Origin of the sequence: Iodobacter sp. BJB302 (genome assembly GCF_002735645.1) — a bacterium.
GTDB lineage: Bacteria > Pseudomonadota > Gammaproteobacteria > Burkholderiales > Chitinibacteraceae > Iodobacter.
In genome coordinates this window covers 1-47,643 of record NZ_PDZG01000038.1, presented here as the reverse complement: position 1 = coordinate 47,643, position 47,643 = coordinate 1, and the positions used below count along the sequence as shown (strand labels likewise).

General features: G+C 46.8%; 38 protein-coding genes. 18 read left to right on the top strand and 20 right to left on the bottom strand.

The window, feature by feature from the left end; genetic code table 11:
* The first annotated feature begins 111 nt into the window (after positions 1–111).
* From CSQ88_RS13295 to CSQ88_RS13285, 3 genes are all read left to right on the top strand, one after another.
* Complete coding sequence (locus CSQ88_RS13295; protein ID WP_143449479.1) at positions 112–1,143, top strand: hypothetical protein; 1,032 nt, start codon at positions 112–114, stop codon at positions 1,141–1,143.
* The gene (locus tag CSQ88_RS13290; protein WP_099398580.1) at positions 1,140–1,403 is read left to right on the top strand and encodes a PAAR domain-containing protein; all 264 of its coding nucleotides are present in this window, start codon (positions 1,140–1,142) and stop codon (positions 1,401–1,403) included. The genes CSQ88_RS13295 and CSQ88_RS13290 overlap by 4 nt, the downstream gene beginning before the upstream one ends.
* A gap of 257 nt (positions 1,404–1,660) precedes the next feature.
* Positions 1,661–2,092: an OmpA family protein gene (locus tag CSQ88_RS13285; protein ID WP_099398579.1), complete on the top strand. Its 432-nt coding sequence runs from the start codon at positions 1,661–1,663 to the stop codon at positions 2,090–2,092.
* Between the two features lie 200 nt (positions 2,093–2,292).
* Here CSQ88_RS13285 and tssA read toward each other — a convergent pair whose 3' ends face one another.
* Positions 2,293–3,387 (bottom strand): type VI secretion system protein TssA, encoded by a 1,095-nt coding sequence (gene tssA / locus CSQ88_RS13280; RefSeq protein WP_099398578.1) that lies wholly within the window; start codon positions 3,385–3,387, stop codon positions 2,293–2,295.
* A gap of 225 nt (positions 3,388–3,612) precedes the next feature.
* Between tssA and tssF the strand changes: the two genes are divergently transcribed.
* The 3 genes from tssF to CSQ88_RS13265 are packed head-to-tail and all read left to right on the top strand — an operon-like array spanning position 3,613 to position 6,806.
* The gene (gene tssF / locus CSQ88_RS13275) at positions 3,613–5,466 is read left to right on the top strand and encodes a type VI secretion system baseplate subunit TssF (RefSeq protein ID WP_099398577.1); all 1,854 of its coding nucleotides are present in this window, start codon (positions 3,613–3,615) and stop codon (positions 5,464–5,466) included.
* A 36-nt stretch (positions 5,467–5,502) separates the two neighbouring features.
* Positions 5,503–6,516, top strand: a complete 1,014-nt coding sequence (tssG, locus tag CSQ88_RS13270) for a type VI secretion system baseplate subunit TssG (RefSeq protein WP_099398576.1) — start codon at positions 5,503–5,505, stop codon at positions 6,514–6,516.
* A gap of 50 nt (positions 6,517–6,566) precedes the next feature.
* Entirely contained in the window at positions 6,567–6,806 is a 240-nt protein-coding gene (locus CSQ88_RS13265) for a DUF2789 domain-containing protein (protein ID WP_099398575.1), read from the top strand.
* A gap of 170 nt (positions 6,807–6,976) precedes the next feature.
* On the opposite strand, the gene CSQ88_RS13260 is transcribed toward CSQ88_RS13265, so the two are convergent.
* The 4 genes from CSQ88_RS13260 to CSQ88_RS13245 all read right to left on the bottom strand — a co-directional run bounded on the left by CSQ88_RS13260 (position 6,977) and on the right by CSQ88_RS13245 (position 13,532).
* Positions 6,977–7,372, bottom strand: coding sequence for a hypothetical protein (locus CSQ88_RS13260; protein ID WP_099398574.1), 396 nt, complete (start codon positions 7,370–7,372; stop codon positions 6,977–6,979).
* Positions 7,373–7,628: 256 nt separating this feature from the next.
* On the bottom strand, positions 7,629–8,624 hold the full coding sequence (gene astE, locus CSQ88_RS13255; RefSeq protein WP_099398573.1) for a succinylglutamate desuccinylase: 996 nt from the start codon (positions 8,622–8,624) through the stop codon (positions 7,629–7,631).
* A gap of 377 nt (positions 8,625–9,001) precedes the next feature.
* Positions 9,002–11,947 carry an FAD-binding and (Fe-S)-binding domain-containing protein gene (locus CSQ88_RS13250; RefSeq protein WP_099398572.1) on the bottom strand — a complete coding sequence of 982 codons (2,946 nt, stop codon included), beginning with the start codon at positions 11,945–11,947 and terminating at the stop codon, positions 9,002–9,004.
* Between the two features lie 553 nt (positions 11,948–12,500).
* Positions 12,501–13,532: a DUF1338 domain-containing protein gene (locus CSQ88_RS13245; protein ID WP_099398571.1), complete on the bottom strand. Its 1,032-nt coding sequence runs from the start codon at positions 13,530–13,532 to the stop codon at positions 12,501–12,503.
* A 297-nt stretch (positions 13,533–13,829) separates the two neighbouring features.
* On the opposite strand from CSQ88_RS13245, the gene gcvA reads away from it, so the two are divergent.
* Positions 13,830–14,720, top strand: coding sequence for a transcriptional regulator GcvA (gcvA, locus tag CSQ88_RS13240; RefSeq protein ID WP_099398570.1), 891 nt, complete (start codon positions 13,830–13,832; stop codon positions 14,718–14,720).
* 494 nt (positions 14,721–15,214) lie between these two features.
* Here the strand turns inward: gcvA and CSQ88_RS13235 are convergent, their stop codons facing one another.
* The 5 genes from CSQ88_RS13235 to CSQ88_RS13215 form a co-directional block, all read right to left on the bottom strand.
* Positions 15,215–16,099, bottom strand: coding sequence for a hypothetical protein (locus CSQ88_RS13235; RefSeq protein WP_099398569.1), 885 nt, complete (start codon positions 16,097–16,099; stop codon positions 15,215–15,217).
* A gap of 134 nt (positions 16,100–16,233) precedes the next feature.
* Positions 16,234–17,040: a hypothetical protein gene (locus CSQ88_RS13230; protein WP_099398568.1), complete on the bottom strand. Its 807-nt coding sequence runs from the start codon at positions 17,038–17,040 to the stop codon at positions 16,234–16,236.
* A 351-nt stretch (positions 17,041–17,391) separates the two neighbouring features.
* A complete protein-coding gene (locus tag CSQ88_RS13225) occupies positions 17,392–19,344 on the bottom strand; it encodes an EAL domain-containing protein (RefSeq protein WP_099398567.1) in 1,953 nt (650 codons plus the stop codon).
* A 74-nt stretch (positions 19,345–19,418) separates the two neighbouring features.
* Positions 19,419–20,906, bottom strand: coding sequence for an O-antigen ligase (locus CSQ88_RS13220; RefSeq protein ID WP_099398566.1), 1,488 nt, complete (start codon positions 20,904–20,906; stop codon positions 19,419–19,421).
* A gap of 165 nt (positions 20,907–21,071) precedes the next feature.
* A complete protein-coding gene (locus CSQ88_RS13215; RefSeq protein ID WP_099398565.1) occupies positions 21,072–21,611 on the bottom strand; it encodes a hypothetical protein in 540 nt (179 codons plus the stop codon).
* 405 nt (positions 21,612–22,016) lie between these two features.
* On the opposite strand from CSQ88_RS13215, the gene CSQ88_RS13210 reads away from it, so the two are divergent.
* The 10 genes from CSQ88_RS13210 (at position 22,017) to CSQ88_RS13165 (ending at position 33,960) form a co-directional block, all read left to right on the top strand.
* Complete coding sequence (locus tag CSQ88_RS13210) at positions 22,017–23,372, top strand: undecaprenyl-phosphate glucose phosphotransferase (protein ID WP_099398564.1); 1,356 nt, start codon at positions 22,017–22,019, stop codon at positions 23,370–23,372.
* 72 nt (positions 23,373–23,444) lie between these two features.
* Positions 23,445–24,248, top strand: a complete 804-nt coding sequence (locus tag CSQ88_RS13205) for a WecB/TagA/CpsF family glycosyltransferase (protein ID WP_099398563.1) — start codon at positions 23,445–23,447, stop codon at positions 24,246–24,248.
* On the top strand, positions 24,248–25,306 hold the full coding sequence (locus CSQ88_RS13200) for a glycosyltransferase (RefSeq protein WP_099398562.1): 1,059 nt from the start codon (positions 24,248–24,250) through the stop codon (positions 25,304–25,306). Before CSQ88_RS13205 ends, CSQ88_RS13200 begins: the two co-directional genes overlap by 1 nt.
* Entirely contained in the window at positions 25,303–26,232 is a 930-nt protein-coding gene (locus tag CSQ88_RS13195; protein WP_099398561.1) for an acyltransferase family protein, read from the top strand. The genes CSQ88_RS13200 and CSQ88_RS13195 overlap by 4 nt, the downstream gene beginning before the upstream one ends.
* Positions 26,233–26,241: 9 nt before the next feature.
* Positions 26,242–27,345 carry a glycosyltransferase family 1 protein gene (locus CSQ88_RS13190; RefSeq protein WP_099398560.1) on the top strand — a complete coding sequence of 368 codons (1,104 nt, stop codon included), beginning with the start codon at positions 26,242–26,244 and terminating at the stop codon, positions 27,343–27,345.
* Positions 27,346–27,368: 23 nt separating this feature from the next.
* Positions 27,369–28,583, top strand: coding sequence for a glycosyltransferase family 4 protein (locus CSQ88_RS13185; RefSeq protein WP_099398559.1), 1,215 nt, complete (start codon positions 27,369–27,371; stop codon positions 28,581–28,583).
* A gap of 67 nt (positions 28,584–28,650) precedes the next feature.
* Complete coding sequence (locus tag CSQ88_RS13180; RefSeq protein ID WP_099398558.1) at positions 28,651–29,727, top strand: acyltransferase; 1,077 nt, start codon at positions 28,651–28,653, stop codon at positions 29,725–29,727.
* 138 nt (positions 29,728–29,865) lie between these two features.
* Complete coding sequence (locus CSQ88_RS13175) at positions 29,866–31,284, top strand: polysaccharide biosynthesis C-terminal domain-containing protein (RefSeq protein WP_099398557.1); 1,419 nt, start codon at positions 29,866–29,868, stop codon at positions 31,282–31,284.
* Between the two features lie 2 nt (positions 31,285–31,286).
* A complete protein-coding gene (locus CSQ88_RS13170) occupies positions 31,287–32,591 on the top strand; it encodes a VpsF family polysaccharide biosynthesis protein (protein ID WP_099398556.1) in 1,305 nt (434 codons plus the stop codon).
* 379 nt (positions 32,592–32,970) lie between these two features.
* Complete coding sequence (locus tag CSQ88_RS13165) at positions 32,971–33,960, top strand: acyltransferase family protein (RefSeq protein WP_099398555.1); 990 nt, start codon at positions 32,971–32,973, stop codon at positions 33,958–33,960.
* Positions 33,961–34,000: 40 nt separating this feature from the next.
* On the opposite strand, the gene CSQ88_RS13160 is transcribed toward CSQ88_RS13165, so the two are convergent.
* The 6 genes from CSQ88_RS13160 to CSQ88_RS13135 form a co-directional block, all read right to left on the bottom strand.
* On the bottom strand, positions 34,001–34,708 hold the full coding sequence (locus CSQ88_RS13160) for a transglutaminase-like cysteine peptidase (protein WP_218963085.1): 708 nt from the start codon (positions 34,706–34,708) through the stop codon (positions 34,001–34,003).
* The gene (locus tag CSQ88_RS13155) at positions 34,701–35,336 is read right to left on the bottom strand and encodes a hypothetical protein (protein WP_099398554.1); all 636 of its coding nucleotides are present in this window, start codon (positions 35,334–35,336) and stop codon (positions 34,701–34,703) included. The genes CSQ88_RS13160 and CSQ88_RS13155 overlap by 8 nt, the downstream gene beginning before the upstream one ends.
* Positions 35,333–36,055 carry a tyrosine-protein phosphatase gene (locus CSQ88_RS13150; RefSeq protein WP_099398553.1) on the bottom strand — a complete coding sequence of 241 codons (723 nt, stop codon included), beginning with the start codon at positions 36,053–36,055 and terminating at the stop codon, positions 35,333–35,335. The genes CSQ88_RS13155 and CSQ88_RS13150 overlap by 4 nt, the downstream gene beginning before the upstream one ends.
* Positions 36,056–36,326: 271 nt before the next feature.
* Positions 36,327–38,498, bottom strand: a complete 2,172-nt coding sequence (locus tag CSQ88_RS13145) for a polysaccharide biosynthesis tyrosine autokinase (RefSeq protein WP_099398552.1) — start codon at positions 38,496–38,498, stop codon at positions 36,327–36,329.
* Positions 38,499–38,548: 50 nt separating this feature from the next.
* Complete coding sequence (locus CSQ88_RS13140) at positions 38,549–39,208, bottom strand: polysaccharide biosynthesis/export family protein (protein WP_099398551.1); 660 nt, start codon at positions 39,206–39,208, stop codon at positions 38,549–38,551.
* Positions 39,209–39,245: 37 nt separating this feature from the next.
* On the bottom strand, positions 39,246–40,535 hold the full coding sequence (locus CSQ88_RS13135) for an outer membrane beta-barrel protein (protein ID WP_099398550.1): 1,290 nt from the start codon (positions 40,533–40,535) through the stop codon (positions 39,246–39,248).
* A 626-nt stretch (positions 40,536–41,161) separates the two neighbouring features.
* On the opposite strand from CSQ88_RS13135, the gene CSQ88_RS13130 reads away from it, so the two are divergent.
* The gene (locus CSQ88_RS13130) at positions 41,162–41,821 is read left to right on the top strand and encodes a PEP-CTERM sorting domain-containing protein (RefSeq protein ID WP_218963084.1); all 660 of its coding nucleotides are present in this window, start codon (positions 41,162–41,164) and stop codon (positions 41,819–41,821) included.
* Positions 41,822–41,925: 104 nt separating this feature from the next.
* Here the strand turns inward: CSQ88_RS13130 and astD are convergent, their stop codons facing one another.
* The 4 genes from astD to CSQ88_RS13110 all read right to left on the bottom strand — a co-directional run bounded on the left by astD (position 41,926) and on the right by CSQ88_RS13110 (position 47,337).
* Positions 41,926–43,389 carry a succinylglutamate-semialdehyde dehydrogenase gene (gene astD / locus CSQ88_RS13125; RefSeq protein WP_099398549.1) on the bottom strand — a complete coding sequence of 488 codons (1,464 nt, stop codon included), beginning with the start codon at positions 43,387–43,389 and terminating at the stop codon, positions 41,926–41,928.
* Between the two features lie 409 nt (positions 43,390–43,798).
* Positions 43,799–44,830 (bottom strand): arginine N-succinyltransferase, encoded by a 1,032-nt coding sequence (gene astA / locus CSQ88_RS13120; protein ID WP_099398548.1) that lies wholly within the window; start codon positions 44,828–44,830, stop codon positions 43,799–43,801.
* Positions 44,827–45,852 carry an arginine N-succinyltransferase gene (locus tag CSQ88_RS13115; protein ID WP_099398547.1) on the bottom strand — a complete coding sequence of 342 codons (1,026 nt, stop codon included), beginning with the start codon at positions 45,850–45,852 and terminating at the stop codon, positions 44,827–44,829. The genes astA and CSQ88_RS13115 overlap by 4 nt, the downstream gene beginning before the upstream one ends.
* 264 nt (positions 45,853–46,116) lie before the next feature.
* On the bottom strand, positions 46,117–47,337 hold the full coding sequence (locus tag CSQ88_RS13110) for an aspartate aminotransferase family protein (RefSeq protein WP_099398546.1): 1,221 nt from the start codon (positions 47,335–47,337) through the stop codon (positions 46,117–46,119).
* Positions 47,338–47,643 lie beyond the last annotated feature (306 nt).

The window sequence follows — 47,643 nt, the reverse complement described above, 5'->3', positions numbered from 1 at the left end:
TCGGAACTGGAGCTGGCAAGATGAAGTGCAATTGAACCCCGACCGGGCTATTGAGCCTAAAACAAGCGAGGAATTACAGGTCGCTTAAATCGTAAAAACATCTCAACTATCTTGACAATTACCGTTCAGCAGACTTTGCAGCAGCTTTTAAGCGATGTTTACACTACCGCGCCAGGGGCCGCCTGGTTGCCGCATTATTTTGAAGCCAACCCGCAGCTGGAAGGGCGTGAGCAGCTGGAAATGCTGAAGCAGGCCCAGCTGCAAGCGATTGCTAATCAGGATTTCGAAGAAAACTCACCCAGCCCTGAGCCGCGTTTCTTTCCTGGCTCCGGCGCATTAATGAGCCGCGTTCAGCAGCTGTTTCAGCAAGACCCCGGCCTGCCTGGCATGGTGGTTTATGCCGCTGATGCACCGCTTTTAACGCGAGGTATTCCGGAAGACGAGTGGGATGAGCCAGGTGCCGATCAGGAAGAAGCGAATCAATGGCTGGGAAAACCAGGTTATGCCGCCGTTGCCATGATCTTTTTGCGGGAAAACCTGCCGGTGCCAGAGCCGGTCAGCACGCAGGAAGTCAGCCAGGATGCTTACACGCCTTACTGGGAAAAGCAGCAGCATTATGGCGACGAGCGCTGGGGACGCGTGCCCTTGCAATGGCAGGATACGCTGGCGCAATTACCCGTACTGGCCGAGCTGCGCCTTGGCGAGCAAGCCACCATTGTGCATAAGCAGCTGCTGCCTATGACAAGGCAAATCCATACCCTGTTTGATAATGCGCTGGTGAATGCGGGCCTGCGGGATTATCCCTTCAGCAGTGATGATAAAGACGAGGCTAAAGATCAGGCAGAAAGCATTGCCTGGCTGGTTCACAATAGTGGCGATGTAGATGTGGGCGGCACGCGCCTCGCCGCAGTTTCATCCGCTCTGCAGCAATATGCCGTGCCATTAAACCCGATCGATGACGCCAGTAATTGCGTGCGCGAATGGGGCGATGTGGGCTCGGCAAGGTCTGTTTTGCAAGTGGCCGTGGCCGTAGTGCACAGCGCCCGTTTAGCTGCACCAGCCGTGTTAACAGAATTTGATCGCCAGGGTGATACCGAGCATTTCAGCGTGGCCCTGATCAGGCCGCAGGAGCAGTCTGCATGAAAAAAGTCATTCGCATTGGCGACCCGACCAGCCATGGTGGCGTGGTCATCAGCGGCGCATCTAAAACCGTTTTATTTGGAAAAGTAGTGGCATTGCTGGGTGATAAAGTAAGCTGCCCCGTGCCTGGCCACGGTATTTGCCCCATTGTTGAAGGCGATCCAAGCTGGCTGATCGATGGAAAACCCGTGGCGCTGGAAGGCCATAAAACATCTTGTGGCTCAGCGCTGATTTCTACGATGCCAGAGATGGGTAAGGGTTAGTACCTTAAACATGACATTTGGGAAAATATTTTAATAAAATTGCACCTTAATTAATAAAAACGGACAAAAAATGTGGTCAAATTGTCCGCTGCAGATCGTTTTAAATTTCCATTGCTTGCCCTGAAAGTCAGGCTCAAACATGCTTGTGTCTGGCTTTGGGGCCTGCTGTTTTAAAATATTACCCATTTGCTTTATCTGCGATGAGTTTAAACTGACCGCTTAATTCAGCAGATTGCTTGTAAATAAAGGATTTAATCATGAAGAAATCAGAAATTGTTTTAGCCTGCTCGGCGGTGTTTTTTGCCGGGATACTGACAGGGTGTACAGATCTTCCGACGCAGCCAGCTACTACAGCATCCGCTACATCATGGTTAAAAGCACCAGAAGCCCCTGTGGTGGCGCTGGGTAAGCCATATATGCTTAAATTTGAAAAAATGTCTGCCAAGCTTACACCGCAGCAAGAAGAAATCTTAACTGCGCTGGCTCCTCAGCTTAAAGATGCTAAAACGATTATTTTGCGTGGCTATTGCAGTAAAAGAGATATTGGCAATGCCAAAGATTCTGCATTGGCCCGCGCTATCAATGTAGAAAAATTCCTAGTGACCCAGGGCATTGTGGATCAGAAAATGAGCCTGCGTTATAACACCGACGATGCAGAACACGCAGTTGAGCTGGAAATCGGTGGTTAATCTTTTTGCGGTAAGCGAAAGCCATGATCTATCAGGCTAAGCGCTTTTGTTTTTGCAGTAAGGGCGAAACCCGCGGGCAATGCTGAAAAAATACGCGGTTTTCGCCAGCCATCAGCCGGTACAAAGTTTGCTAGCATGCAGCCGCCTTATGCCAATCGCTTGATTTAATGCACATAAGGCGGCTGTCTCTTCCCTGGCGCTTAGTCGTTGCGCTTAATATCCAGCAGCTCGTTAAGCTGGCCCAGCGTTGCATCATCTTTAATCACTGATCCCAACCATTCTTCCAGGCTCATTTCTGCCCACTTGGCTGCGCGCTCGGCCAAGAGGGCTACGGGGCTGTGCGGCTCGTGCTGGCGGAAGTAGCGGGCCACTTCAACCAGTTGGCGCACGGCATCTGCGCGGCTTTGCAGCGGGCCCTGGCGGGTTGGAGCGGGGTTGTGGCTGATGGCTTGTGGGGCATGGTTGCTTGGCTGGCTTTCGTGGCTGATCACAGGTGCAGGCTCATGGTGTGCGGGTGCAGTAGATGGCTCGCCCCATTGCAGACGCAGGCGGTTAACAACTTCAAGGCAGGCATTGAGCGCATTGCGTAATTCGGCAAAATTAGGCGCAGCAAAGCCAAAGCGTTCGTCGATGCGTTTATCCAGTGCGTGATAAGCCTGCTGGGTGTGTTCAAGCTGGGTATGCAGCTGTTTAAACCAGCTGGCACCACTGGCGTTGGCACTTTTATCAAAGGTTTCACCAGCGAGCTTGCCTTCGGCCAGTGCGGCTTCTTTGGCCTGGCTGTCTTTCAGGCCCATGTTTTCTACTTCACGCGATTCCTGCCACTGCTGCCAGTTATAGCCGCCGTGAATCGGATCAGTCAGCGGCACTTCGCGCAGCGCCATGCCCATCTGATTATTAAACCACTCCAGCTTGCCTACCCGTTCGTCTAAATCATTGGGATCGTATTCCGGATAAGCGGTTTCCCAGTAATGATCCAGCAGGCCGTCCAGCACTTGCAAGGCCAGATGGGCACCGGCAAAACCACGGGTTTTAACCAGTGCTTCGCCATACCATGCTGCCAGTTGAAAATCTTTGCTTTGCTGGCTGAGTGCCTGTTTGCAAAGTTGAATCACTTTGCTCCAGTCGGCGGTTTTTAATTGCTGGCCCCAATCGCCCTGAGAGAGGCTGGGGTCATCCGCGCGGCGGGCTTCGCGGATTTGATCAAAGAGAGCGGAATAGCCCAAATCCTCACCAGCGGGCTGATCTGCAGAGATGGGGGCCAGCAAAGTGGCCAGTTTATCTTGGGTTGTCATGGCGTTTCCAGAGCTTTTAAAAGAATGTCAGGTCTGTCAATATGGTGTTTTAATTACAACAGCTTGTCATTACACCTGGGGTTAAATTTATCAATAGGGTAACAATTCCTTTCATTATTACTCAGTATTGCCTGATAATGTCAGCTTAATACGGGCCGATGGTATATTTAATATTGACGCGGAATCTGCTCGTTATATTTATTCACTCCCGAAAGACAGTGCCTCATGCTTGATTCATTATTGCCGTATTACGAACGTGAGCTGAGTTTATTACGCGAATTGTCGGGCGAGTTTGCCCGCCGTTACCCTAAAATTGCCGGCCGGCTGCAATTAGAAGGGGATCAGTGTGAAGATCCGCATACCGAGCGTCTGATTGAATCATTCGCCTTTCTTGCCTCACGCATTCATAAAAAGCTGGACGACGAATACCCAGAAATTGCCTCCAGCTTTTTAGATGTGCTCTATCCGCACTATCTGCGGCCGATTCCATCGTCCAGCATTGTGCAGTTTGAGTGTGATCCCCTGCGGCCGGAAATCGCCAAACGCTATGTGATTGAGCGCGGCCAGCCTGTGCATGCGCCAGCCATTCAGGGCGTAACGTGTAAATTCAGAACCTGCTATCCGGTAGATCTTTATCCCTTGTCTTTATCAGATGCCAAGCTGGAGTTATGCAGCAGCTCGCCTAATTTGCGCCGTATCGCGCCAGATGCAGCTGCGGTGTTAACACTGGAATTCAATACTCACGGCAATTTGCCTGTCAGCAGTATTAATTTGCAGTCGCTCAGATTATTTCTGGATGGCGAGCCTGCGCTGATGCATCTGGTGTACGAGCTGCTGCTGTCAGGCACAACCCGTTTGCGCGTGGGCGATGGCAGCGATGATCCGGCCCGTACCCGCTTTTTGCCTGCTGCTGCAATTGCACCGGTAGGCTTTGGCCGTGATGAAGGCGTGCTGGAATACGACGAGCGCTCCTTTCTGGGCTATCGTTTACTGACCGAATATTTCAGCTGCCCGGATAAATTTTTATTTGTGGATATTCAGCAGCTGAGCGATGTGGCGCAAACCATTTCGGGCAGCAAGCTGGTGATTCAGTGCATGATTCAGCGCTGGCCCGATACCGAGCGCCATGCACGCCTCTTGCATCATTTGCAGGCTTCTCATTTCAAACTGGGCTGCACGCCGATTGTGAATCTCTTTGTGCAGGCGGGTGAGCCCATTCGTGTGACCCACCAGAAAGCCAGCTATCCCGTTGTGCCCGATGCACGCAAGCAGCATGCTTTTGAAGTGATGCAGCTGCGGCGCGTGGTGCGGGTAGAAAAAACCGGCAGCCAAGAAAGCAGCGAAGAAGTTCTGCCGTTTTATGCGATCCGGCACGGGGTGAGTAAAGAAGGCCCCAAATTTTACTGGCACGTCAGCCGTGAGGCTTCGCCCCGCCAGGACGATAAAGGCACAGATTTAGAGCTGCATCTGGTTGATCTGGATTTTAACGCCGTCAGGCCAGGGGCCGAGGTTTTAAGCCTGGAATTACTCTGCAGTAATCGTGATCTGCCCGAGCTGATTCCTTTTGGCGGCAGCCAGTCTGGCCAGCATATTGATTTCAGCCTGCCGGGGCATTCGGTGGTGAAGCGGGTGAAGCTGCTGCGTAAACCAAGTAACAGCTTACGCCCGCCGCAAAAACGCGGGCTGCAGTGGCGTCTGGTTTCGCATCTGTCGCTTAATTATTTGTCTTTGATTGAATCGGGCCGCTCTGCCTTGCAGGAAATGCTGGTGTTGTATAACCAGACCGATTCACCAGTGAATACCCGGCAGATTCAGGGGATCAGCGCCATCACCAGTGCACCGGCCGTCACACGGGTTATGGGCCGGGATTTTGCGGGCTTTGTACGCGGTACCGAAATCACCCTGACGCTGGATGAAGAATATTACGTGGGCGGCAGTATTTATCTGTTTGCCAGTGTGCTGGAGCGCTTTTTTGCACTGTATTGCTCGCCAAACAGCTTTACCCGCCTGCGGGTAAAAACCAAGCACGAAGAGCTGGCTGCATGGCCTGCACGAGCAGGTGAGGCTTTGGTTATTTAATGACTCATCTTTGCGTATCAAAAGGGAGAGCGCTGCATGGCCAGCTCTAAACACCCTCGTCATCTGGATCAGGAGCTTCTGGCTAATCCAACGGGCTTTGGCTTTTTTCAGGCGGTGCGGCTTTTGGGTTTATCCGCCAGAAAGCGGGGCGACCGGCGCGGGCCATTGCCTTCGGGCCTGCGTTTTCGCACCCTGGCTAATTTGTCTTTCCCTGCCAGCGAAATGACCCGCTATACCGCCGTGCAAACCGAAGACGGCGAGCTGAACGAGCTGGAAGTCGCATTTATGGGCCTCACCGGCCCCAGCGGCGTTTTGCCCACCAGCTATACCGAGCTGCTGATCGAGCGTCGCCAGCAGTATCGCGATCCAACCCTGCATGCCTTTCTGGATATTTTCAGCCACCGCTCTATTGCTCTGTTTTACGGCGCATGGAAAAAATATCGCTTCTGGCTGCAAGCTGAAAGCGGCGAGCAGGACGGCTTTAGCCGTAATCTGCTGGATTTGGGCGGCATGGGCTTAAGCGCATTGCGGGCGCAAATGGGGCAGGGCGCGCTGCATGATGAAAACCTGTTTATTTATTATGCGGGGCTGTTAAGCCAGAAACCGATGTCCAGCCAGGCGTTGGTTACACTGATCGAAGGTTTTTTTGGCTTCAGGGCCGAGCTGGTGCAGTTTGCCGGCCAGTGGATGAATCTACCCGAAGCAGAGCAAAGCCAGCTGGGCGGCGCATCCTGCGAGCTGGGCGTTTCTGCCTTTGCCGGGGACAGAATCTGGGACAGGCAAACTAAGCTTAATTTGCGCCTTGGGCCACTGCGCTGGGCTCAGTTTTCTGCCCTGCAACCCAATGCCGATGCGGCGCATTCGCTCAGAGAGCTGCTTAAATTTGCACTGGGCCACAGCCTTGCCTGCGATGTCACTTTAATCCTGGATCAGCGCGATGTTCCGGTGGCACAGCTGGCCGCAGAGCCTGTGGTGCAATTAGGCGGCAGCTGCTGGCTGGGCGCTCAGGACCATCACCCAAGCGATATGATGTTTTGCCTTCTGGAATAGCAAGTTGCTGCTAAGCTACAAGTTATCAATCGGCTCATAAGAAGGCTGCCATGGAAAAATTTCCTCATCATCTTAATGCGCTTTTTGCCCAGCTGGGTCTGGCATCCGGCGATGACGATATCGCGGCCTTTATTATGAAACACGCCCCTCTGCCTTCGCATTTCTCCCTGCTGGAAGCGCCTTTCTGGACAGAAAATCAGGTCGCATTTTTACGTGAAGAGCTGGAAGAAGACGCTGATTGGGCAGAAGTAATCGATCAGCTTGATGTGGCGCTGCGTGCAATGCCTTAGCCGCAATGAAACACGCTGTGAACATATTCTAAAACAGCGCCAAATCTGCAAACACAGAGCACACAGTGTTAAATAGCAGAACACTGAAAGAACCAAGCGATGCTGCTGAGGGCGGAGTTAAAGTTTTTTCAGTGCGCTGTGTGCAGAACTTTTGAGTCACCCCGCCCGCTTTAATCATCCCATCCCGCGTAGGTGGGCAGCGTTTGCCAGCATTGCAACTGCCGCGCTTCAACTTGCAATGTCGTCTGATTGAGCAGCCAGCTGGCCAGGCCGCCGCGCATATAGGCCAGCTCATCGCCACACATTCCCACCAAATCCCGCGCCAGCGCTGCGGCGGCAAGGTAGATTTCACCTTCGATAATTGGCGCAGTGGCAAGATAGTATTGCTCTTCAATCAGCGCCAGCCAGTAAGCACGCTCTTCCTCCGCCAGCACCGCCACCGTACCACGCGGCTTAGCCGCCAGCTCAGTCGCTACCAAATGGCCGACGGCCTGAAACCACTGCCAGTTTTCAATCGTATGCGTATCAACGCCATAGCTGGGGATGTCGGTATTGATGGGAAACACAGGGCTAACCTTTATTTAATACAGGGGGAGATTGTAAGTGAAAACGCTAAATTTAAACCCATTTCTTAAAACACGGAGGACAGAGAGAGCTCCCTGTTTTACGGAGAAAAGCCAATTTATTGTCATATTAAGCATTGGGGGATTTCGTCATTCCCGGGTGTTTTTATCGGGGATCATGTGGCGCTGCCGGATCCCCGATTGAAGCGCCCGGGGATGACGATCTAAACCGTGTTTTAAGACTTGGGTTTTTCAGGTATCAAAAATCCTTGACTTCCACCACCATCAATCCAGCCCGCACGCCGGGTTTTACTTTGGGGTTGGGGAAGACGACTCGCTCTTCAGGGTGGCTTACTTTGTATTCGTAGCCATTGTCAGATGCAATCAGCGTGCCTTGGGGATAGCCGGTGAAATTGGCGACATCGTCCGGCAGATGCAGCTTAAATGCTTCGCTGTGTTTCTCCAGCTGGCCGACCACTTTAAACACTTGATAGGGCCGGGCGGGCCAGTTGGGCTCGGTGGCGGAGACCATGCTTTGCATCAGTGCATTAATGCCTGCAAATTCTTCGAGTTGGTTTTTGCCGAAAGGCTGCACTTTGCCCAGCTCCAGCGTTACCGATTGCGCGCCGTGGTGCTGGCTGGAGTGGTAAGCAAACGTGCCTGCCGGGGCATGGTTAATCAGCAGCGCACCTAAATCACAGCACTCAAGGCATTTAAGCAAATGCGTGTCGTAAGGCCGGGTCTGGTAAGGCAGCAGGCCAAAGCGGGTAAAGCTGGAAGGGCGGATGGCGGTGTGCAGATCAAGGTGATAGCGCGTGCCACTGCCTCCCGCAAAAAACTGCGCCATCGCCGCTTCAATTTGTGCGGCGCGTTGTGCATCACGGCTTTCCGGCAGGCGGGTATGGCGGTGATCAAATAAGCGGTTGAGATCATCATCCAAATAACGATCACTACCCCGCATTGCCGCGACATTGCCCAGCAAAACCAAAAGTCGCACGCCCAAAGCCAACTGCCCGCTTGCCAAGTCTTTAACCAAGGTATTAAGCAGCTCAATCGGCGCAGTCTCATTGCCATGTATTCCTGCCGACAAAACTAAGCTCTGATCACTGCCATGATGCGGCACAAACTCCAGCAAACCCTCGCCCAGATAATGCCAATGCACCCCACTGGCCAGCGTGCCTTTGACGATATCAATGGGATGATCTTGTAAGGTAAAACTTAGGAAATCAGCAAGAACAGGATGAGTGTGTGGCATGGCGGGGTCCTAGTAGGCAGGATGAGCAAACCCAAATCTTAAAACACGGAGGACACAGAGAACACTGAGTTACACGGAGAAAAGCAAAACATGAGTATTCATAAGAACAAACCACCCTACATTGCTGATTAGATCGTTAACCCGAGTGTTTTAATCGGGGATCCAGCTGTGCAATTGGCTTTCCTGCAAAAGCAAAAAACTAATTTTTTATAGGGTGTGCAAGTCGTTTTTCTTGCGCACTGTTTTCTGCGCTCCGACTGCGTCGTTGTACACCCTAGGAAATACTGCTCAATTCTAAATAGAGTAATAGCGTTGGCTAGGGTTTTCTCCGTGATCCTTCGTGTTCTCCTTCCCTCCGTGTTTTAAGATTTGGGTTTTTAAAAGCAAGCTAGTAAAGCCTGCACCGGATGGCGGAGGCTGGTTTTGTCTATGAGTTTAACCTGACAGCGGCAGGAGTAGCCGGTGGCCAGCAGGTTTGTCTCTTGCTCCGCCACAATTTTAGCCCAGCTTTGCGCGTAGATTTGCTTTGATTGTTCTCTGTGATCCGCCTCGTGGCCAAACGTGCCAGCCATGCCGCAACAGCCTGCGGGCTGAGTACTGAGCGTCACGCCCAGCGCAGCAAATACCTTATCCCAATCGCTGAATGCGCTGGCCACATTGGTTTTTTCGCTGCAATGCGGGATCAGCGTAAAGGAGGCGGTTTTCAGCTTCAGAGCAGGGGGTTTTTTGGCAAATTGCCCGGCCAGCCATTCTTGCAGCAGCGCTACTTTAGGTGGATTTGCCAATGTTTTGGCGTATTCGCTGCGGTAAGTCAGCGTCATCGAAGGATCGATTCCCACCAATGGCACGCCGTTTTGGGCGAGTTTTTGCAGCATGGCGCTGTTATCTGTGGCCGTACGCTTAAAGCGATCTAAAAATCCGTGCACATGCAGTGGCTTGCCATTGGGTTTAAACGGGGCGAGCTGCGGGGTGAAGCCGAGTTTTTTAAGCAGATCGAATACATCCAGCACCAGTTGGGTCTCAAAATAGCTGGTGAAGGCATCCTGCACGATGATTACAGAGTTAGCCTGATATTGCCCGTCAGCCATGGCAAAGCCACGTTGCAACAGGGTGGTTTGCAGATTAACGCCGGTAAGCAGCGGGCTTTCGATCAGATTAAGCCGCTGCATGATATTGCGGGCCAGCGGGGTGCTGATCGCGGCGTTGTAGAGCCTTGGGGCTCTGGCCATCATGGGCAGCGCAGCTTCCATGCTGGCAACTAAGTAATCTTTGGCGGGGCGCAGATAGCGGCCGTAGTAGAGCGACATAAATTTAGAGCGCAAATCAGGAATATCCACCTTCACAGGGCATTGCCCCGCGCAAGATTTACACGCCAGGCAGCCGTTCATGGCTTCCATGACTTCCTCTGAAAAGTCGCCTTGCTTGTTCAGGCTATTGATTGCGCGGAGTAACAGATTGGCGGGTTTTGTGGCTGTTGGATCAACCCCCTGCGCCGCCAATTGGCGCAGCCATTCGCGCATTAAAGAGGCGCGGCCTTTGGGGGAGTGGCGGCGCTCTCTGGTGGCTTTCCACGACGGGCACATCGCATCGTCAGTGTCGAAGTTATAGCACGCGCCGTTGCCATTGCAATGCAGCGCGCCATCGTAATCTTTGCGGACATGAATCGGGATTTGCCGGTCATAAACGCCACGGGTGGGCGATTCATCAATCCTGATTAAATCATCCGGGCTGGCGATTTTGCCGGGGTTGAGCTGATTATGCGGGTCAAACACCTGCTTGATCTGCTGCAAGCAGGGGTAGAGCTTGCCAAAAAAAGCTGGCGCATACTCGCTGCGCAGCCCCTTGCCGTGCTCGCCCCAGAGTACGCCGTGATATTTTTGCGTGAGTGCCGCCACGCCATCGCTGATCTCGCGCAGCATGGCCAGCGCGTTGGGTTCTTTCATATCCATTGCGGGCCGCACATGCAAAACCCCCGCATCCACATGGCCAAACATGCCGTAAAACAAGCCGTGCTGATCGAGCAGCGCCCTGAATTCATGAATATAATCGGCCAGATTTTCCGGCGGCACGGCGGTGTCTTCTACAAAGGGAATCGGTTTGGCATTTCCAGCTCGGTTTGCTAACAGGCCGACCGATTTTTTACGCATTCCCCAGATGCGTTTTACTGCCGCATCGCCGCGTGCCACGGTAAAACCAAGTCTCGCTTCGCCTTGCAGGCCTTGCTCAATATGGGCGATTTGCGCGGCGAGATCGTCTTCCGTATTACTCAAAACTTCCAGTAAATTAATCCCCAGTGTGGGCGTGGAGTCTTCTGGGAAAAACTCACGGATGCCGTGCCAGATTAAATCGCCTTTGGCGAGCTGCAAAATGGTGGAATCGACGGTTTCAATCGATGCCGCGCCCAGCGCCATTAAATGCGGTGCATCGCGCAATGCCGCATCAAAGCTGGCGTAGCGGATATTGATCAGCGCGCTGTATTTGGGCAGTGGCAGCACATTCAGCTTGGCTTCAACAATCAGCCCCAGCGTGCCTTCCGAACCGCATAAAATCGCATTCAGATCAAACTGGCCGGCATCGTTGTAAATATGCGCCAGATCGTAGCCGGTCAGGCAGCGGTTTAGCTTAGGAAAGGTAGCCGTAATTTGCTGGCTGTGATCTTTATGAATTTGGGCGATCAGGCCGTGAACATGGCCAATCAGATTGCCCTGCTCACACACTTGCTCTAGTGCATCGCTGCTTAAAGGCTGCGAATGCCAAAGCGTGCCATCCAGTAAGACGGTATCCAGCTCCAGCACATGATCACGCGTTTTGCCGTAAAGGCAGGAGCCCTGGCCGCTGGCATCGGTATTAATCATCCCGCCTATGGTGGCGCGATTGGATGTGGATAATTCGGGCGCAAAAAACAGCCCGTGTTTGGCCAGCTCTTTGTTGAGCTGATCTTTCACCATACCCGTTTGCACTCTGGCCCAGCGCTGCTCTGCATTGATCTCCAGAATGGCATTCATATTTTTGGAGAGATCGACAACTAAGCCATCTCCCAAAGACTGCCCGTTCGTCCCCGTGCCCCCGCCGCGCGGGTAAAGCTTAATACTGTGAAAGCGCGGCTCACTCGCCAGCTTCACTACGCGGATCACGTCATCGCTGTGCTTTGGGAACACCGCCGCCTGCGGCAAAAGCTGATAAATCGAATTATCCGTCGCTAAAACGGTGCGATCAGCTAGGCTGCTGCTGATCTCCCCCGCAAAACCACGCAAGCGCAGCTCGCTAATAAAATCGAGGTAGAGGGACTGTGGTGCTGGTGTTTTAGAGAGGCGAGGGATCATAGATCTAGGCTGGTGGATGAAGGTAGGGCGGGTGCAAGCCGCCAGTTATGGCCGTGTAATGTTAAAAACGGTGGGTGGCACCAAATGTGCGTTTAAAATTCAAAAAGATCATTTTAGTGCCTTCGGCACGTTGATTTAGGAGCGGTAGCCACCGCGGGGCCTTCGTTTCTTGAACGGCCAAGAAACGAAGCCAAGCCACAAACTCAAAGCACGAAGGCCCCTGCGCTGCGGACAGTCGGCGGCGGGCGGGATCAGCTCGCTGCCTCGCTCCCAAGCGATCCCCCGCCCCGCTTGTTCCTCGCTCCGGCGTGTTTCAAGGGGATATTAAAGCCCTAAGCGGAGAGCGTGGTTATTATGATTTTTCGTTAGCTGCTACTAAAAAACAAAATGCTTAGCGCATATGGGGTTGCACCCACCCTAAGATACTAAGAACCCACATCTTTAACCACGAAGAACACAGAGAAACACGGAGAATTCTTTTATTTATTTGGTTTTCTCCGTGAAACTCCGTGTTCTCTTTAACTCCGTGTTTTAAGGTTTGGGTTTATTCAATCTAAGCCACAGCCGCTGCCGTCATTTTAAAAATCCCCTGAGCATTGGATGCATCAAAGCGTAAATCCAGCGCTTCGCTATTGGGGAGTTTGTCGCGGCTGATAAATTCGTAGAAAGAGCCGGGTACGGTGCGGGTGATGGGGTGATTTTTTTCGTCGAGGAAAATCCGCTGCACCATGGCCGCTTTTAGCGCCGTTTGCCGCACCGCACCCGAGCCAGAAATCTCAACGCTGTCTTTAATTGGGTAGCCCTTTGCACGCAGCTCATCAGCTAGCTCTATCACATGCGGCACACGATCGGTTGCGTGGTTAAAGCGGTTGCCTTCGGTGCTGATCCACGCCATTTCGGCGGATTCTGCCAGCAGAGTTTCGTAATCCACCAGATGTGGAACTTCGTGCTGCACATCAAAACAGCCGACCAAAGCGGGCAAGAGGGTAACGGCATCGTCAAAGCTTAAGGAATGATGTTCGCTTAATTGCGCCAGCAGGCTTAAATGCTCGGGTTTGAGCGGGTCACGAGAATTGTGCACCACGCGCTCGGCAGCAATTTGGAAATTCATTGAGAACTGCTCAACGTGCAATTCAGAAACAAAAAATTGCGAAATTACCTCGGGTAAATCCAGATGACAGTAAGCGCGGCCTGTCATTTTCAGTTTTTTAAGTGGGTACACATTGGCAACGGCAAAACCCAGCGGCTCCAGAATGCGTTTAAATGCCAGCTCACCATGCGGCAAAGCGCCGGTGCGTGGCGCATCTACGGTACGCAGCGCGCCATGGTCAAACAGTACTTTTTCGCCCGCAGCCAGTTTCTCTGCCACATAACGGGCGCCCTCAGGTACCGCCGCTAAGTTTTGCGCAAACAACATCATATTCATCGCCTGAGCCAGCAAGCCACGGCTCACGCGGGCATCGTTGGCACCCAGCAAGCGCGGGTCTACCTCAATCATGGCAAATAGCTGCTGTGCTTTCTCTGCACCCGCAACACGAATCAGTAATTGAGCAAGCTGGGATGTTTCAAAGACATTCTGTTCCATTTTGGCAAGACCTTTTATGAGTGTGTGTGCTGTGCATGGCTATGAAAATATGCGGGTTGCACCCGCCGTGCGATGTTTCAGTGGTGTTTTGTTGCCGTTATATTCTTTAATTTTTTACAAACAAAGCGCTGATGCTGAAGCTACAAAAACCATGCATTTGCAGGCCAGGTGCAACCCGCGAACTTTGTATTTTCGGTCTGCCTTTTTCAAGGCTTTCCATTACACAGTCTGTGACGATTTGCGATTGGCTTCAAGCGATGTATTCTTATTACATCATTCCTAAAAATCATGAAGTCTATGCGGCGTATTCTTCCATCCCTAGGTGCTTTACAGTGTTTTGATGCGGCAGCGCGGCAGCTTAGTTTTACCCGTGCGGCCGAGGAATTAAACATCACGCAAAGCGCAGTCAGCCGGCAGATCCGTTTGCTGGAAGAATTCTTAGGCAGGGCGCTTTTTCATCGGATTAAGCAACGTTTAGTGATGACCGATGCGGGGGAAGCCTATGCGCGGGATATTCGGGATGTGCTGGACAGGGCAGAGGCGGCCACGCTGGCCCTGATGGCGTACAGCGGCACCAGCGGCGCGCTTAATTTAGCCATCCTGCCCACCTTTGGCTCGCGCTGGTTAGTGCCCAGGTTGGGGAGCTTTACCACCCGCTACCCGGAAATCCAGCTTAACTTGCTGACGCGCTTAAAGCCTTTTGATTTTGCTAAAGAAGAAATCGACGTGGCGATTCACTTTGGCGATACCTCATGGCCCGGCGTGGAATACCACCATTTGATGAACGAAGTGACTGTGCCAATTTGTGCCCCCAGCCTGCTGGCTGGCCGCTGTTTGAAAGGCCCCGGTGATCTGATGAGTTTTACTTTATTGCAACACAGCACACGCCCCGATGCATGGGCTAATTGGTTTGAAGCGGTGGGGGAATCCAGCATCAACGCAGTAAAAGGCCCGAGGTTTGAGCAGTTTTATATGGTGATTCAGGCGGCCCTGGCAGGGCTGGGCATGGCGGTGCTGCCGCTATTTTTAGTGCAGGACGAGCTGGCCAGCGGGCGCCTGGTGGTGGCGGTGGATCGTCCCGTGCCCAGCCGGAATGCCTATTATCTGGTCCACCCTCATAGCAAGCGCGATGCCTATCCGGTGAGGGTGTTTAAGGATTGGCTGCTGGAGCAGTGTGAGTTGGGGTGAGGTACGGGTTTCGCCCCGTACGGGTTAAGCAAAGTCAGAAAGATAGTGCCTTCGGCACGTTGATTTTGGTGCGGGATCCCCGCGAAGTATGTGATTTCTGCTTCGCCAGAAATCATAGTACGCAAAGAAGGCGACCCTACGAAACACGAAGGCCCCCGCCCCGCTTGTTCCTCGCTCCGGCGTGTTTCAAGGGTACTTTAAAGCCCTATGCAGAGAGCGTGGTGATGGTTTTTTTTCGCTGTTTTCGAATAGAAAACAAATTGCTTAGCGCTAATGAAATTGCACCTGTCCTGCAAATGCCACGACTTCTGCAGGCAAGGCCACAAAATGTTATTCAATCTGTGAAATAAAAATCGAGGCCCCTGAGCAGGCCATCCTGTCCGCTTAAAGATCTGCTCCCCATGAGTGGCTAAAGCGGCTCATGGGAATCACATCAGTTTGCATAAGTTGCAAGAATGGCCTGAGCAGTGCCTCGTTTCTATCAAGTATCTATTTCAGGTATTCACCGTGTAGCTGGTGCTGCTGCCATTTGCGCCTGTAATCGATACGGTAAATTGCTTGGCGGATGTGCGGGTGATAAGGGCTTTACTGCCATTAGCGCCAGTGATTTCGCAGCTGCCGCTGGTGGCGTTAAAGTTGGTGTATTTCACTTGAATGGTGCCTGTACCGTAGTTGACTGCATAACTGCCGTTTACTGTGCCATTGCTGTAAGTCAGATTACTGCTCCAGCCCCGTGTGCCATCGCTGTAATAGCAGGACATTGCCCCTTTGCTAAAATCGCAAGTTGATGAGCCATTAATAGCCTGGTTGGTAAAGCCATTTCCGTTCACCGTAAAGTTGGTGTATTTGGAGGTGTAGGAAAAATCGCTTGGGCTTACGTATCGGTTATAAGTCAGCGAGAAAGTACCGTTATAAGTGGCCAAACCGTTAATGTTGCACTGGTTATAGGTGTAGGTCAGTACGGTTCCGGCGGCGATGCCGGTGGTGGGGATATCGTAGCTGATACTGCCCGAGCCGCCAGAGCCAAAGAGCGAGCAGCTGATACTGCTGCTGATCCCGGTAGGCAGGCTGCCAATTTCAACCCCCAGCGGGCCTTTCACCCCGGTGCCTGCCGCGGCTGATTGGGCTGCACTCAGGCCATCAGTAGCCTCGGTGGAGAGTTTATTGGCCTCTGACTGGCTGGAGTCCAGTACGGTGGTTGCTGCCGCATTAGGAGCAGGCACGGTGCCGGATGATGGATTGGGTGTGGGGGTAGGTGTTGTTGTGGAAGACGCCGGAGTAGTCGCAGCCGTCGTGCTGCTTGAGCCTCCGCCACCGCAAGCGGCCAGTGTGGCACTTACAGCACTTGCAATCAGTAATACTTTTAAGTCTTTCGTCATGATTTTTTCCTTTGGGCTCAGAGACAGAGACAAATACTTGCTCAGGCAGTCAAGCAAATAAGGAAAAAAATTCAAGAAGCAAATAGATAAACCCGCAGGAAAATAACGTTAGTCGATTACTCTGCGCCGCTGGGTTAAAAGTGCCAGCTAAAAAAGCTTTTAAGGACTAACAAGCGCTGATCGCTGCCAGGATAGCGAACCGTGGCGGCGGCAAGGCCATTGCGTTTCAGTATGCCTTGCTGGCTGCTGCCGGGCTGATAGCTTTGATACGCCAACCCAATACCCAGCCTTGCATTTGGAGTGCAGCGCCACTCTGCATCCAGCGCCCAGCGCCAATCGGTATGCTGATCTGTATCCAGCTCTATGGTGTCGTACAGGCCTTGTGTATCAACTGTCAGGCGGTTTTGATGCTGAGGCAGGATATCCAGCTGAGTATTCAGCGCCACAGGCAGCGCATCCATTTGCCACTGCCAGCTCAGGCTTAAAACAAAGCGCTGGCTGTTAAGTGTTTCATTGAGCGGCAAAGACCCCAGCGCGGGCAAGATATGCCGGTCAATTTGCAAGCCATTCAGGCCTGCGCCCAACGTAATTTGCTGCTGATCCGCAACCTGCCACTGATAGCCCAGCAAGGCTTGCCAGCTTTCTATATTCAGCTCGGTGCGGGTAGTCAGCGGGATGCCCATTTGGGTATAGCCCTGATAATTCACATCGCCCTCTGCACGGGAATAATCAATTTTAATCAGCCAAGGCGCTTCTTTGGCCTGCATGCTGATCTCAAACTGCGGCAGATGGCCGGATTCCTGATTGATGACCGTGCCAATCTGATTATGCTCTTCAGCCTGGTAATGCAGCGTGGCCACTGCGGGCTGAATAGAAAACTCTGCAGCATGGATGCAAGGGCTGATCAATAAAGCAGGCAAGAGTCGCTTAAAGAGGGGCATAAGCTGCCTCAGGTGTGATGGCTGACTATCAGGGTCTGCTGACGTTTCATTCACGGCTGCGTTGGCTGCAGTTTTGGGGCTGAACAAGGCAAAAGACGCGACATGGTACGAGTACCATGAGCATCTTTTAACGCCGTGCAGCCCCAAAACTGTAGCCCACCCGAAGGGCTGAGACGGAAAACGGCCATTCACTGCGTTATGCTCCTCGGAAATAACTTGTTATTGCCTTCGTCGCATGCCTTGTGCCTGGCCGTTTTCCGGCTCAGCGCAATTGCGAATGAAACGTCAACAGACCCTAGTGTAGGAATAAAAAGTGCATTCCACACCGCAGCCAGCTTGCCCCGCTATTGATTAAATAACTTCCTCCGGCCTGCCAATCAGATAGCCCTGCATGGCGGTGATTTTCATGGATTCTAGTAAAGCCAGCTGTGATTCGCTTTCAATGCCCTGGGCAATGGTGGTGATATTCAGCGATTCGGCTACCTGGATCAGCGACAGAATCATTTCTTTGGTGTCTTTATGCACGGCCATATCGCTGATTAAGCGGCGGTCTATCTTCACATAATTGGGTTTTAATTCACGGATCAAAGCGGCGGCAGAGGCCGCAAAACCATACTGATCAATCCCAAAGCCAAAGCCCGCATCACGCAGCAGCCGGGCAAAGCGTCTGGCTAATTCTGGCGCTGCAATTAATTGATGCTCTGGTACTTCAAAAGAAATACGGGCAGCGTGTTTTTTAAGCTTATTTAAGCGGGCCACAAATTCATCCTGCCCGGTTAAGCTGCCCAGCGCGCCTAATAAACCTGCATTCAGCGCAATAGACTGGCCCTGCAAAGTGGCGGCGTTTTCTAATTTGCTGATGGCTAAATCAAATAAAGATTGCTCGGCGGCCTGCAATAAACCATGTCTTGCCGCCATGGGCATAAAGAGGCCTGCACTGATCCATGGGCCATCCTGATGACGCAGGCGGGCGGTCAGCTCCTGATGCACGATTTGTTTATCTGCAATATTTTGTACCGATTGCGCCTGAATACCCCAGCTTTTATCCAAAATAGCGGCCTGCAATACTTCGCGCCATTGTTGCGAGCCATTAGGCAATTGATTCGATGATTCATTAGCCGACATACGCTGGCGTGATTCGCCGCCATTAAACAGCGCCTGTTGCAGGGCTAAATCGGTGGTAGAAAGCAATTTGGATTTAAGCGTGCCATGTTCAAAATCTACAATCGCCACGCCATATTGCAAAGGGCGCTCCAGCGTGGCGGTGATTTCTTTAAGGCTGGCTAAAATCTGATCGCCCATCTGATCAATTTGCCCGCTGCTCAGATTAAAGTGCAGGGCAAACAAAGTGGTGCCGTTCAGCCGGGCAATCAGCGGGCTTTGCTGGGCCATTTTTTCCAGTAATACATGCGCCACCTGCTTAAGAATTGCGTCGCCTTTCTGATAGCCCTCACGGTTATTAAATTCGCTTAAGTCTTCCAGCTGAATGGCAAATGCGGCCCCGATGCTGTCTTGCGGCAATTTTTTAAGTAAGCCATCAAGGCGTAAATCTAAATTACGGCGATTATCCAGGCCGGTGGTGGTATCGGTAAAAGCCTGATGGCGGTATTCCTCGGCACGTTGCTGCTCAATGCTTAAAAACTGCCGTACCCGCTCAATCATCACATTAAAAGCCAGCACAACCCGGCGAAATTCGCGGGTATCGGGCAGGTGTTTGATAGGGTTAAATTCGCGCTCCTGCACCTCGTTGGCCGATTTTTCAATGGCGCTGAGCGGCTGCAGCAAAATGCGTACTAAAAAGTTCATCACCAGCAGGCTGATCACATAGGCCGCCAGCAATAAAGCCAGCGTATGGGTCAGCACATCCCAAAGCTGCTTGTAAGCCAGCGCAGGCTCGCTGATCACCACCACCCGCCCAAGCTGGCGCCAGCCATCGCTCAGCAGTGCCGTACCTGGGGCTGGGTCTAAATGCTGCCACTTTATAAACCAGGCAGGCACACCCGCAATTGGCTTGGCCTGCTCCATTTTGGCCATGGTTTTACCGCTTAAAGCCACAATCTCGATGCGCTGAAAATAAGCTCTGTCCAGCAAGGATTTAATCGCTGTTTCTGCCAGAACCACATCGTTTTTACCCAGTGCGCGTGATATTGGATAAACCAGCGAGGTAGCCGCATCCTGGGCTGTAGAGGCCAGCTGCGCTTCTACATACAGCCGGGTGCTGTGCACGCGCTCGGCAAACAGGCCGATCATTAACAGGGTGAACAATAACGTTAAGCCGATTAAAAATTTAAGCCTGAGTGACATGCAGATTCTCTGTTGTGGGCTATTGGGTGGGCGCTGTGCAGGAGCGGCTGCGGCCGCTCCTGTGGTGCTGGCATTTAAACAGGCCGGGTTTGTTTATCTACCTGCGCCGTGCTCCAGCCTAAGGCAACAATCACGGTAAAGAGCAGGGCATTGGCGGGGATTTGTAAATTGAAATCCACCAGGCTGTGCAAAAAGATTTCCAGCATCGCCATCAGTACGCCAAGGGCAATGCCACGGGCCACCGGGTGTTTGCGAATTTTAATTGTGGTGATAATTTGCCACAGCGCAGAGAGCGCTAAAATAGCAAAAAGGCTTGCGCCAATTACGCCGTAATCCGTCAGAATCTCTACATAATCATTGTGGGCATGATCGTAATAACCTTTGGAGTTAGCAGGGCGGTATTGGGGGAAAATAGAATAAAACGTCCCCGCGCCTGATCCTGTCCAGAAATAATCGCCCACAGCGCGTTGGGCATAAGCTACAGGCAGGGTGCGCTCTTCTACCGATTCCTCGATATGGGGCTGCACAAAATTAAGCGAGTTTGCCCCGGCTTGCTGCGCCTTGCTGATGACGGCGGCTTTGGCTGAATTATTCAGCTGGGTAGCCTCCAGCCGGTCTACTACTTTATCCAGCCCCACCCACTGGCCAAGTATCCAGATATCAATCAGCACCAGGCTGATTAACAAGACAAAAATAACTTTACGTACCTTTGGGCTAAATACGGCATATAAAGCCAGGCTTAAAAGCATGGCCGTAAAAAAGCCTGCATTTCCCATGCGGGATCGGGTCATCACCAGTGCAATCACCAAAATCACCAGCCCCAGACGCAGCAGCATTTTTTTGCTCAGCATAAAATCAAGCAAATTAACCGCCCATTTTTTATGCTGGCTGCCGGTGTTTTTTTCTAATTGCACAATAAATAAACCAATACCCACAGATAAACACATGGCCAGCATACCTGCCGCATTGTTGTGGTAAACATACGTGCCCAACATGCGGCCATGGAAAACATCGCTGGTAAACAGTTCGTATTGCGCATTAAAAGAATATAAAAAACCGCCTAATAAAGCCTGAAAAAGCGCCATAAAAAGAAGGGCATAGGCTAAGGCCATCATTCGCCGGGAAGAGCGCACCAGCAATACCGTAAATAAAAAGGCACTGCCATAAATAAAGCACAGCGCTGCTTGTAATTGGGTTTGCGCTGCATTAAGCGATAAGGTTGCATTGGCATCAGGCGCAATGTTTTGCCATATCTGCGCCGCATTGGGCGATAAGAATTGAATAAGCCCTAAGGGCAAAGGCGTGGCTTGCAACAGGGTCCAGCACAATAGCGCCAGTAATACACCTAAAGGCAGTGCAAATAGTTTTAAGCGATCAATGACCAGAGGCCAGTGGCCACGGTAGCGCAAGGCTGCACTAAACCAAAGCACTAAACTCATACAGAGCAAAATACCCAGTGCCCAAGTGCGATTACTGGCCAGTGGCAAAGGCGCCCAGCAAATCTGTGCAATTAAAAGCCAGAATAAAGGCTCATCACGGCGGGAATCTAAAATATTTATCATTAAAAACAAGGCTCAATTTATAGATTGGGGTGCAGATAAAAAACCAATCTGGCGCAATAGCGGCTAATGACAAGGCCTGAAATAACGGGCCAATAGCTTGCAAAGAACAGATAAAAAAAGAAGATGCCCGCAGGCATCTTCTTAGCATTGCAAATGCATGCTTAATTAGTTGCGTGAAACAGCAGAAGTGCCACCACCGCTGAGCGTTGGGGCCGCTGCGCTGGTGAGGACTGGCGCGCCAGCATTCGTAGCAATCGTATTCCCTGGTGTACCACCTGCAGGACCAGCAGCCGTTGCAGCTGTAAATGTCGCCGGGTCTAAGCCATTTTGCACCGCAGCAGCCACAATATCTGTCTGATTAATACCTGCTGCCAGCAGACCACCTGTGATTTCTGGGGGGGTGCATAAAGCACCAAGCAGGGTAGGCAGGATGATTGCAGGTGCAACACCGTTTTTGCTCATACCTTCAGCAACGTGCAGGCACGTAAAACGCTGATTAAGTAATGCAACCGCCAGATTTGGAGCTGTCACATCACTGGCTAAACCAGATTTAATAATCTCTGTTGCATTCTTTCCTGCGGTTTTCATTTCTGCCACGGATGGCTCAACCTGATTAGCAGGCATGCCTTTTTCAAAAGCAGCGTAAGCCGCTACGCTCATCACCGCTGATAAAGCTAAAGCGAGTACGGGTAATTTAAGTTTCATTACGCTAAACCTTCATAAAATTAGGATTATGTATTTCGCGAGAATATGCACTGGCCGCGCTATTGTCAATTGAATTTATATTATTTAAAGATAAAGTGTTGTTTGCTTAAAAGTGAAACATTTATGTGATATATTCCGCAAAAGTAATAAACCAAAAAACAGCTGTTGCTAATATATGCACTAATTAAAATAATTCATTATTAGCAAATACTAATTTATTAAAATTCCAGATCATCGGTGGTATAAATTCGCCTGTTGTTTTGTCGTGGGTAATCACTAAATAATGCTTCTCTTAAATTGTAAGAATTTGCTGTAAGTTTATTTTTGCATGGTTGTTTTTTATGAAAAAAATCAATTAAAACAATAATTAAGTGTATTAATTAATACGCAGGCTGGATAGAAATAATGCGGGCGAATGCAACAAGAAACGGATCACCATTATTAAGTACGCTGATTTTATTATTAGACATTGCAGCAGTCTGGATCAGCGCGTTTACAGCGGCAAGATGGCGTTTTGGTACTGAAGATCTGGATGGCAATTACGCCACCCTGGTATTGGCAACCAGCCTGATGGTGGCGGGCTGCTCATCTGCCGTTTACAAATCGTTTCGCGGTGGCAGCTGGCTGGCCATGCTGGGCAGGGTAAAGCTGACATGGCTGGTGTCTTGCGGCTTGCTGGTGGCCTGGCTGTTCTTTTCTAAAAGTGCAGATGCTTATTCCAGGCTATTTACAGGCACATGGATGGTGCTGATGCTGATCAGCCTGGTACTGGAGCGCTCACTGGTCTTGCTGGGTATGCGCTGGTTAAGCAAAAAAGGCTACAACACCAAAGATGTATTACTGGTGGGCACAGGTCCGATGAGCGCAGATCTGAAAAGGCGCGCAAAGCGATCATCGTGGAGCGGCTATCAGATCCGCAAGGTAGTCAACGCGCATTCATTAGATCTTGTTGAAAAACTAGCCGCAGATAATGATTTTGATGAGGTGTGGATTAACCTTGGCGTAAACGATACCGCGCTTATCCCCAAAGTGTTGCACGCATTGCGCTACAGCGCGGCCGATATCCGCGTGGTGCCGGATATGCTGACTTATAAAATTATGAATCACGGCATTACTTTTATCATGGGCATGCCCATGCTGGATATCTCTGCATCATCGCTGGGCGGCACAAATAAGCTGATTAAAAGAATAGAAGACTATTTACTGGCCAGCCTGATCCTTATTCTGATCAGCCCTGTATTACTTGGCATTGCCATTGCAGTCAAAATCACCTCGCCCGGCCCGGTATTCTTCAGGCAGCGCCGCCATGGCTGGAATGGCGAAGAAATAAAAGTATATAAATTTCGCAGTATGAAAGTGCACAGCGAAGACAAAAATATTGTGACCCAGGCACAAAAAAACGACAGCAGATTCACCCCCATTGGCCCCTTTTTACGCCGTACCAGCCTGGATGAATTGCCACAATTTATTAATGTATTGCAAGGACGCATGAGTGTAGTAGGCCCAAGGCCCCACGCCGTGCAACATAATCATCATTATAAAGAGCTGATCCCCCGCTATATGCTGCGCCACAAAATGAAACCCGGCATTACCGGCTGGGCACAAATCAACGGCCTGCGCGGCGAAACCGATACGCTGGATAAAATGGAAGCACGCGTTAATTACGATTTACATTATTTAGAAAACTGGTCTTTGTATCTGGATTTAAAAATTGTGTTTTTGACTGTCTTTAAAGGATTTATCAATAAAAATGCTTACTAAAAAAGTATTTTCACAATGTGGTGAAATTAGTAGTAAGTAAATTGAACTTTAATACAGATGGACTCTTAAAAAATGCAAAATACCTCTGGTGTAAATTTGATAAAAAGTAAGGCAGTATTTGGTTTGAATTTTAGTATGTTAACGCTGGAGGAAGTTGTTAAAACGGCGACATGTAATGAAATTGGAAATCATTTTCCTTCTCGCCTTTTAATTACCCCTAATGTTGATCACATCGTTACTCTTCATAATAATCCTGTCTACAGAGAAGCTTGTCACTCCGCATGGCTGTTAACTGTTGATGGCTTTCCTGTAGAACGGTTTTTATCGCTAGTTGGCGTGAAAATACCTGAGCGGGTAACTGGCGCAGATTTATTTCCTAAATTAATGCAGGCTATGCACCCGGAAAAACACAGACCATGTTTTATGGTTGCTACAGAGTTTACTCAGTATTTTTTAACTTTATGGCTTAAAAAGCATGGTTTTAATGAGTTAGAGTTTCTGGTTGAAGTGCCACCATTCGGTTTTGAAAAAAATGATGATTTTTCAAATTTATTTATTGAAAAATTAAAATCAGTGCAATGTACTCACCTGTATATGGGAGTTGGTGCTCCAAAATCAGAAATCTGGGCTTATCTTCACAGAGATAGCATTGAAAATATGCACGTATTCTGTTTTGGCGCTGCAATTGAATTTTTTAGTGAAAATATGACCAGAGCGCCTGTATGGATGCAAAAAAATGGTTTTGAGTGGTTATGGCGGCTCGGCTGCGAGCCAAGTCGTTTAGCAAAACGTTATTTGATTAACTCGTGGAAATTTTTTTATTATGCGGGTAAAGAAATGCTGAATCAGCGTAAATTGGGCTATGAGAATAAGTAATGAAGGCTAAAAATTCAGATAACCCCGGCTTAATTGTCGATTTCTCTCATATGGGCCGAAAAATAACTGGTATTGAGCGTATTTCCGAAGAGTTGTTTTCGCCTTCAGCATTAAAGAAATTTAATGTACTGCATACTAAGCCAGCAACTGCATTAGGTATGATTAAAGCACAGTGGCTGGATATTCCTTTACTGGCACGCAAAAATCCGCAAGCACAAATATTGTTTCCGGGGTTTCCGCCCAGCATATTAATCAGTATGTTGTTTGGTAAAAGAGTTGTGCCTTATATTCATGATTTATTTTTGCTGGAACGCCCTGAAGAGCTGAATATCCGGGCGAGGCTGTATATGCGGCCATCTTTTATTTATGCTATTAAAAACTTAAAAATGTTTTTTGTGAATTCACAGACTACTGCAGATAATTTAGCAAGAGTTACACGCCCTGATGCCAAAATTTATAAATTAAGGCCCAGAGCAGAAAATGTATTCAGCTTAAATTTTAAAGATCGCAGCCTGCCTGCAGGTAATGCGCCGTTGAAAATGATGATGCTTGGCACATTAGAGCCACGCAAAAATTATCTTTTTGCTGCTCAAATGACTCAGCAATTGTCAGCTCAATTAGGAAGACCCGTAGAGTTGCATATTTCTGGACGTGAAGGTTGGGGCAATGTGCTGGAAACGCTAAAGCCATACCCTCACATAAAATATCATGGCTATCTGTCAATAAATGAATTGCGGGATTTGCTTGACACTAGTCATCTTTTTCTTTGCACGTCACTTGATGAAGGCTTGGGTTTGCCATTGTTGGAGGTTTTGTATAGTGGCATACCAATTATTGCATCAGATATTCCGGTATTTAAGGAAGTAACTACAAATACCAAATCAATATTAATTAGCAATAGTAATGCTGCTGCAGCATGCCAGGCGATTGTAGAAAAGCTTATAAATGACCAGATATTTGAAGAGTCCGCTGCATACGCACAAAATGCTATTGAAATGTGGAATAAGCAAGCTTTGCAGGATCAAGAGCTTTCTTTTTACAGAGTGTTGGCTGAATGATCAGAAACAGTAGTATTGACCTTGCAAAATTAATCTGCGCTATATTGATCTATTGCTTGCATTCCGGTGTTGCCCAGAATTTTAGCCCGGTTTTCCATTCTGTTTTAGAGAATGGAATATTTAGAATTGGTGTTCCTTTTTTCTTTATAGTGACAGGTTATTATTTTTTTAATAATGTCAAAACAGCCGCTGATTTATATAGGTGGTGTAAAGGGGTGTTGTTAATTTATATATTTTGGATGGCGGTATATTTTCCTTTCTATTTTAATAAAACAGTATTTACATATGTTTTTGGATATTGGCATCTATGGTATTTGATGGCATTACTATTGGGGGGCGGGGTGTTATACGCAATTAAAGAATGGAAGCACAGCTTTGTGATGGTTGTTGTTATTGCGATATCTGGTGTGTTAATACAGTATGAACGAAGTATTGCAAATATAGATAATTTACTGGTGGGGCGTTTGATTTCGCATGATTATTTTACCAGAAGTTTTTTATTTTTTGCTTTGCCATATTTGTATTTTGGCTGGGTTATAAATAAGTATAATTTAAAAAATAGAATTGATAAAAAAATAGCAATGCTGATGTTGTTCTTTAGTTTCGCACTGGTTGTTGCAGAAGCAGCATTGCAACCATTTTTGATTGTTAATCAATCTTTTACAAGAGATTTACTTTTTAGTAATATGGTTTTTGTTCCGCTATTGTTAATTGCATGCTTAGTTTATGTTTTGGAAATTGATAATAAAAAGACAAGGCTGCTTCGTGATTTATCTGCTGTTATATTTTTGATACATCCACTCGCAATTATGATTTCCAATAATTCAGGATTGGTAAGTTATCGCATTGTATTGCAAATTGCACTGATGTTGATTTTAATACTATTAACTTTTTGTACAAAAAAATATCTTAAATTTATTTTCTAGCTGAGTTATATGAAAAAAAAAATTCTGATCAATCATTTGCTTGAACCGGCTAACAAATTATCAGGTATTAGTAATTATTTATTCGGTGTTTTGTCGGCTTTGATTAAACAGGATCGGTTCGAGCTGCTGCTGCTTACTTGCTGGGACAGGGAAAATTTACCTGCAGATATTGCTACTTCGAATATTAGAATAATTAAACGGAAATATATTAAGTCTCAACCTAAAAACATACTGAATCAAAATGTAATCTTACCAAAAATAATATCTGAATCCGGTATTGATTTGGTTTTTAACTGTAATCCTGTTGGTGGAACACGTGGTAATGCAAAGAAAGTATTTGTTGCACATGATCTGTATTTTGATGTGTCTCCAAAATCGTATAAATGGCACCACCGTTTGGCCTGGAATATTTTTTTTCCATTAGCAGGTCAGGTGGCAGATGCAATCATTTGTGTATCTGATAATACTAAAAATGATATACACCGCTTTCACCCGAAATTAGTTAAAAAAACACAAGTGATTCATGAAGCATCTTGTCTGGGATTGCCTGATATTCATCCAGAGCGATCAACTGAAAAGTCAGGTTTGTTTGTCGCTAATTTATCCCCTAATAAAGGGTCTAAGACTTTAGTTGCGGCAATGACGTATCTGAATAATAAAGGTATTCATTTGCCTGTTTACCATGTAGGTAGTGATGATCAGGGGCGCTTTGCTGCACACGCTGCAGAATTAAAAAATGGAATTTGCCCATTATCATTGGGCTATGTTTCAGCAGAAAAACTAGGGCATTTATATGCAAGTGCCCGCTATCTGGCATTTCCTTCACATTTTGAAGGTTTTGGTTTACCTATTGTTGAGGCCCAATCTTTTGGGCTTCCTGTCATTGCATCTGACATTCCAGTTCTGAGAGAGGTTGCAGGAGAGGGGGCATTATATTTTCCTGAAGGTGATGCAGAGGCAATGGCTGATTGTATGCAGCGTTTGTATGAAGATGACCAGCTGTTTTCTGAGATATCAGCCAAAGCTAAAAAAAATGCTGCACGTTTCAGCTGGGAGAAAGCAGCTAAAGAAACAGGAGAATTGTTTATGCATTGCCTTGACCACACTGTTTAATCATAAAGTGAAAAATCTACATTATGAAATTTGACCTTCCTCTGTATAAAAATACGATTATTTCACTGCATGCACTTGATCCATTTGGCAGTAAAGTAGGAGGGATTGAAACGCATGTTCGTCAAGTCCTTCGCTATCAGCCCGAAGGAACTCGAATTATTTTAATCGGAGTTGATGATTCAGGAAAATTAGCACTAGGTGAGCTTGTTGAAATTACTGAAAATGAATGCAGCTATTGGTTTATGCCTGTAATGCACTGTAATCAGAAAATTGCCAATAGTGTTGCAAAAAAACTGACACAATCATTAACTTTAAACTTTTTCAAAAGTGTTATTAAGTTTTTACGCAAAATACGTGCAATTAGCCGTGAAATGCCGACATCTATTGATATTCAGCGCTATGAATATGCCTGGCTGTGCCAGCTTATTGGCTGTCCTTATGTGCTTACAACGCACGGTGATATGAAACCAGATCAGCCTATGGATTCATTGCTGGCAAAGTACCCTTATATTCACCATTTTAATGAGCGGCATGCCGTGAAGTATGCTGCGCATGTGTATTCAGTAAATAAAGAGCAGACAGAAAGAATTAAGACACAAATTGCTGGTGCAGCAGAAAAGACGGAGTTTATGACCGTTAGCGTGGATGATCGTATATTTAAACCTACAGAATATTTAAATTTAAATGGTCCGGTGCAATTAGCGTTTGTAGGCCGTCTGGATCATTTTAAGCGCCCGGGTATGATGTTTAATGTGATTAAACGGCTTAATGAATTATCTCCAACTGGTGCGCATTTTCATTATGTGGGCGCTGCTGATCCGGCTGTTTTTCCTGAATTTAATGCAATTAAAGATATCAGCACTCTGCATGGTTTTAAAACTGCGGCTCAAATTTCTCAATTATGGCCCCTGTGGCATTTAGGATTGGTGACTTCTACATTTGAAGGAATGCCGGTTTATGTTTTAGAGGCGCTTTGCGCCGGGCGGCCGGTGTGCTCACTGCATCTGCCGCAAATGAATATGGTATTAAAAGCACAAAGAAGCGGCACCGTGTTGGCTGAAAATGATGACAGTGCAGAGCGGGTAGAAGAATTAGCCAATTCCTTGCTTACGTACTGGCAGAATATACAAACTGGTAAATTATTAGCAGAACAGGTGAATGCTGAAGTAGCGCCATTTAAGGCGAGTACTCAGATTAATAAACTCTATAAATGTCATGTTGATATTTGTCGATTTTAGTTAACTCAGGGGTATTGTAGTTATCTTTGTTATTGATTAAATATTTCTAGGTTAAATAGTAGGATTTATGCAAAAAAATAATAAGTTATTAGGTTTGGAAGTATTAAGGTTTATTGCTGCTTTCTCTGTTTTGATTTGGCATTATCAGCATTTTTCTAGTATGACAAGTAGCTCTTCTATTTTTATTATAAATCGGCAGCCATTTTATGGTTTACTAAGTTTTTTATATAATTATGGTTTTTATGCTGTTCAGATATTTTGGGGGCTGAGTGGTTATATATTTTTTTGGAAATATAGAGATTTGTTGACAGGGAAAAAAATAACTGGAAAAATGTTTTTTATTTTAAGATTTGCTAGAATTTACCCACTTCATTTTGCTACTTTAATTTTTGTTTTTATTTTGCAACTTATATATTTTATGAAAAGTGGCGAGTATTTTATATATAAGAATAATGATTCATTTCATTTTATTCTTCAGTTGGTAATGGCTAGCAATTGGGGATTTGAAAGTGGTAGTAGTTTTAATGGGCCGATTTGGTCCGTATCAGTAGAGGTATTTGTTTATTTCGTTTTTTATTTCGTGCTAAGAGCATTTGGACCATCTGCTTGGGTAAATGTTGCAATAATATTATTGTGTGGTTTATCGACCATTATTAAAGTTCATTCCTCGATATTTTTATGTCTGGCATTTTTTTACACAGGTGGGTTGACCGCAATTATTGTTCGAAAATTAGATAGCTATGGGGGACGTAATGTTTCGTATGTTATTTCTTGCATATATGTACTTATTGTGCCATTTATATTCAGTAAAATGAATTTTTTTGATTCACAATCAAGGAATTTTATATTCTTATTGTTATACTTACCGATGGTTTTATTTATTTTGTCTGGCAATTATGTGATTCATCCTCGTATGTCTAAGGGGGTTGAAATTGCTGGGAATATGACTTATTCAAGCTATCTTATTCATTATCCGATACAGCTTGTAATTGTTTTGTTTTGTATTCTTTATAAAAAAGAAATTCCATTCTACAGTAATGTGTTTTTTTTATTCTTTATTTTTATTACTTTTTTTTGTTCGTATTTCATATATAAATATTTTGAATTTCCAATGCAGTCCTATTTTAGGAAATTACTTAATTGATAAGTAGGTGTACTATTAGTGTTTGGTTGGAAAAAATGAATAAATCAGTGCCTTCAATTTTTTGAATTTATTTCTCATCTCGAAATTTTTTTACTAAACATTTTTATTTAAGTGAATAATTAATGATGATTTTTTTAGATGCTAATTAAAAAAACACTCCAATTTTTACCGGCGCAACTACTTGGGCCGCTTGCTCAATTTTTATCAATTATTATTTGGACTCACATAGCTAGTTCACAAACAATTGGCGTTGTGACTTTGATTTCAGGTCAACAGGAGCTTATTCGGACTATTTTTCTAGCCTGGTGGTCACATTATGCACTTCGTTTTCTTGGTGAAACAAATAGTATCGGATCAGGATTTCAATCAACATCAAATTGTGTATTGTTATTCTCCTCTTTAATACAATGTCTGTGTGCATACACTTTTCTTGTACAGTTTGTTGTTTCAAATCCAGATAGCTTGTTGATTGTTTCTGTGGTCTTGTTTGTTATTTTTAGAAATATCAACTTGCACAATATTAATATTGCTGCCGCTCGTTCTAATACTCTAGATTATAATTTACTTTCAATTGTTGGACCTGTTTTTGGTTTGAGTTTTGGTATAATTCTATTAAAAGTATATGGCGATAACCCTGCATACCCTTTACTTGGGTATATGCTTGGTGAATCAATTGGTCTTTTGTATTCTTTTTTTCGCAATAAATCAGCATTGCTTGAATGGGAAATTAATCCATTAATAATAAAGCAAGCTATCAATTATAGCTTTCCCCTTGTTTTCTCTGGTGCTTTAGGATGGGCTGCAGTTAATTTATCACGCTATATAATTGATCATAATTTAGGTGTTGCTGCCGCAGGCGATTTTGCGGTGGGCTTTGGGCTGGGGCAGCGTGCAGCTTCACTAGCGGCTATGTTAGTTGGAGCCGCTTCACTGCCAATTGCCATTAGATGTATGCAGGAATCTGGAATTACAGCAGGAATGCAACAGCTAGCAAATAATTGCGCACTACTTTTGGCCGTAGTTTTGCCTTCACTCATTGGATTATATTTAGTAAGTCCAGATTTAGTGAAATTGGCAGTAGCCATAAAATTTCAAAAAGTAACCTTAGAAATTTTGCCTTGGGCATTGCTTAGTGGTGGCTTGTATTCGTTTATTTATCATTATTTAAACCACTATTTTCTAATAACTAAAAATACTCGCCCCTTGATTTTTGTTGATGGTAGCTTGGCGGTACTTACTTTAGTATTATCATTCCCGTTAATTAAATATCTAGGATTGGTTGGAGGTGTTATTTCTATGGTGATCGCTGGGATTGTTGTTGTTATTTTTTTGCTAATTCATTTGCTAAGTCGCCGTGAGTTACTTTTTCCAGGAAAAGATGCGTGCAAAATAGTTATTGCTACTCTGGTTATGGCGGCAGCTATATCTCTTAAACCAGAATTAGAAGATATAAAATTAAATTTAGTTAGCGATATTATGCTGGGCATGCTGGCCTATGCCGCTGTTTTGGCTTTTGTATATCGTCGCCGCTTGCAGCACTATTTTAGGCATAAATAATAATGACAGAAAAACTTACGCGTAATACCTATAATGCTTCCATGTTAAATGTGGAAGAGCAACAGGGGTTACCTAAATGGTCATATATTCTGTTGTTTATTTCCATACTACTTTTATTGGGCGCATCCGGCGATATGCTGGCTATATTTGGCTATAACTATGCCGGTGATGGGGGCAATGCTTTAGAAAAAATTCATCCCTCTACGCTCACGCTTATTTTAACGTTACTGGCTTTTTTGGCCTATCCCCAGGGTGAAGAAAAAATAAGTTACAGTATCTTTAAATTGGGTGTTTTTCCTTATCTCTTTGTTTGTTTTATCTCAATTGTGTATACCCAGGTAGTCTTGGGCTTGCCTGTATCAGGTTTGATTGTCAGTTGGTTTACTCCAGGGCTGTTGTTGGTGTTATTACTTCAATTAAAAAATACGCAAATAAAATATTTATCCTACTTAATGCATGGTTTGCTGCTTATTAATACTGTCATGGCAATTATCGAATATAAAACAGGTACTCCGCTAATACCAGCTGTGCTAATTGATTACACAGGCTCTGGTGAGATTGTAGATATGCGCGATTGGGGTGAAATGCGTGCATCTGGTTTATTTGGTCACCCTCTGGCATCGACTTTAATTTGTGCTCTATATGTAGTGGCTAGTTTTTCTTTGATCTGTTTTAAGCAAGCAAGCCGTTTGCAGTATTTCACTATGCTGCACTGTTTATTAGCAATGCCACTTTTAGGCGGACGTACCAGTATTGCTATGGCTTTTGTGTTTGTGGGCTTGATGAGCTTGGTGCGTTTCTGGCTGGAGCTTATGGGTAAAGGTAGTAATTATTTTAATATAATTAAAATTAAACTGGCAATTACGGCTGTAGTGATTGCTTTAATTGTGGCGTTTCAAATGGGGATGTTTGATCAGTTAATTGATCGTATAGAATATGATAATGGTAGTGGTTATACTCGTGTTTTAGCAATGCAAATATTAGCGGATGTATCAAATCTTGAGTTGTTTTTAGGTGATATCTATAGATCCCTCGGGACGCGCCAAGTGGCCTATGGCACTATTTATGGCATTGAAATATTTTGGGTGGGCATGCTGCTAACTTATGGGTTAATTATTAGTCTTATTTTATTTTATTTTTCTTGGAAAATGATTAAATTACTTGCTGATGAATGCGGGTTAATTGTTTACTGGCCAGTTATTTTCTTTTTTGTAAGTATGTCATCTGGTGTAGGGTTGGTAGTTAAAAATGTATCTTTTAGTATATTGTTACTTGTAGTATTTTGTTTGTATAAATTTGAGAAATAATTTGGTTGATTATTGTTAAAAAAATAGATGTATTTAATGCATGGTAATTCACCATTTTATCAATTCATTGATTTAAATTTTTTTTGTTTCGATTAAGACTAACCCTGCCAGAGCAGCGAGCAGATTAAAGCAAGGAAAAACTAATCAATTGATAAAAAATATTGTGATAACACTGGGTAATGAATTTTTATTGACACTGCCCCTGCTATGTTGCAGCAAGAAGGCAATATTTCAGAATTTATTTACAAAAAACAGATGGTTTACATATGTGTAAACTCTAGCAGAGAATAATCAAACCTTATTTGCTTTTGGTTTTTTAATATTTGCGAATGAATTTTTAATATAAAAATATTATCTTTACTTTTAAAAAAAAGGCTGTATGTCTCATAATTATCGTGATGATTGGGTTGATTATGCCAAGGGTATTGGTATTTTATTGGTAGTATATGGTCATGTTGTCCGGGGATTAATTAAAGCGGGCCTGGGTATACATCTGCCAGAATTAAATTTAATTGATGCTATTATTTATGGCTTTCATATGCCTCTGTTTTTCTTCTTGTCTGGGTACCTTTTTATTCAATCAGCCCAAAGATGCGATCGTAAAAAATTATTTTTTAATAAAATTGATACTATATTATATGTATATATTATTTGGTCTTTAATTCAAGGTGCGGTTGAGGTTATGCTAAGCAGGTATACCAATGCAGGAATAGATGGTGCTTCTGTATTGAGTTTATTATGTGAGCCCAGAGCTCATTTTTGGTTTCTTTACGCCTTGTTTTTTATTTTTATTTTTTCTATCTCTTTTAAAGACTGGATAGTTAAAAATATTATCTTCACATTTGTTTTCTCAATTTTGATATTGTTTTTTTTGCCGCTCACACATATTGCAGCGATTGATTTGCCTGCACATTTTTTAACTTTTTTTGTTTTTGGCATGTTGAGTAAGCAGAACGCCAAATATCTGAATACGAATAAATGGATGATGGCAAGCTATTTAGTGCTTTCTGTGTTTACTTTTACACTTGCGAGCTCTATACCTCAAGGCGATATCATTAATCGAATCGTGATGTTTGTTTATTCATTATCTTGTATCTTGTTTCTTAGCTCTTTCTGTATGCTACTGGGTGATAAGTATTCTTTTGTTATGAGGGTGGGGCAGGCTTCGTTAGCAATTTATCTAATTCATGTCATTGTTGGTAGTGGAGCAAGGATCGCGCTGAATAAGTTTTTTGGAATTCAAAATTTTTATATTCTATTGCTAGCTGGGCTGATTGCTTCAGTTCTTTTTCCTATGCTTATGTGGAACTATGCAAAGCGTGGCTCAGTTAAATTTTTATTTAGCTCCCCTTGTAAATTGGGTAGTTAAGTTTGTTTTTTCTTGCTACTTTCTAAAATGCTCATTTTTATCACATGGCCTGCTCGCGGGCTATTTTTTCTTTCAGGTCTTTCCAGAATCTGATCTGGCTTGCGCCACCTTTTTTCTGGGTATCGCCTGCCCAGATATCATCATCATTAAAGCTGTATACCGGCTCTAAATCTGTGCGTTGTGATGCGGGCTTTATTTCGCCGGTTAAAATATCCAGAATATAGGGCTCGGCTTCGGGGGTGGGGTACCAGGCCAGTACCATATGGGCTTCATTTATTTTTAGTGCCCGTACATACACCATGCGTAATTGGCCAGCGGGTGCGCCTAAATCTCTCAGGCTAAAATATTTGGCCGCAGCATAATCTTCGCAATCGCCTGCATTCGATGCCAGCATTTCAACAGGCGTGGCCCAGTAATCTGTTACCCCCCAATGGGCCTGGTCAGTTTGGTAGGGTATTTTATTAAAAAAGCGATTGGTGTTTTTTAGTGTATTTACCACAGGTGTTTTGGGCGGGCTCCATTGGCCTAGTGCCGCTGGCTTTTCTTCCTGAATAAATTCTTTCCATGCCAATAGCCTGGGCACAGCACTTTGCCCCCAGCGCTTAGCAATTGCACTTAGCAAATTGGCAGAAAACTCGGTTAAGCCTGCAGCCATACTGATTGCTGTGCATAAACTCAGCGCCAGCACAAATAAGCCCACTTTAAAGCGGGCTTGTTTGCGGGTGGGCAGAGCAGGTAATTTATACATTCAGATCAGGATAGCTGGCCTTTAGCTTTAGCACATTGTCTTTTTGCTGCAGCATGGCTTGTTTATACACTTGGCCCATTTGCTGGCGGATTGTAGCAGATAGCTTATCCCAATTTTGAAACCCAGCATTCAAAATAGCCAGCTGGCTGTCGGGCTCGTATGGATTTAATTGTGCTGATTTGATCAGTAATTGCTCAAACTCTGCATCGTGCTGATTCAGATACGCTTTAAATTGCACAATATTGGCCATATTGCTGCCATTATTAGGCTGCACCTGCAGGGCTGCACGGTATTGATTAATCGCCTCCTGATAAAACACATCTCTTACCAGTTTAAAATTAGCCGCTTTTAGCCCGCGCAATACTTGCAGGCGAGCAAGATCTGTATGGTATTGGGCAATATCGGGGCAGGCTATACTGGCTTTTTCTAAAATATCCCGGGTTTTAATCCATTGTGCCAGATCAAGTGGCTGCTGCGGCTGGCTTAGCCAGCTTTGTACCTGTTTGCGTGCTTCTAATGTTTTAATATCGTACCAGGCGTATTTAAGGCTTGGCCAGATTGCAATACTGGCCAGCCAGATAGCCAGTGCCATAAGCGGCAATGCCGCCGCTGATTTTAATTTATTCATATGCGCTTTTTTATAATGCCCAATGGGCGTTCAATGGTCAGCATATCTGCATAATCCTGGCCGTGTTGTGCCATTACAGCGGCATGGCCCAGATGCAGATTAGGAGGGCGATACGCTAAATTATGGCAATCGCTGGCTAGTAAATAGACCCAGTCTTTTTCTAATAAATAGTCTGCTGTTTTGCGGGCCTTGCTGCCAAATTGATTGCAAAGCGATCCGGCTGTTACTTGCAGCCAGCAGCCCAAATCAATGAGATGCTGCGCTTTTTCTGGCTGGGCCTGAATAGCGGCATTGCGTTCTGGGTGGGCAATCAGCGGGCGAATACCCATTTTTAAAAAATGGCGGATAAATTGCTCGCTGCCCACGGGGATCATTTGGTCTGGAAACTCTAATAGCATGATTTTCATGCCATCCACTTCGCCCAGAAAAGGCACTTCGTTTTTTTCCAGCAGCGGCAAGATATCTTCGCCAAGGCGCACCTCGCCTCCTAAATGAATATCTAGGGGGATTTTCTTGCTGGCTAGGTGCAATTTAAAGATGGCAATTTCGCATTCAAGCGCTGTGCGCTGGTTATTCCAGCGGGCAGGGTAGATATGGGGCGTTAATACCGCCGTTTTAATACCATTTTTTACGGCTTCTGCTGCTAATTGCAGCGCCATTTCCATATCCCTTGGGCCATCATCAATGGTGGGTAGTATATGGCAGTGAATATCAATCATGATGCTTGGTTTTACCTGAAGTATTGATTGTATTAATGGTGTCAGATATACAATATTTAATTATCGCATGCTTGGGCATTTGAATCTTGCAATTTGTGGAGGGGTGAGAAGCGGAATATTTGGGTTTTACGCTAGCCTATCAGCATGACTAATACTTGCAGTGCGGGGTAACCCTTGTAAGCAGATTATTAACTGAAGATGCAAATTTACTGCAATAAAATAAAGGGGCAACTTTATCAAAGTTGCCCCTTTATTTTTACATTACCGGCTATTAAGTTGCACCGTATGCTTTTCCATATTGGCTGATGCTGCCGTATTGCCCGTAATAGCGCTCTGCCTTTTTAAAATCCAAGTGGCTGAGGGTTACACCTAAAACCCGCCCGCCAGCTTGTGTAAGCCGCGCCAGATTTTTGCGTGCAATGGGGTGTGGTGTTTCCTGGGCGCGGGTTACAAAAAGGGTATCACTGCACAGCGGTGCTAAAATCAGCGGATCGCTAACAAGACTTAATGGCGGGCCATCAATCACCAGCATTTCATAGCTTGCCGATAATTTTTTTAATAATTCGCTAAAGCGCTTAGACATCAATATCTCTAAAGAGCTTGGCGGAATATCCCCGGTGCCAATGCAATACAATTGGCTGTCGCCCACACGTTGCAGGCATTCTTCTAAAGTTGCATTGCCTGCTACCAGATTGCTGAGGCCAGGGCTTGCAGGGTTCAGTCCTAATTTGCGGGCTAAGCCAGGTTTACGCAAATCGGCATCAATCATTAATGTGCGGCGTGTGCTGGATAATGCCAGCGCTAAATTACTGGCAAAAGTGGTTTTGCCTTCATTTGGCATGCTGGATGTAATTAGCAGGGTGCGCACAGAGGCGTCAATTGAGGATAAAGCCACCCCCGTGCGGGCCGTGAAGATAGCTTCGGCATAAATAGACTTGGGCTCACTTAGTACTAATTTACCTGCATCACTGGCTTGTTTTTTATTGAGCAGTGGGATGCTGGTCAGTAATGGGTGGCCTAATAAGCGTTCTACATCATCGCTATTATTAATTGTGTTATTCAGGCGGTCTAATAAAACGGCTGCACTTGCTGCAACTAATAAGCCCAGCAACGTTGCCATAATTATTATTTGTAATTTTTTGGGCTTTATTGGTGTGTTTGGAATACTTGCGTTATCGATAATTCTGGCAATTGCGGATTGCAGGTCTTGCGATACTGCTGTTTCCTTGGCCCGTGCAATAAAGCTCTCATATAGTTGGCGATTCGCTGCGGCTTCACGCTCCAATACGCCAAGCTGTACTTCTTTGCGGTTTAAATTTGATACTGCGCCACGTGCCTGGTTTAGTACCGCTTCTAAAGCGCGCTCTGTACCCAGCGCCGCTTCATAGCTTTGGCGTAAGCTTCCTACGACAGCATCGACCTGGCGTTTAGCATTTATTTTGGCAGAGCGTAGCTCACCCTCTGCTTGTACCATTTTTGGGTGGTCTTCACCGTAGCGCTGAATGAGTTCTGATACTTTTCTTTCGGCTTCTGCCTCTTGTCTTTTAGAGTCAGATACTTGCGGGTTGGTAATCACTGCTGGCACGCTGCTGTAATCGCCATTTTTAACAGCAGTCACCTGGCGGTAGGCATTTTCTGCTTCTGCCCGTTTCATCTTTGCAGTAATTAATTGTTGGTTTGTATCTGCAATTTGCGTGCTGGTGCCATTTTGTCCTTCTTTACTTAAAGAGATAATGCCATTTGTTTCACGGTATTTCTGTAAAGCATATTCGGATTTATCCAGCTTCTCGCGCAAGCCCCCAACACGGCCATTGAGCCATTGTGATGCACTTTGTGCCATAGCAAAGCGTGCATCTCTGTCGCTATCAATATACATTTCAGCTAGTTTATTTGGCACTGCAGCGGCCAGCTCTTTATCTGTGCTGGTAAAACTTATTTTTACCAGCTGGCTTAAACGGACTAACTCAATATCAACGCTTGCCGCAAAGCTGGGATAAATAGCTGCAGCCAGTTTTTCTTCTGTCCAGCTGTTATTGTTTGTGGATTCTTCTGTCTTCAGAAAAGATGACCAAATCGTTTTTTTTGTGATGCGCGGATCATAAGCCGGGTTTTCCCAAAGCTTTAAGTTCTTGATTGTTTTAATTGCTAAATCTCTGGATTGCAAAATCTCTGCCTGGGTTTGAAAGTACTCCCGGTTGGCAGTCACTCCAGAATAAACTTCTTCAACAGATACAATTTTTTGCCGGCTTGATTCAACCAAAATGGTTGTGGTGGACCGATATGAGGGGGCAATTGAAAAGACGACTGCTGTGGCAACAGCCGCAATTGCAACGGCAAAAACAAGAATTTTCCATTTGCGTTTGTTAATACTGCGCCAATATTCAAGCAGGGGAGTGGTTTCTTGCGCGGGTATTAGCCCTGCAAGATGTTGGGGTCGATTCATATTGCCTAATCCTTGCCTTGTCGATCTGTGGTGGCTGACTAAATATTCAGTTAGAAAAAGCTATCTTGTACGGTAATGATATCGCCAGGGAAAATGAGCGTATTAAGATCCACTTTTTGTTGTACTTGGCTTGGGTCATTCGCACGGATTACAAATATTTTTTCTTTAGAAGCGCGTTCTTTAAAACCGCCCGCTAAAGCAATTGCTTTTAGTACAGTTAATCCAGGCTGAAATGGGTAGCCACCTGCACTGGCGATCATGCCATTGATATAGTAGGGTCGGTATTCTTCGATAAAAACGGCGACGCGCGGGTTGACCAGATAACGCCCTTTTAGCCCCGTGGTGATTAAGCGTTGTAAATCGCCTGTGGTCATATCTTTGATCACAATCTCACCCAGCACAGGGTATTGCAATGTGCCTGCATCGGTCAGCTTTACCCGCTCGCGGCTTAGCTCGTCTTCGCCAAATACACGAATAGTGACTATGTCCCCTGCTCCTAACTTGTAGTTGGATAAAGGGCTGGCTGGTTTAATGCCGGGCAGTTCTGGTTCTGTACTGGCTTTGGGAGCATTTGATTCGGGGGCATCAAAGATTGATGCGCTGGCATTTGCCGCCAGTAGCGCAGAAGCAAGCAGGGCGGAAGATAAAAAACCTCTGAAACGCAGGCCACCCTGCACTTCAGAGGTTGATAGCAACGGTTTAGTTGGCATCAGTGGAATTTCTCATTTAGTTAATTGTAAGCAAAAACTACAGTGAACCGCTTAGATTAACCATAAACAGATTACGTTGGTAGTCTTGGAGTGTAATATTTGAGTTACGTTTTTCGTATCTTAACTCTGCCCCTGTTTTTAGCCAGCGGGTCAGTTTGTAATCCACGGCAAGCCCGGTGATATAAGTGTCATCAGTGCGTGATATTCCTGAGTAGTCGCTATTTACATAGGTAAGATATGCTCGTGAAGACAGGTAGCTGCTCCAGGAGTGATTCCACTGTGCATTCAGCACATCGTCCAGTAAAAAGTTGCCAGAACCGGTGGATTCTGAGGGCGTGCGCATTGCGCTAAGCTCAACACTGCTATAGGAAAGCGGGGTAAAGCGCAACAGGGCTTCATAGCTGAATTTAGTGAATTCCCCTTTGGTATCTGAATCATATTTTTTATTGAGCATACCCACTTTTACAGAGCCCATGAATGAGTCGTCCATATCCCATTTAAGGCCGGTATAAAGGCGATATTCTTTACTGTTTTGCAGCTCGGGGTTCACTACGTAATCAAAGTTTTGCGCTCTGCCTTCAAAGACCAAGCTTGTTTTTGGCGCTACGCGGTAAAAGAAGCGTGCAGCAGCAGAGAGTGAATCCTGATCAAAAAAACGCGTCACACTTTGATTGTTTGAATAGCGTTTATTCTGTACGCCCGCTTCCAGCTCAATACGGCCTGTTGCTTCTGCAGCACCGTAGCCCACTAAACCTTTCAGGCTTAAAGAGCGGTATTTGTCTGGCGTGCTTGAGCCGCTGTCGGTAGTGCCCTGTGCATCTTCTGCATAAAGCAGATTGCCCAGGATCAGCGAGCTCAGGCGGGCGCTGTATGTGTTTTCTGCTTGAAATTGCAATTCATTGCTGTCGGTATTGTTGTCTTTGCTATCTGCGTAGCGAAGAAACTTTCCTTTGTAGCCAAATACATAGCGATCGCCGTTGTTTAATAAATCAGCAACAAGCGATGGGCTGATTAGTGTGGCGGTAGAGGCAATTTCATTGTTGCTGGTGCGGGCAACATTACTATCTCTTCCCACCGAAATACCCAGCGTTGGGTAAATGAAAAATGGGCCAGCTTCAATCGGTGACGGGCTTTGGCGGCCAGTATCAGCAAATTCTTTTGCATCAAAGCTAGGCTTTGGTTTGGTGCTGTTGGGTGATGATAATTTATCCAGTAAATCAGCTGAAGTTAGCGCTTTGGGTTGCTCGTCTGCATAGCTGATTGAAGAAATCGCGCTCATTGCCAGCGCGAGCGCAATTAATCCGGATACGGGTTTAATTTTGAACATTTATTTTTCCAGAATGTTGTAAACAATGAGGGCGCTGGGTGGAGGGTTATATGCAGCTATGTTTATATTTTGCCAGCGCAATATTAAATTTTTATGCGCGCATTCTATCGTTAAATCATAAAGTTTGATAGATAATCTCCACTTGTTTTTGTATATAAGCAATTAATGGTATATGAGTTTTAAGTTTGTTTTTTGATAACAAAAGTCGAAGATTTTAATATTAATAAATGATGATATTTGATTGTTATGTCTTGCTGGTTTAATTTTATTCTTATATTATTTTTAATGCCGGGGCGTGATGTTTTCGGAATGATGCTTAATTACTGTTGGCTAATATACTGTGTAGTCTTTGATTAAATGGATGAAATTAACCACTTCTGTTGTATCGAAAAGACAGATTTTTTTATTTAAAACAGCTGCAAAGAAAATGTTTTGTGACTGCACTAAAGTATGTACGTATTTTCATAATACATGTGCAGTACTATCTTGGCAGCAGCTTGTAAGCTTATAAGTTATTGAGTTTATTTGTGTTTTATCCCTGTTTTTTAAGAATTATCAGGTTATATGGCTGCGGCTTTGGTGGTTTTTCATATCAAAAAATATAAATCGTTAGGGGTTGGATATTTATGAAGCTAAAATTTTTAACATTGATGGTGCTGACATCGCTCTCAATTTCTTCGCAAGTTCGCGCTGAAAACTTAGTCGTAAATGGCGGGTTTGAGGATGGTAATCAGTCTTTTAGCAGTAGCTATGGATTTACTGATGAGAAAGATGGTTTGTACCCTACAGGTAAATATGCGATCGGCTCTATGCCTGAGTTTTCGAACCCGTACTTCATGCACGTGCGTCCGAATGAAGGCAATAATATGATGATCGTGAATGGTTCGGCTACACCTGATGGTATTGTTTGGAGCCAGATCGTGAGCAATGTGCTGGCAAACACCAACTACTACTTTTCAACATTTGTAGCTTCTGTTTCACCCAGCAATCCAGCGCAATTGAGCTTCAGTATTAATGGCGTTAGTTTAAATCCAGTAGAGCCTTTTTTAGCAACTGAGGATGGTGGCTGGAAACAATTTCATGCTGTATGGAACTCAGGCAATAGTACGACAGCGGAATTGAGCTTGATTAACAAGAATTTGATTGGGCATGGTAACGATTTTGTTTTAGATAACATTGCCTTAGCCACAACCGCTCCTGTTCCAGAGCCAGAAACCTACGCTTTGATGGGCTTGGGTTTGGTTGGTCTGCTTGCTGCCCGTCGTCGTAAGCTGCAATCTGTTTAAGTCACTGTTCTAAGGTGGATGATTCTTCTGCTTGTAAATAAGCAGCAGGTAGTCAGAAACAAAACGGGAAGCCTAGGCTTCCCGTTTTTTATTGATTAAGCGCTTTACAGGCTAATTCCCGGTGATAACTGTGCAGGCAGTACCAGTGTGGCTGATTCTATGGATGCCATCGGGGTGGCGCAGTAGTCGGCTGCGTAATAGGCGCTGGGGCGGTGGTTGCCGGATTTGCCGGTGCCGCCAAATGGCGCGGCAGAGGATGCGCCGTTGGTTGGGCGGTTCCAGTTCACCACGCCTGCGTCGATCTCGGTTTTGAATTCATTCCACAGTGCAGGGTCATCCGCCAGCAGGCCAGCAGACAGGCCATAGGCCGTGTCGTTGGCAATTTCGATTGCCTTGGCAAAGTGGTCATATCGGATAACTTGCGTCAGCGGGCCAAAGTATTCTTCGTCTGGCAGATTTGTGACCTTGCTCACATCCAGAATCGCCGGAGTCACGAAGGCGTTGCTTGGGTCTGCGTGTTGCATTTTCAGTAGCGGCACTGCGCCAAGGCCAATCAGCTTATCTTGCACAGCCATCAGCTGGCGTGCGGCGGTTAGGGAGATCACCGAGCCCATAAAAGGCTGCTCGGCGGCGTCAAAATGGCCGATAGACAGCTTGCCTGCCACTTCAATCAGACGGGTAAGGAAGCGATCACCAAATTCACCGTGTGGCACCAGAATGCGGCGCGAGCAGGTGCAGCGTTGGCCCGCAGATAAAAATGCCGACTGAATGGTGTGGTGCACCGCTGCATCCAGCGCTTCGGTTGGGGCAATAATCAGCGGGTTATTGCCGCCCATTTCCAGTGCCAGCATAAAGTCAGGTCGGCCAGCAAATTGCTTGTGCAGCGCCACACCCGTGCCAGAGCTGCCGGTAAACAGCAGGCCGTTCAGGTCATCGTGTTTAGCCAGTGCAATACCGGTTTCTTTTTCGCCCTGCAGCAGCGCAATCACGCCTGCTGGCAGGCCAGCGGCTTGCCAAAGCTGAACTGTTTTCTCGGCCACCAGCGGCGCTTGCTCGGATGGCTTAAATACTATGCAATTGCCCGCCAAGAGCGCTGGCACAATATGGCCGTTGGGCAAATGGCCTGGGAAGTTGTAAGGGCCGTAGACGGCGACCACGCCATGTGGGCGATGGCGCAAAACAGCGTTGCCATCTGGCGTGGCGCTGCTGCGCTCGCCCGTGCGCTCTGCGTGGGCGCGGATAGAAATCTCAATCTTGCCGACCATCGCGGCTACTTCCTGACGCGATTCCCACAGCGGCTTACCGGTTTCAAAGCCAATCGCATGGGCTAGGTCTTCTTTATGCTCGCCCAGCAGCTCGCCAAAGCGACGCACAATGGCGATGCGAGCTTCTAAGGAAGTACGTTTCCAAGCGGGGAAGGCCGCACGGGCGCTCTGCATGGCCAGATTTACATCGTCGCTGCTGGCGCTCTTGCCCTGCCACACCACCGCGTTATTCGCCGGATTGGTGGAAATCAGTTCACTACCCGTGCCATCTTGCCATTGGCCATTAATAAACAGTTGAGCCATGTTGCTGTCCTTTATTGTGAAAGTGAGTTCTGGCTGGTAAAAGTTTTGCAGACACAGAGAACGGAGGGTTACAAAGCAGCGTACCGAGAAAATTGAGTGTTTCGTAGGGCGGGTGCAACCCGCCGGAGCGATGCACTTGTAGGTTGGGTTAGCGGGGGTGTTCGCCGGTTTTTGGCGGACAACCCTGCGTAACCCAACATTTAGCGCAATGTTGGGTTACGCGATAAAGCTGCTAACCCAACCTACGAATTCTGTTTAAGTTGATGATTGGGTTTTACCCGCTCAACAAGTACAAATAGCATTGATTTACAGGGCGCTATTGCACGCCAAATAGCTAGCTCGCTTTTTTTTCTGTGTACTGCTTTGTCTCTCTGTGTTCTCTGTCTCTACAGATTTATACTTTAGAGGCTTACACCACTCTCCGTGGATAAGCTTCCATCATTCTGACCTGATCACCCGTTTTAACTTGCAACGCTTTCGCTTCTGCAGGCGTCAGCATAATCAGGCCTTGCTCCGGCGCGGTATAAATCAGCCCGGTGCGAAATGTCTTTAACTGGCTGGTCGCGATTAAATGCGGAGCCGATGGTGCTTTTTTTGTGTCGCTGATCACTACATTACAAAGCCCACTTTCCCGCATCACACGCAGGCTGTCGATACGGGCTTCCAGCACGGGGCCAGCTTCAAAGATATCGATGTGCCGCTCTAAGCGTAAGCCTTCGCTTTCTAACAGATGACGAGCAGGAGTGGTGTCTTTGTGCGTGGCCCCAATACAGGCTTTGGCATCGTCCGGTAAAAAGTCGATATACACCGGAAAACGCGGCATCAGCTCGGCTAAGAAAGATTTTTGGCCAAGTGATACCAGCCGATCCGCTTCATGAAAATCGATGCGATAAAAATGGCTGCCCAGCGCACGCCAGAAGGGCGAATCGCCGTGCTCATCAAACACGCCGCGCATTTCGGCGCAGACGCGTTCGCCAAAGCGCTCGCTAAATTGTGCCAAAAACATAAAGCGAGATTTGGACAAGAGCGCACCGTTGCAGTTCACGCGGTGCAGCGGGTCTAAAAACAGCGAGCAAAGTTCGGTGTAGCCAGTGAGGTCGTGCGAGATGGTCAGCTTATCCATCTTGCTCCAGATATGCATTTCGCGGCTGGCGTATACCGAGGTATCGATACGGTAGGTGTAAAACGGTTGCTCCAGCCCCACGGCGGTTTCAATGCCGCACACGCCGACAATCTCGCCGGTGTCGGTTTCTTCCATTAAGAATAAATAACCCTGATCGGCCAGTGCCGCACTGCCTTCTATGGTACGGCGCACGCGGTCGATTCTGGCGGCTTGCGCACCCGGATCGGGTTTTAGCGTGGTCATGCCGGGGCCGGCTTTATGCGCCAGCTCGACTAGCTTATCGACATCGCTAAATTGACAGAGGCGGACAATTTTCATAATACGGCCCCTGAGTGATTGAGTTTTACGCAGCGCACTTCGCTGCCAAGATCCACTTCTAATGCGCTGGCTAAGGCGGGTGGCAAGGCCATATCGTGGCTTAGCTGCTTAGGTAAATGGGTTTTAATGCAGCGAAATTCGCTGCTGGATGTATTGCAGACTAAATAGCTGGCTGTGCCGTGGATGTCTGATTCGTAAGCAATGCGGTGCAGGGCGCTGTGGCGCAGTGAATAACAGGCGTCCAGCGTGGCGGTGAGTACGGGGCCGGCATCAAAAATATCGATAAAACGATCCGGCTCAAAGCCCTCATCCAGATGGCATTGATAAGGCAGGCGAGCGCTGGCGTGTGGTTCGCCCATTACGCGCTGAGCATCAATCGACAGCAGTGGCACATAGAGCGGATCAACCGGCATCACTTCGGCAATAAAGCCACGGCTGCGCCCGCCTGATTCGATCTCCATTTCGGCAAAATCACGGCGGGTAAATTTGCGCCCCACGCTCTCCCAAAAAGGCGAGTTGCCATCCGCATCGGCAATGCCGGGCAGCACAGAGAAAATATCTTTACTAAAACGCTGGCGATGCTGGGCAATAAATAATAGCCGCGCACGGGAGAGCAAATCGGCATAAGCGGCTTTTTCTGGCTCGATATAAAAGCCAGTCAGCCGTGTACAGCTGGTCAGCTCATGCGACATCACTAAGGCGTGAATACGGTGGTTCACATGCAGCTCGCGTGAGGCATGAACGACCACTTCATTACGAAAAGCGTAGAAAGGCTCGTGCTGCCCCGCAAGGGCGACGATGCTGGCACAGCCATACAAAACGCCGTCTTCTTCTAAAACAAATAAATAGCTTTCTTCGCCAGGGTAGTCGATCTCATTTTGCAAGAAATCAATCGAGCGCAAAATCAGCTCTTGCAGGCGCGCACGATCCGGCGGCAGTGAATGCAAAATCGGCCCCTTAGAGCGCGCCATGCGTTCCAATTGATCAAGGTCGGACAGTTTTCCTGGTCTTACGATAAGCATAGGGGCGATCCGAGTATGGGTGGATGGGGCACTTAAAACGCAACAGGCTTCACAACCGTCATCCCCGAATGTTTTAGTCGGGGATCCAGTATTGATGGCTGGATTCCCGATAAAGGCGCTCGGGAATGAGGAGTGCAGCGTTGATTGTAAAAACTTAAAACGTTCCCTAACGTCACAACCGTCATCCCCGAATGTTTTAGTCGGTGATCCAGTATTACAGCTGGATGCCTGATAAAGGCATTCGGGAGTGAATTCGTTTCTTTATTAGGCAGCAACAGTCGCCGGTACCAGCTCAGCAATCACCGCTTCTAAACGGCGCAGGCCTTCTGCCAGATCCGCTTCTGAAATCACTAAAGACGGCAGTAGACGTAATACATTCGGGCCCGCCATCAGCAGTACAACGCCATGTTTTGCACCAAGCGTTACGACATCTTTGGCGCGGCCTTGCAATACCGGGGCCAGTTCGGCACCAATCAATAAGCCACTGCCACGAATCTCTTTAAATACACCGTGTTTTGCATTGATCTTATTTAAGCCATCCACAAACAGCTTATTGCGGTGTTTTACGCCATCTAATACAGCAGGTGTATTAATCAGCTCGATTACTTTGTCGGCAACGGCAGTGACCAGCGGATTGCCGCCGTAAGTGGAGCCGTGCGTGCCTACTACAAAGGCGCTGGCAATTTTGGCGGTGGTCAGCATCGCGCCAATTGGCAGGCCGTTGCCCAGTGCTTTGGCCGAAGTCAGGATGTCTGGTGTTACGCCGTAATGCATATAAGCGTAGAGCGAGCCGGAGCGGCCTACGCCAATTTGTACTTCATCAAAAATCAGCAGAGCATTGTGTTTGTCGCACAGGGCGCGCAGGGCTGCCAGATACGCTGGCGTGGCAGGGATGACGCCGCCTTCGCCTTGCACGGGCTCCACAATCACCGCGCAGGTTTTGTCGCTGATCATGGCTTCAATCGCGGCTAAATCGTTAAAAGGTACGTGGTTGATGCCGCCAGGCGTTGGGCCAAAGCCTTCTGCATATTTGGGCTGGCCACCTACCGACACTGTAAACAGGGTGCGGCCGTGGAAGGATTGGGTGCAGGCAATAATCTGGTCTTTATCGCTGGAGAAATGATCCACGGCATAGCGTCGGGCCAGTTTCAGCGCGGCTTCATTGGCTTCAGCGCCAGAGTTGCAAAAGAACACGCGTTCTGCAAAGGTGGCGTCAATTAAGCGTTGAGCAAGGCGCAGTGCTGGCTCGTTGGTAAAGCCATTAGATAAGTGCCAAAGTTGATCGGCCTGATTGTGCAATACGGCGGTCAGCTCCGGGTGCAAATGCCCAAGGCTGGTGACGGCAATGCCGCTGGAGAAATCTACATACTCGCGGCCTTCCTGATCCCACAAGCGTGAGGCCAAGCCTTTTACCGGAATAAACGGCGCAGGGGCGTAGTTGGGAACCATAACTTGATCAAAGGTGGCGCGATTTAAGGTAGACATGGGCAGATCCTGCAGACGGGATAAAGTGTATCCAGTGTAGAGCGGGCATCACTCATCAATCTTCTATAAATGCGACATAAAGCTATAGCTTTACACCTTTACGACCTGGGGAAAGCAGCAGTTCATGTATTAGTATCTTCACAACTTCAGCAGTCACTTCAGCTACAACCTCCCTCTTAGTAAAAGGGGGATTGAGGGCAATGCTGTTCACTTTATGATTTTTATTCCCCAGTTATGCCGTTGATTAAGAATTTCCGTGCCTTTTCTACTTGCAAAATGCTTAGTTCGTCGTTTCACAACCCGCGG

Coding starts and splice junctions, on each gene's coding strand:
- CSQ88_RS13290 (WP_099398580.1), top strand. CDS start 1,140: ATGAAAAAAGTCATTCGCATTGGCGACCCGACCAGCCATGGTGGCGTG.
- CSQ88_RS13285 (WP_099398579.1), top strand. CDS start 1,661: ATGAAGAAATCAGAAATTGTTTTAGCCTGCTCGGCGGTGTTTTTTGCC.
- tssA (WP_099398578.1), bottom strand. CDS start 3,387: ATGACAACCCAAGATAAACTGGCCACTTTGCTGGCCCCCATCTCTGCA.
- tssF (WP_099398577.1), top strand. CDS start 3,613: ATGCTTGATTCATTATTGCCGTATTACGAACGTGAGCTGAGTTTATTA.
- tssG (WP_099398576.1), top strand. CDS start 5,503: ATGGCCAGCTCTAAACACCCTCGTCATCTGGATCAGGAGCTTCTGGCT.
- CSQ88_RS13265 (WP_099398575.1), top strand. CDS start 6,567: ATGGAAAAATTTCCTCATCATCTTAATGCGCTTTTTGCCCAGCTGGGT.
- astE (WP_099398573.1), bottom strand. CDS start 8,624: ATGCCACACACTCATCCTGTTCTTGCTGATTTCCTAAGTTTTACCTTA.
- CSQ88_RS13250 (WP_099398572.1), bottom strand. CDS start 11,947: ATGATCCCTCGCCTCTCTAAAACACCAGCACCACAGTCCCTCTACCTC.
- CSQ88_RS13245 (WP_099398571.1), bottom strand. CDS start 13,532: ATGGAACAGAATGTCTTTGAAACATCCCAGCTTGCTCAATTACTGATT.
- gcvA (WP_099398570.1), top strand. CDS start 13,830: ATGCGGCGTATTCTTCCATCCCTAGGTGCTTTACAGTGTTTTGATGCG.
- CSQ88_RS13235 (WP_099398569.1), bottom strand. CDS start 16,099: ATGACGAAAGACTTAAAAGTATTACTGATTGCAAGTGCTGTAAGTGCC.
- CSQ88_RS13230 (WP_099398568.1), bottom strand. CDS start 17,040: ATGCCCCTCTTTAAGCGACTCTTGCCTGCTTTATTGATCAGCCCTTGC.
- CSQ88_RS13225 (WP_099398567.1), bottom strand. CDS start 19,344: ATGTCACTCAGGCTTAAATTTTTAATCGGCTTAACGTTATTGTTCACC.
- CSQ88_RS13220 (WP_099398566.1), bottom strand. CDS start 20,906: ATGATAAATATTTTAGATTCCCGCCGTGATGAGCCTTTATTCTGGCTT.
- CSQ88_RS13215 (WP_099398565.1), bottom strand. CDS start 21,611: ATGAAACTTAAATTACCCGTACTCGCTTTAGCTTTATCAGCGGTGATG.
- CSQ88_RS13210 (WP_099398564.1), top strand. CDS start 22,017: ATGCGGGCGAATGCAACAAGAAACGGATCACCATTATTAAGTACGCTG.
- CSQ88_RS13205 (WP_099398563.1), top strand. CDS start 23,445: ATGCAAAATACCTCTGGTGTAAATTTGATAAAAAGTAAGGCAGTATTT.
- CSQ88_RS13200 (WP_099398562.1), top strand. CDS start 24,248: ATGAAGGCTAAAAATTCAGATAACCCCGGCTTAATTGTCGATTTCTCT.
- CSQ88_RS13195 (WP_099398561.1), top strand. CDS start 25,303: ATGATCAGAAACAGTAGTATTGACCTTGCAAAATTAATCTGCGCTATA.
- CSQ88_RS13190 (WP_099398560.1), top strand. CDS start 26,242: ATGAAAAAAAAAATTCTGATCAATCATTTGCTTGAACCGGCTAACAAA.
- CSQ88_RS13185 (WP_099398559.1), top strand. CDS start 27,369: ATGAAATTTGACCTTCCTCTGTATAAAAATACGATTATTTCACTGCAT.
- CSQ88_RS13180 (WP_099398558.1), top strand. CDS start 28,651: ATGCAAAAAAATAATAAGTTATTAGGTTTGGAAGTATTAAGGTTTATT.
- CSQ88_RS13175 (WP_099398557.1), top strand. CDS start 29,866: ATGCTAATTAAAAAAACACTCCAATTTTTACCGGCGCAACTACTTGGG.
- CSQ88_RS13170 (WP_099398556.1), top strand. CDS start 31,287: ATGACAGAAAAACTTACGCGTAATACCTATAATGCTTCCATGTTAAAT.
- CSQ88_RS13165 (WP_099398555.1), top strand. CDS start 32,971: ATGTCTCATAATTATCGTGATGATTGGGTTGATTATGCCAAGGGTATT.
- CSQ88_RS13160 (WP_218963085.1), bottom strand. CDS start 34,708: ATGTATAAATTACCTGCTCTGCCCACCCGCAAACAAGCCCGCTTTAAA.
- CSQ88_RS13155 (WP_099398554.1), bottom strand. CDS start 35,336: ATGAATAAATTAAAATCAGCGGCGGCATTGCCGCTTATGGCACTGGCT.
- CSQ88_RS13150 (WP_099398553.1), bottom strand. CDS start 36,055: ATGATTGATATTCACTGCCATATACTACCCACCATTGATGATGGCCCA.
- CSQ88_RS13145 (WP_099398552.1), bottom strand. CDS start 38,498: ATGAATCGACCCCAACATCTTGCAGGGCTAATACCCGCGCAAGAAACC.
- CSQ88_RS13140 (WP_099398551.1), bottom strand. CDS start 39,208: ATGCCAACTAAACCGTTGCTATCAACCTCTGAAGTGCAGGGTGGCCTG.
- CSQ88_RS13135 (WP_099398550.1), bottom strand. CDS start 40,535: ATGTTCAAAATTAAACCCGTATCCGGATTAATTGCGCTCGCGCTGGCA.
- CSQ88_RS13130 (WP_218963084.1), top strand. CDS start 41,162: ATGAAGCTAAAATTTTTAACATTGATGGTGCTGACATCGCTCTCAATT.
- astD (WP_099398549.1), bottom strand. CDS start 43,389: ATGGCTCAACTGTTTATTAATGGCCAATGGCAAGATGGCACGGGTAGT.
- astA (WP_099398548.1), bottom strand. CDS start 44,830: ATGAAAATTGTCCGCCTCTGTCAATTTAGCGATGTCGATAAGCTAGTC.
- CSQ88_RS13115 (WP_099398547.1), bottom strand. CDS start 45,852: ATGCTTATCGTAAGACCAGGAAAACTGTCCGACCTTGATCAATTGGAA.
- CSQ88_RS13110 (WP_099398546.1), bottom strand. CDS start 47,337: ATGTCTACCTTAAATCGCGCCACCTTTGATCAAGTTATGGTTCCCAAC.